The sequence below is a fragment of the Micromonospora sp. WMMD882 genome, from assembly GCF_027497255.1.
Classification (GTDB): domain Bacteria; phylum Actinomycetota; class Actinomycetes; order Mycobacteriales; family Micromonosporaceae; genus Micromonospora.
On the sequence record NZ_CP114903.1, the window covers coordinates 2,129,982 to 2,187,652 of the forward strand.

At 73.3% G+C, this 57,671-nt stretch carries 51 protein-coding genes (2 of these 51 cut by a window edge); 13 read left to right on the plus strand and 38 right to left on the minus strand.

Going from position 1 to position 57,671, the window contains the following annotated elements; all coding sequences use genetic code 11:
- Positions 1-203 carry the end of a transcriptional regulator gene (locus O7606_RS08400; protein WP_281598490.1) on the plus strand. The gene continues 286 nt to the left of window position 1, outside the view, so only the last 203 of its 489 coding nucleotides appear in the window; its start codon lies off the left edge, out of view; its stop codon occupies positions 201-203.
- 97 nt (positions 204-300) lie between these two features.
- Here O7606_RS08400 and nusB read toward each other — a convergent pair whose 3' ends face one another.
- The 6 genes from nusB to aroC form a co-directional block, all read right to left on the minus strand.
- Positions 301-711 (minus strand): transcription antitermination factor NusB, encoded by a 411-nt coding sequence (gene nusB, locus O7606_RS08405; RefSeq protein WP_281598491.1) that lies wholly within the window; start codon positions 709-711, stop codon positions 301-303.
- A gap of 23 nt (positions 712-734) precedes the next feature.
- Positions 735-1,292, minus strand: coding sequence for an elongation factor P (gene efp, locus O7606_RS08410; protein ID WP_281598492.1), 558 nt, complete (start codon positions 1,290-1,292; stop codon positions 735-737).
- 66 nt (positions 1,293-1,358) lie between these two features.
- The gene (aroQ, locus tag O7606_RS08415) at positions 1,359-1,790 is read right to left on the minus strand and encodes a type II 3-dehydroquinate dehydratase (RefSeq protein WP_281598493.1); all 432 of its coding nucleotides are present in this window, start codon (positions 1,788-1,790) and stop codon (positions 1,359-1,361) included.
- A 13-nt stretch (positions 1,791-1,803) separates the two neighbouring features.
- Positions 1,804-2,880, minus strand: a complete 1,077-nt coding sequence (gene aroB / locus O7606_RS08420) for a 3-dehydroquinate synthase (protein ID WP_281598494.1) — start codon at positions 2,878-2,880, stop codon at positions 1,804-1,806.
- A gap of 7 nt (positions 2,881-2,887) precedes the next feature.
- On the minus strand, positions 2,888-3,400 hold the full coding sequence (locus O7606_RS08425) for a shikimate kinase (RefSeq protein WP_281598495.1): 513 nt from the start codon (positions 3,398-3,400) through the stop codon (positions 2,888-2,890).
- A 49-nt stretch (positions 3,401-3,449) separates the two neighbouring features.
- Positions 3,450-4,628 carry a chorismate synthase gene (aroC, locus tag O7606_RS08430; RefSeq protein ID WP_281598496.1) on the minus strand — a complete coding sequence of 393 codons (1,179 nt, stop codon included), beginning with the start codon at positions 4,626-4,628 and terminating at the stop codon, positions 3,450-3,452.
- 254 nt (positions 4,629-4,882) lie between these two features.
- On the opposite strand from aroC, the gene O7606_RS08435 reads away from it, so the two are divergent.
- Both O7606_RS08435 and metK read left to right on the plus strand, forming a co-directional pair.
- The gene (locus O7606_RS08435) at positions 4,883-6,070 is read left to right on the plus strand and encodes an FAD-dependent monooxygenase (protein ID WP_281598497.1); all 1,188 of its coding nucleotides are present in this window, start codon (positions 4,883-4,885) and stop codon (positions 6,068-6,070) included.
- Between the two features lie 75 nt (positions 6,071-6,145).
- Positions 6,146-7,339, plus strand: coding sequence for a methionine adenosyltransferase (gene metK, locus O7606_RS08440; protein WP_281598480.1), 1,194 nt, complete (start codon positions 6,146-6,148; stop codon positions 7,337-7,339).
- A 221-nt stretch (positions 7,340-7,560) separates the two neighbouring features.
- On the opposite strand, the gene O7606_RS08445 is transcribed toward metK, so the two are convergent.
- The 9 genes from O7606_RS08445 to O7606_RS08485 form a co-directional block, all read right to left on the minus strand.
- Positions 7,561-8,376 (minus strand): shikimate dehydrogenase, encoded by an 816-nt coding sequence (locus tag O7606_RS08445; protein WP_281598498.1) that lies wholly within the window; start codon positions 8,374-8,376, stop codon positions 7,561-7,563.
- Positions 8,376-9,575, minus strand: a complete 1,200-nt coding sequence (mltG, locus tag O7606_RS08450) for an endolytic transglycosylase MltG (protein WP_281598499.1) — start codon at positions 9,573-9,575, stop codon at positions 8,376-8,378. Before mltG ends, O7606_RS08445 begins: the two co-directional genes overlap by 1 nt.
- Entirely contained in the window at positions 9,575-10,033 is a 459-nt protein-coding gene (gene ruvX, locus O7606_RS08455; protein ID WP_281598500.1) for a Holliday junction resolvase RuvX, read from the minus strand. The genes mltG and ruvX overlap by 1 nt, the downstream gene beginning before the upstream one ends.
- Before the next feature lie 72 nt (positions 10,034-10,105).
- Positions 10,106-12,784: an alanine--tRNA ligase gene (gene alaS / locus O7606_RS08460; protein WP_281598501.1), complete on the minus strand. Its 2,679-nt coding sequence runs from the start codon at positions 12,782-12,784 to the stop codon at positions 10,106-10,108.
- Positions 12,781-13,086, minus strand: a complete 306-nt coding sequence (locus O7606_RS08465; protein ID WP_281598502.1) for a hypothetical protein — start codon at positions 13,084-13,086, stop codon at positions 12,781-12,783. Before O7606_RS08465 ends, alaS begins: the two co-directional genes overlap by 4 nt.
- A gap of 23 nt (positions 13,087-13,109) precedes the next feature.
- Complete coding sequence (locus O7606_RS08470) at positions 13,110-13,571, minus strand: DUF948 domain-containing protein (RefSeq protein WP_281598503.1); 462 nt, start codon at positions 13,569-13,571, stop codon at positions 13,110-13,112.
- Between the two features lie 147 nt (positions 13,572-13,718).
- Positions 13,719-14,348, minus strand: coding sequence for a hypothetical protein (locus O7606_RS08475; protein ID WP_281599562.1), 630 nt, complete (start codon positions 14,346-14,348; stop codon positions 13,719-13,721).
- Between the two features lie 2,717 nt (positions 14,349-17,065).
- Positions 17,066-18,616, minus strand: a complete 1,551-nt coding sequence (locus tag O7606_RS08480; RefSeq protein ID WP_281598504.1) for a replication-associated recombination protein A — start codon at positions 18,614-18,616, stop codon at positions 17,066-17,068.
- A 75-nt stretch (positions 18,617-18,691) separates the two neighbouring features.
- On the minus strand, positions 18,692-18,904 hold the full coding sequence (locus O7606_RS08485) for a hypothetical protein (RefSeq protein WP_281598505.1): 213 nt from the start codon (positions 18,902-18,904) through the stop codon (positions 18,692-18,694).
- 109 nt (positions 18,905-19,013) lie between these two features.
- Here O7606_RS08485 and O7606_RS08490 point away from each other — a divergent pair, with 109 nt between their 5' ends.
- A complete protein-coding gene (locus tag O7606_RS08490; RefSeq protein WP_281598506.1) occupies positions 19,014-19,778 on the plus strand; it encodes a GNAT family N-acetyltransferase in 765 nt (254 codons plus the stop codon).
- Here O7606_RS08490 and O7606_RS08495 read toward each other — a convergent pair.
- The 6 genes from O7606_RS08495 to O7606_RS08520 form a co-directional block, all read right to left on the minus strand.
- On the minus strand, positions 19,712-21,070 hold the full coding sequence (locus tag O7606_RS08495) for an MFS transporter (protein ID WP_281598507.1): 1,359 nt from the start codon (positions 21,068-21,070) through the stop codon (positions 19,712-19,714). The two genes, O7606_RS08490 and O7606_RS08495, sit on opposite strands and share 67 nt — an antisense overlap.
- Positions 21,067-21,657 carry a winged helix-turn-helix domain-containing protein gene (locus O7606_RS08500; protein ID WP_281598508.1) on the minus strand — a complete coding sequence of 197 codons (591 nt, stop codon included), beginning with the start codon at positions 21,655-21,657 and terminating at the stop codon, positions 21,067-21,069. Before O7606_RS08500 ends, O7606_RS08495 begins: the two co-directional genes overlap by 4 nt.
- 71 nt (positions 21,658-21,728) lie before the next feature.
- Positions 21,729-22,373, minus strand: a complete 645-nt coding sequence (locus O7606_RS08505; protein ID WP_281598509.1) for a hypothetical protein — start codon at positions 22,371-22,373, stop codon at positions 21,729-21,731.
- A gap of 59 nt (positions 22,374-22,432) precedes the next feature.
- Positions 22,433-24,277, minus strand: coding sequence for an acyl-CoA dehydrogenase (locus O7606_RS08510; protein ID WP_281598510.1), 1,845 nt, complete (start codon positions 24,275-24,277; stop codon positions 22,433-22,435).
- Positions 24,278-24,334: 57 nt separating this feature from the next.
- Positions 24,335-25,804 (minus strand): DHA2 family efflux MFS transporter permease subunit, encoded by a 1,470-nt coding sequence (locus tag O7606_RS08515; protein ID WP_281598511.1) that lies wholly within the window; start codon positions 25,802-25,804, stop codon positions 24,335-24,337.
- 110 nt (positions 25,805-25,914) lie between these two features.
- Positions 25,915-26,556 (minus strand): hemerythrin domain-containing protein, encoded by a 642-nt coding sequence (locus O7606_RS08520; protein WP_281598512.1) that lies wholly within the window; start codon positions 26,554-26,556, stop codon positions 25,915-25,917.
- 530 nt (positions 26,557-27,086) lie between these two features.
- Here O7606_RS08520 and O7606_RS08525 point away from each other — a divergent pair.
- Together O7606_RS08525 and O7606_RS08530 are read left to right on the plus strand one after the other, a co-directional pair.
- Positions 27,087-28,112 (plus strand): acyl-CoA desaturase, encoded by a 1,026-nt coding sequence (locus O7606_RS08525; protein ID WP_281598513.1) that lies wholly within the window; start codon positions 27,087-27,089, stop codon positions 28,110-28,112.
- Positions 28,113-28,149: 37 nt separating this feature from the next.
- Positions 28,150-29,778 carry an AMP-binding protein gene (locus tag O7606_RS08530; RefSeq protein WP_281598514.1) on the plus strand — a complete coding sequence of 543 codons (1,629 nt, stop codon included), beginning with the start codon at positions 28,150-28,152 and terminating at the stop codon, positions 29,776-29,778.
- A 127-nt stretch (positions 29,779-29,905) separates the two neighbouring features.
- On the opposite strand, the gene O7606_RS08535 is transcribed toward O7606_RS08530, so the two are convergent.
- From O7606_RS08535 to O7606_RS08545, 3 genes are read right to left on the minus strand one after another with little or no spacing between them, the layout of a single operon-like run.
- Entirely contained in the window at positions 29,906-30,919 is a 1,014-nt protein-coding gene (locus O7606_RS08535; RefSeq protein ID WP_281598515.1) for a 3-oxoacyl-[acyl-carrier-protein] synthase III C-terminal domain-containing protein, read from the minus strand.
- Entirely contained in the window at positions 30,916-31,569 is a 654-nt protein-coding gene (locus tag O7606_RS08540) for an SRPBCC family protein (RefSeq protein ID WP_281598516.1), read from the minus strand. Before O7606_RS08540 ends, O7606_RS08535 begins: the two co-directional genes overlap by 4 nt.
- Positions 31,544-33,424, minus strand: coding sequence for a thiamine pyrophosphate-binding protein (locus O7606_RS08545; protein WP_348651140.1), 1,881 nt, complete (start codon positions 33,422-33,424; stop codon positions 31,544-31,546). Before O7606_RS08545 ends, O7606_RS08540 begins: the two co-directional genes overlap by 26 nt.
- A gap of 74 nt (positions 33,425-33,498) precedes the next feature.
- Between O7606_RS08545 and O7606_RS08550 the strand changes: the two genes are divergently transcribed.
- The 5 genes from O7606_RS08550 to O7606_RS08570 are packed head-to-tail and all read left to right on the plus strand — an operon-like array spanning position 33,499 to position 37,978.
- Positions 33,499-33,747: an acyl carrier protein gene (locus tag O7606_RS08550; RefSeq protein ID WP_281598518.1), complete on the plus strand. Its 249-nt coding sequence runs from the start codon at positions 33,499-33,501 to the stop codon at positions 33,745-33,747.
- Between the two features lie 4 nt (positions 33,748-33,751).
- Entirely contained in the window at positions 33,752-34,672 is a 921-nt protein-coding gene (locus O7606_RS08555) for a cyclopropane-fatty-acyl-phospholipid synthase family protein (protein WP_281598519.1), read from the plus strand.
- A gap of 36 nt (positions 34,673-34,708) precedes the next feature.
- On the plus strand, positions 34,709-36,031 hold the full coding sequence (locus O7606_RS08560) for an FAD-dependent oxidoreductase (RefSeq protein WP_281598520.1): 1,323 nt from the start codon (positions 34,709-34,711) through the stop codon (positions 36,029-36,031).
- On the plus strand, positions 36,028-37,032 hold the full coding sequence (locus O7606_RS08565; RefSeq protein WP_281598521.1) for an SDR family oxidoreductase: 1,005 nt from the start codon (positions 36,028-36,030) through the stop codon (positions 37,030-37,032). The genes O7606_RS08560 and O7606_RS08565 overlap by 4 nt, the downstream gene beginning before the upstream one ends.
- A complete protein-coding gene (locus O7606_RS08570) occupies positions 37,025-37,978 on the plus strand; it encodes an SDR family NAD(P)-dependent oxidoreductase (RefSeq protein ID WP_281598522.1) in 954 nt (317 codons plus the stop codon). Before O7606_RS08565 ends, O7606_RS08570 begins: the two co-directional genes overlap by 8 nt.
- A 78-nt stretch (positions 37,979-38,056) precedes the next feature.
- Here O7606_RS08570 and aspS read toward each other — a convergent pair whose 3' ends face one another.
- The 6 genes from aspS to O7606_RS08600 form a co-directional block, all read right to left on the minus strand.
- Positions 38,057-39,862 (minus strand): aspartate--tRNA ligase, encoded by a 1,806-nt coding sequence (gene aspS / locus O7606_RS08575; RefSeq protein ID WP_281598523.1) that lies wholly within the window; start codon positions 39,860-39,862, stop codon positions 38,057-38,059.
- A 123-nt stretch (positions 39,863-39,985) separates the two neighbouring features.
- Complete coding sequence (locus O7606_RS08580; RefSeq protein WP_281598524.1) at positions 39,986-41,596, minus strand: MFS transporter; 1,611 nt, start codon at positions 41,594-41,596, stop codon at positions 39,986-39,988.
- 115 nt (positions 41,597-41,711) lie between these two features.
- Positions 41,712-42,764 (minus strand): S1 family peptidase, encoded by a 1,053-nt coding sequence (locus tag O7606_RS08585; protein ID WP_281598525.1) that lies wholly within the window; start codon positions 42,762-42,764, stop codon positions 41,712-41,714.
- Between the two features lie 235 nt (positions 42,765-42,999).
- Positions 43,000-43,956 (minus strand): acyl-ACP desaturase, encoded by a 957-nt coding sequence (locus tag O7606_RS08590; protein WP_281598526.1) that lies wholly within the window; start codon positions 43,954-43,956, stop codon positions 43,000-43,002.
- Positions 43,957-44,028: 72 nt separating this feature from the next.
- Positions 44,029-45,360: a histidine--tRNA ligase gene (hisS, locus tag O7606_RS08595; RefSeq protein WP_281598527.1), complete on the minus strand. Its 1,332-nt coding sequence runs from the start codon at positions 45,358-45,360 to the stop codon at positions 44,029-44,031.
- 77 nt (positions 45,361-45,437) lie between these two features.
- Positions 45,438-46,157: an MBL fold metallo-hydrolase gene (locus O7606_RS08600; protein WP_281598528.1), complete on the minus strand. Its 720-nt coding sequence runs from the start codon at positions 46,155-46,157 to the stop codon at positions 45,438-45,440.
- A gap of 336 nt (positions 46,158-46,493) precedes the next feature.
- On the opposite strand from O7606_RS08600, the gene O7606_RS08605 reads away from it, so the two are divergent.
- A complete protein-coding gene (locus tag O7606_RS08605) occupies positions 46,494-47,384 on the plus strand; it encodes a peptidylprolyl isomerase (RefSeq protein ID WP_281598529.1) in 891 nt (296 codons plus the stop codon).
- 58 nt (positions 47,385-47,442) lie between these two features.
- On the plus strand, positions 47,443-48,282 hold the full coding sequence (locus O7606_RS08610) for a peptidylprolyl isomerase (RefSeq protein ID WP_281598530.1): 840 nt from the start codon (positions 47,443-47,445) through the stop codon (positions 48,280-48,282).
- 70 nt (positions 48,283-48,352) lie between these two features.
- On the opposite strand, the gene O7606_RS08615 is transcribed toward O7606_RS08610, so the two are convergent.
- From O7606_RS08615 to ruvA, 8 genes are all read right to left on the minus strand, one after another.
- Entirely contained in the window at positions 48,353-50,830 is a 2,478-nt protein-coding gene (locus tag O7606_RS08615; RefSeq protein ID WP_281599563.1) for a RelA/SpoT family protein, read from the minus strand.
- A 195-nt stretch (positions 50,831-51,025) separates the two neighbouring features.
- Positions 51,026-51,589: an adenine phosphoribosyltransferase gene (locus O7606_RS08620; protein ID WP_281598531.1), complete on the minus strand. Its 564-nt coding sequence runs from the start codon at positions 51,587-51,589 to the stop codon at positions 51,026-51,028.
- A gap of 76 nt (positions 51,590-51,665) precedes the next feature.
- On the minus strand, positions 51,666-52,433 hold the full coding sequence (locus O7606_RS08625) for a class I SAM-dependent methyltransferase (protein WP_281598532.1): 768 nt from the start codon (positions 52,431-52,433) through the stop codon (positions 51,666-51,668).
- Positions 52,434-52,574: 141 nt separating this feature from the next.
- Entirely contained in the window at positions 52,575-53,765 is a 1,191-nt protein-coding gene (gene secF / locus O7606_RS08630; RefSeq protein WP_281598533.1) for a protein translocase subunit SecF, read from the minus strand.
- Position 53,766: 1 nt separating this feature from the next.
- Positions 53,767-55,674, minus strand: coding sequence for a protein translocase subunit SecD (gene secD, locus O7606_RS08635; protein WP_281598534.1), 1,908 nt, complete (start codon positions 55,672-55,674; stop codon positions 53,767-53,769).
- A gap of 219 nt (positions 55,675-55,893) precedes the next feature.
- A complete protein-coding gene (gene yajC, locus O7606_RS08640) occupies positions 55,894-56,238 on the minus strand; it encodes a preprotein translocase subunit YajC (protein ID WP_281598535.1) in 345 nt (114 codons plus the stop codon).
- Between the two features lie 135 nt (positions 56,239-56,373).
- The gene (gene ruvB, locus O7606_RS08645; RefSeq protein ID WP_281598536.1) at positions 56,374-57,438 is read right to left on the minus strand and encodes a Holliday junction branch migration DNA helicase RuvB; all 1,065 of its coding nucleotides are present in this window, start codon (positions 57,436-57,438) and stop codon (positions 56,374-56,376) included.
- Between the two features lie 43 nt (positions 57,439-57,481).
- Positions 57,482-57,671, minus strand: partial view of a Holliday junction branch migration protein RuvA gene (gene ruvA / locus O7606_RS08650; protein ID WP_281598537.1) — the 3' portion only. The gene runs 413 nt beyond the window's last position; 190 of the gene's 603 nt are visible here — the last part of the coding sequence; its start codon lies beyond the right edge, outside the window; its stop codon occupies positions 57,482-57,484.

Consider the following 57,671-nt stretch of genomic DNA (forward strand, 5'->3'; position numbering starts at 1 on the left):
CGGAGGATCTCGCGTACGTCGCCCGGTACGCGCGCGCCATCCAGCAGCAGCGCGGCGACTACAACGGTCGGGTCCTGTCCATCCGCGCCGACGACCTGCGGGCGCTGGCCATCGTCTACGACTCGTCGCCGTCCGGGCTGATCGAGCGGCTCACCGAGCACGGCGTGCTGGTCGCCGACCCGCGGGCGTTCTTCGCGTCCTGAGCGCCGCTGTCGCACCCGAGGGGCCCGTGCCGGACGGCACGGGCCCCTCGGGTGTCCGCCTCGACGCCGCCGGACCCGCCGACGGGTCGGCCGGCGCTCAGCGGGTCGCGTACTCGGCGATCCGGGCGAGCACGCCGTTGAGGAACCGCGGCGAGTCGTCGGTCGACATCTGCCGGGCCAGCTCGACCGCCTCGGTGATGGCCACCGCGTCGTCGATGTCGTCGCGGTAGATCAGCTCGTAGACGGCGATCCGGGCGAGGTTACGGTCGACGGCCGGCATCCGCTCCAGCGTCCACCCCTCGGCGTAGCTGGCGATCAGCTCGTCGATCCGGTCGAGGTGGGCGGCGGCCCCCTCGACCAGGGCGACGGTGTAGTCGAGGTGCTCCGGCCGGGGCCGCTCGATGCGTTCGACGTACCCGGCGAGCACCTCGACCGGCGGCCGGTCCCGCAGGTCGGCCTCGTAGAGCACGTCCAGCGCCCGCTTGCGCGCCTTTCGGCGCGCGGGCATCTGCTGCTTCGGGGCCTCGGCCATCAGGCGCGGCCGAGGTAACGGCCGTCGCGGGTGTCGACCTTGATCTTCTCGCCGGTGGTGATGAACAGCGGCACCGGCACGGTCGCGCCGGTCTCGACGGTGGCCGGCTTGTTGCCGCCGGTGGACCGGTCGCCCTGCAACCCGGGCTCGGTGTACGTGACCTCCAGCACCACGCTGGTCGGCAGCTCGATGTAGAGCGGCACCCCCTCGTGGGTGGCGACCGTCGCCTCGGCCTCGGGGAGGAGGTAGTTCGCCGCCTCGCCGACGGTGCCGCCGGGCACGGTGATCTGGTCGAACGTCTCCAGATCCATGAAGACGTAGTCCTCGCCGTCGGCGTAGAGGTACTGCATGGTGCGCTTGTCGACGGTCGCGGTCTCGACCTTGGTGCCCGCGTTGAAGGTCTTGTCGACGACCTTGCCGGAGAGCACGTTCTTCAGGGTGGTGCGGACGAAGGCGCCGCCCTTGCCGGGCTTGACGTGCTGGAACTCCACGACGGCCCAGAGCTCCCCGTCGAGGTTGAGTACCAGGCCGTTCTTGAGGTCGTTGGTGGTGGCCATTTCCTGCCTTGATCATCAATTGGCGGAGGGACCTGGCAAGTCTACTAGCTGCCGGGTGGCCGGCGGTCAGCCGGCGCGGGCCGCCAGGTGGCGCAAAGCCAGCCGGTAGCCGTCGACACCCAGCCCGCAGATCACCCCGGTGGCCACCGCGGAGACCACCGAGTGACGCCGGAACTCCTCCCGGGCGTGGATGTTGGAGATGTGCACCTCGACCAGCGGGCCACGCAGCATCGCGCAGGCGTCCCGGACGGCGATCGAGTAGTGCGACCAGGCCGCCGGGTTCAGCACCACGGCCGCGCCCTCGTCGGCGGCGTCGTGCAGCCAGCCGAGCAGCTCGTGCTCGGCGTCGGTCTGCCGCACCGTCACGTCCAGGCCGAGCTCCCGGCCGGCGCGCTCGCACAACTCCACCAGGTCGGCGTAGCTGGTCACGCCGTAGACGTCGACCTGTCGGGTGCCCAGCCGGCCCAGGTTCGGCCCGTTCAGCACGTACACCCTCATCCGGCGACCCCGCTCACCGCGACACCTCCCGGTAGGCGGCGTGCAGCAGGTCGTCGTCCGGGCCGTCCAGGATCGCCGGCCGGGCGAGACCGTCGAGCACCACGAAGCGCAGCGTGGCGCCCCGGGCCTTCTTGTCCACCCGCATCGTGGCGAGCAGGTCCGGCCAGGCCTCGGCGCGGTAGCTGGTGGGCAGCCCGAGGGCCGACACCACCGCCCGGTGCCGGTCGGCGGTCGCCGCGTCCAGGCGGCCGGCCAGCCGGGCCAGCGCGCCCGCGTACACCAGCCCCACCGCGACCGCGTGCCCGTGCCGCCAGCGGTACCCCTCGACCCGCTCGATCGCGTGGGCCAGGGTGTGGCCGTAGTTCAGCACCTCCCGTACCCCGGACTCGCGCAGGTCCCCGGAGACCACGTCGGCCTTCACCCGGACCGCCCGCTCGATCAGCTCTCGGGTCACCGCGCCGGCCGGGTCGGTGACCGCCGTCGGGTCACGCTCGACCAGCTCCAGGATCACCGGGTCCGCGATGAACCCGCACTTGACCACCTCGGCGAGGCCTGCGGCCAGATCCGTGCCGGGCAGCGTGTCCAGGGTCGCGAGGTCACACAGGACACCCGCCGGCGGATGGAACGCGCCGACGAGGTTCTTGCCGGCGGCGGTGTTCACGCCGGTCTTGCCGCCCACCGCCGCGTCAACCATGCCCAGCAGCGAGGTCGCCACCGGCACCCAACGCACCCCGCGCAGCCAGCAGGCGGCCACGAATCCGGCCAGGTCGGTCACCGCTCCCCCGCCCACCCCGACCACCGCGTCGGTCCGGGTGAACCGGGCCGTGCCGAGCTGGTCCCAGCAGCGCGCGGCCACGTCGATCTGCTTGCCCGCCTCGGCGTCCGGCACCTCGATCGGGAGTGGTTCCACCCCCGCCGACCGCAGCCGGTCGGCGAGCGCGTCGGCCAGCCCGCGCAGCGGCGGGGCGTGCAGCACCGCCACCCGGGCCGCGCCGGGCAGCAGGTCGGGCAGGTCGTCGGTCAGGCCACGGCCCACGAGCACGTCGTACGGCCGCTCGCCACCGACCGGGATCCGGGTCGTCTCGTCCATCGCCGGGTCAGCCTAGTCCACCGAGCAGCGGCAGGATCTCGGCGACGATCTCCTCCGGGGCGCGTCCGTCGGTGACCACGGTGGCCGTGGCCACCTCCGCGTAGAGCGGCCGACGCTGGTCCAGCAGATACTTCAACGTGGCCCGCGGGTTGACCGCCAACAGCGGACGGCCGACGCCCAGATCCACCCGCCGGATCGCGTCGGTCAGCTCGACGGAGAGATGCAGCACGGTGTGCCCGGCCAGCGCGGCGCGGGTCTCCTCGGCGAGGACCGCGCCGCCGCCCAGGGCGAGCACCCCGGAACACGACGCCAGCGCCGTCGCCACCGCCGCCCGTTCCAGGGTACGGAAACGCTCCTCGCCCTCGTCCACGAAGATCTCCGGGATCGGCTTGCCGGCCGTCCGCTCGACGTCCTCGTCGGTGTCGCGGAACTCCACGCCCAACGCGGCGGCCAGCGCCGTGCCGACGGTGGTCTTGCCCGCCCCCGGCGCGCCGACCAGCACACAGACCGGCCGGGTCACCGGGCCGCCCCGCCGCCGACGGGACCCGCTCCGGCCGGCGTGCCCGCCGTCACCTGATCACCAGGGCGTCGAGATAGCCGGCCAGGTTGCGCCGGATCTCGGTCACCGAGTCGCCGCCGAACTTCTCGGTGGCCGCCTCGGCGAGCACCAGGGCGACCATCGCCTCGGCGACCACCGCCGCCGCCGGCACCGCGCAGACGTCCGACCGTTGGTTGATCGCGGTGGCCGGCTCGCCGGTGGTGACGTCCACCGTGGCCAACGCCCGGTTCAGTGACGAGATCGGCTTCATCGCGGCCTTCACCCGCAGCGGCTCACCCGTGGTGATGCCACCCTCCAGGCCACCGGCCCGGTCGGTGACCCGCCGCACGCCGGTCGCGGTCGGGATGATCTCGTCGTGCGCCTCGGAGCCCCGGGACCGCGCCTGCTGCCAGCCGTCACCGATCTCCACGCCCTTGATCGCCTGGATCGACATCAGCGCGGTGGCGAGCCGGGCGTCGAGCTTCCGGTCCCACTGGACGTGACTGCCCAGGCCCGGCGGCACCCCGTAGGCGAGCACCTCGACCACGCCGCCGAGGGTGTCGGCGGCCTTCTTCGCGGCGTCGACCTCGGCGACCATCCGGGCGCTGGCCTCCGCGTCGAGGCAGCGCAACGGGTCCGCGTCGATCCGGTCGGCGTCGGCCGGCGTGGGCCGCAGCCCCGGCTTCGCCGCGACCGCGCCCAGCTCCACCACGTGCGAGACGATCTCGACGCCGAGAGCCTGCCGCAGCAGGGCCTTCGCGACCGTGCCGACGGCCACCCGGGCAGCCGTCTCCCGGGCGCTGGCCCGCTCCAGGATCGGCCGGGCGTCGGTGTGGCCGTACTTCTGCATGCCGGCCAGGTCGGCGTGCCCGGGGCGGGGCCGGGTCAGCGGCGCGTTGCGCGCCTGGCTGGCCAGCTCGTCCGGGTCCACCGGGTCGGCGGCCATGACGGTGCGCCACTTCGGCCACTCGGAATTGCCCACCCGGAGGGCCACCGGGCTGCCGACGGTCAACCCGTGCCGGAGCCCACCGATGACCTCGATCTCGTCCTGCTCGAAGGACATCCGCGCCCCCCGGCCGTAACCGAGGCGGCGTCGGGCCAGCTCAGCGGCGATCTCCCCGCTGGTCACGGCCACTCCGGCGGGAACCCCCTCCAGCAGCGCGACCAGGGCGGGACCATGTGATTCACCTGCGGTAAGCCAACGCAACACGGCACCAGTCTGGCATGCCCCGGCGCGCCCGCACCGGCCCGGCCACGGCGTCCCGCCCTGCGGACTGCGCACCCATGAAGAGCCGATGTCGGGAAGCATGACCCTCGGACGCGTCACCCGGCTGAGCGCGGCGGGCGGGCGTCCGCTTCGAGTCAGCCTGGAGGCGCGCTCGGCCCCGCTCCCCTACCGTCCTGCCACGGGCGTCGGGGAGCCGGGCGCGGCGGGCAGGGCGGTCGTGGGGGAACGGACGGGACATGGCGAGCAGCGGACGACACCGGACGGACGTGCTGGTGGTCGGGGACGGGCCGGTCGGGCTGGCGCTCGTGGCCGAGTTGAGGCGGCACGGCGTGGCCGTGGTCCGCGCCACGCTCGACCGGGAGCCGGTCGACCCGGCCACCCTCCCGGCGACGCGCCCGGCCACGTCGACGCCCCCGGTCGCCCCGGTCACGCCCCCGACGACCCGCTCCGCCGCCCCGGTCCGCCCACCGGGCCGGCTCGACGCGATCGCCGCGTACGACGACGGGGTGCTGGCCCGGGTCACCGACCCGGGTACGTCGACGGCGCTCGTGCTGACCGCCGGCTACCTGGTGGCCTGTGACGGGGCGTCCCTGCCGACCGGCGGCGGCGATCCGGTCGGCTCGCACCCTGCGCGTGACCTGCTACCGGGCGTCGGCGCGGCGATCCTCCGACGGCACGGTCGGCTGTTCCGGTGTGGAGTGGTCCCGCCCGCCGGGTCCGCTGCGGAGCAGCAGGGGGTCGGCGTCGACGACGCGGTCAACCTGGCCTGGAAGCTCGCCGCCACGCTGCGGGGCTGGGCGGGTGACGGGCTGCTGGACAGCTTCGCCGACGAACGACGCCCCCGGCCCGGCGACGGACCGTCCACTCCGTACGCCCGGCAGCGCTACCGGTCGGCCATCGTCGCCGCCGACGAGCCGGACCCGGCGACCGACCCGACCGGCGTCGCGTCGGACCCGGCGACCGACCCGACCGACGCGCCGGACGCGGGAGTCGACCCGACCGACGAGGCCCGGCCGGGCATGCCGGCGCCGCCCGTCCCGTCCGCCGCGACGCCGGTCGGCCCCGACCTCCCCGGCCCGGGCTTCACCCTGGTGTGCCTGACGGGCCGCTGGTCGCCGCGCGTCGACGTGCCGTACCCGCCGGGCGTGCCCGCGCTGCGGGCCGCGTTCGCCGCCGCGGGCGTGCCGCTCACCGTCCGGGAATGTTCCGACGCGGCGTCGTCCCGACGGTTCCGGCGGCCGTTCGCGCTGCTCCGGCCGGACGGGTACGTGGCCTGGCGGGGCTGGCGACCGCCGGCCGATCCGGCCGCCCTGGTCGACCTGGTCCGCGGGGCGACGCCCCGGCCCGACCCCACGACGCCCCGGCCGGTTCCCGCAGCGTCCCGACCCGACCCCGCCCCGTCACCCGCTCCGGTCGCCGTCTGACCCGCCACCGGAGCGCTCGTGACCCCGACGACCGTCCACCTGGGGCGGACGTCGCCACCTTCCGAGAGGAGCACTGTGACTCGCCGTCTGTTCACGTCCGAATCGGTCACCGAAGGCCATCCGGACAAGATCGCCGACCAGATCAGCGATGGAATCCTCGACGCCCTGCTCGACCAGGACCCCCACTCACGCGTCGCGGTCGAAACCCTCATCACCACCGGACAGGTCCACGTCGCCGGAGAAGTCACCACCAACGCCTACGCCGACATCCCCACCATCGTCCGCGACACCATCCTCCGCATCGGCTACGACTCCTCCAAAAAAGGCTTCGACGGCGCCTCCTGCGGCGTCAGCGTCTCCATCGGCGCCCAATCCCCCGACATCGCCCAAGGCGTCGACAACGCCATCGAACTACGCACCGAAGGCAGCGAATCCGCCCTCGACGCCCAAGGCGCCGGCGACCAAGGCATGATGTTCGGCTTCGCCTGCTCCGAAACCCCCGAACTCATGCCCCTACCCATCGCCCTCGCCCACCGCCTCGCCCACCGCCTCGCCACCGTCCGCAAAAACGGCACCATCCCCTACCTCCGCCCCGACGGCAAAACCCAGGTCACCATCGAATACGACGGCCTACGCCCCATCCGCCTCGACACCGTCGTCCTGTCCACCCAACACGCCGCCGACATCAGCCTCGACACCCTCCTCACCCCCGACATCCGCGACCACGTCATCACCCCCGAACTCGACAACCTCGACCTCGACACCACCGGCTACCGCCTCCTGGTCAACCCCACCGGCCGCTTCGAAATCGGCGGACCCATGGGCGACGCCGGCCTCACCGGCCGCAAAATCATCGTCGACACCTACGGCGGCTACGCCCGCCACGGAGGCGGCGCCTTCTCCGGCAAAGACCCCTCCAAAGTCGACCGCTCCGCCGCCTACGCCATGCGCTGGGTCGCCAAGAACATCGTCGCCGCCGGACTCGCCGAACGCTGCGAAGCCCAAATCGCCTACGCCATCGGCAAAGCCCACCCCGTCAGCCTCCACATCGAAACCTTCCACACCGAAACCATCCCCCTCGACCGCATCCACAAAGCCGTCACCGAAGTCTTCGACCTCCGCCCCGCCGCCATCATCCGCGACCTCAACCTCAAACGCCCCATCTACCAACAAACCGCCGCCTACGGCCACTTCGGCCGCAACCTCACCGACCTCACCTGGGAACACACCAACCGCGCCACCGACCTCAAAGCCGCCGCAGGAGCCTGACCACCCCAGGACGCCAGGTGATCGACTCCGGCTCTTGGAGACGGGGGTGTCCGTTCGAGCCGACGCCGCCAGATCAGCGAAACCGGAGTCGATCAACCCGACCGGACGCGCCGACCCACTCTGACGTGATCGACTCCGCTTCCCGGAAAGGGGGGTGTCCGGTCAGGCCGACACCGCCACATCGGCGATGCGGAGTGGATCACGGCAGACGGCGTCGGCGGTCAGCGGAACCGCAGCGCGGCGCGCATCGCCTCGACCGGGGCGGGCGCCCCGGTGAACTGCTCGAACTGACCGACCGCCTGGGCGAGCAGCAGGTCCAGCCCCGAGACCACCCGGCAGCCGGCCGCCTGCGCGGAGGCGGCCAACGGGGTCGGCCACGGGTCGTAGATCGCGTCGAAGCAGACCGTGCCGGGCCGCCAGGCGGCCAGCTCGGCGAACGGGTCGGCGGCGCCCTTCGGCAGCGTGGAGACCAGCACGTCGACGTCGAGGTGGGCGGGGGCGTCGCCGAGCGGGGCGACGGCCAGCGGCAACCCGAGCGCCCCGGCGACCGGCCGCAACTCCTCGGCCGCCGCCGGCCGACGGGCCAGCACGGTCACCGCCGTCGCGGCCAGCCGGGCCGCCGCGGCCAGCGCCGCCCGGGCCGTCCCGCCGGCGCCGAGCACGGTGAGCGTCGCGCCGGAGGAGACGCCGGCCGCGGTCAGCACGTCGACCATGCCGGTGACGTCGGTGTTGTCGGCGTACCAGGCGCCGTCGGGTCGGCGTACCAGCGTGTTGGCCGCGCCGACGGCGGCGGCGACCGGGGAGGCCTCGGCGGCCACGGCGAGCGCCGCCTCCTTGCCGGGCATGGTCACCGACAGCCCGGCCCACTCCGGGCCCAGGCTGGCGACCAGGGCGGGCAGCCCCGCCGCGTCACACTCGAACCGGGTGTACGACCACCCGGTCAGCCCGGCCGCCGCGTACCCGGCGGTGTGGATCGCCGGGGAGAGGGAGTGCGCGATGGGCGTGCCGACCACCGCCGCCCGACGTTGCGGCGTCATCAGATGATGCCGGCCTCGCGGGCCTTCGCCTCGTTCTTCTGGTGTTGCTCGTACGTCTCGGCGAACTCGGAGTTGCCCTCCTTGTCGACCGCGACGAAGAACAGCCACTTCCCCTCCGGCGGGTCCATCGCGCCCTCCAGCGCGTCCTTGCCCGGGTTGTTGATCGGGGTGGGGATCATGCCGCGCAGCTTGCGGTTGTACGGGTTCCTCGGGTTGTCCAGGTCGGCGGCGGTCATCTGCTTGGAGGACTTGGTCCGCTGCCCGGTCGCCTCCAGGTAGTAGTTGACCGTGACGTCCATCTCCAGACAGCTACACGGGAAGGTGCCGCTGTAGGCGCGGTTGTAGGCGACCCGGGCGACCTTGCCGAGGTCGGCCTTGGTGCCGGCCTCGGCCTGGGCGAGGGAGGCGACGATCAGGGCCTCGTACGGGCTGATCCCGCCGCGTTCCTTCTCCACCCGCTCGGCGAACTCCATGCCCCCGGTGACGGTGAGGAAGTGCGCCACCATCTCCTTGAGGATGACCTCGGCGGTGGCCTTCGGCGGCATCTCGTAGGTGTCCGGGAAGAGGAAGCCCTCGATCGACTTCTTGACCGGCTTGCCGTCGGTGCGGTTGAACCACCAGTCCGGCACGCCGAGCGCCTCCGGATCCTTCGCCGCCGCCTCGAAGTCCTCCACCGGGATCTTGGTCTCCTTGGCGAGCAGCTCGTACGTCTGCTTGGCGGTGCGGCCCTCGGGGATGGTGATCCCGTTGACGATCTTGTTCTTCAGGTCGAGCAGCATGGTGAGCGCGCTCTCGCCGCTCATCTCCTTGCGGACCTTGTAGGTGCCGGGCTGGATGTTCTTGCTGCGGGAGTTCTCCTCGGCCGCGTCGATGAACGCCTGCGCGCTCTTGACCACCCCGGCGGCGTACAGCGTGTTGGCCACGTCGGCGATCAGCGCGCCCTGCTTGATCTCGATGGTCACCTCGCCGCCGCCGCTGCCGTCGAAGTCGGGCGTGACGAAGTAGCTCTGCACCCGGTCGAAGCCGTAGAAGGCGCCACCGCCGATCGCGCCGAGCAGGACCAGGGCCAGCATCAGGGCGAGGACGGTCTTGCCGGCGCCACCGCCCTTGCCGTCGCGCTTGCGCATGGCGCTGCGCCGGTGCCGGCCCTTCTCGCCCCGGTCCCGTTCGTCGAAACCGAGATCCAGATCGTCGATCATTACGTCCGCCTCCGCTGTGCGTCTAGCCAGCTCTGCAGAATCTCCACCGCGGCGGCCTGGTCCACCACCGCGCGTTGCCGTTTCCCCCGGACGCCCCGCTCGGCCAGCCTACGAGAAGCCACCACGGTCGACATCCTCTCGTCGGTCAGCGTCACCGGAACAGGCGCTATTACACCAGCCAGAAGCTTCGCGTACGAGGTCGCGTGAACCGCGGCCGGCCCGTGCCGGCCGGCCAGATTCACCGGCAGACCCACCACCACCCCGACCGCCTCGTGCTCGTCCACCAGCCGGGCCAGCTCGGCGATGTCGCCCGGCACACGGTCGTCCGCGCTGGTCAGGTCGCGGGCGAGGGTGACCAGCGGGGTGGCCAGGATGCCACCAGGATCACAGATCGACACCCCGACCCGGACCTGCCCGACGTCCACGCCGAGCCGGACACCTCGGGAGAATTCATTCACTCCGGCTCACTCCCCGGTATAACGCGCCAGGGCGGACCGTACGGCCCGCCCTGGTGCGCGTCGACTGGTCGGTCACGCGTCGCTGATCGCCTTCTCCACCGTGAGCAGCAGGTTCGCCGCCTCGGCAGCAGGCAGGCCGCCGCCCTGGGCCAGGTCGGGGCTGCCCCCGCCCCGGCCGGAGAAGGCCGCCTTGACCAGGTCGTTCGCGGCCAGACCCCGGCTGCGGGCCGCGCCGTTCACCGCGACCACCAGGGACGCCTTGCCGTTCGCCCGGGCCGCCACCGCGACCACCGCCGGCCGCGCCGGATCGATCCGGCCCCGGATCTCCTGGGCCAGGGTCCGCACGTCGTTGCCGGCCGCGCCCTCCGGCGCCTCGGTGCCCACGAACGCGACCCCGCGCACGTCCCTCGCCTGCGCGGCGAGGGCCGCCGCCCCGCCCAGCACCAACTGGGCGCGGAGCTTCTCCAGCTCCTTCTCGGCGTCGCGGAGCTGGGTGACGGTCTGCTCGACCCGGTCGGCGACCTGGTCGCTGGGCACCCGGTACAGCTCGGCGAGCCGGGCCACCAGCAGGTGCTCCTTGGCCAGGAAGCGGAACGCGTCCATGCCGACCAGCGCCTCGACCCGGCGTACCCCGGAACCGATCGACGACTCGGAGAGGATCTTGACCAGGCCGAGCTGGCCGGAGCGGTCCACGTGGGTGCCGCCGCACAGCTCCCGGGCGTAGTCACCGACCTCGACGACCCGCACCTCGTCGCCGTACTTCTCGCCGAACAGCGCCATCGCGCCGATCCGGCGGGCCTCCTCCAGCGAGGTGACGAAGGCGTGCACCTCCAGGTCGGCCAGCAGCACCTCGTTGACCTGCTGCTCCACGTCGTGCAGGACGCTCGGGGCCACCCCGGTCGGGGTGTTGAAGTCGAACCGCAGCCGACCCGGAGCGTTCAGCGAACCGGCCTGGGTCGCCGACTCGCCGAGGAAGTTACGCATGGTCTGGTGCACCAGGTGGGTGGCCGTGTGCGAACGCGAGATGGCCCGCCGCCGGGTGATGTCGATCTCGGCGAAGCCGGTCTCCCCGGCGCGCACCTCGCCCCGGCGCACCCGGGCCCGGTGCACCACCAGGCCGGGCACCGGCTGCTGCACGTCGAAGATCTCGACCTCGCCGCCGCCGACGGTGATCAGGCCCTGGTCGGGTTGCTGGCCACCACCCTCGGCGTAGAACGGGGTCGCGTCGAGCACCAGCTCGACGGTGTCGCCCTCGACCGCCGCCGCGACCGACGTGCCGCCGGAGAGCAGCGCCCGCACCCGCGACTCCCGGGACGTCTCGCTGTAGCCGGTGAAGACGACCGGGCCACCGGTGTCCAGCACCGACCGGTACGCGGTCAGGTCGGTGTGCCCGGTCTTGCGGGCCCGCGCGTCGGCCTTGGCCCGGGACCGCTGGTCGGCCATCAGCCGGCGGAAGCCCTCCGCGTCGACGGTCAACCCCTGCTCGGCGGCGATCTCCAGGGTCAGGTCGATCGGGAAGCCGTACGTGTCGTGCAGTTGGAACGCCTTGTCCCCCGACAGCGCCGCCCGACCCGCCTGCCTGCTCTCGGCGATCGCGGTGTCCAGGATCGTCGTGCCGGCCCGCAACGTCGCCAGGAACGCGTCCTCCTCGGCGTACGCGTACTGCGAGATCCGGTCGAACTCACCCGCCAGCTCCGGGTACGACGGGGACATGCAGTCCCGGGCCACCGGCAGCAGCTCGGGCAACGCCCGGTCCTGGTAACCGAGCAGCCGCATCGCCCGGATCGCCCGCCGCATGATCCGGCGCAGCACGTAGCCACGCCCCTCGTTGCCCGGGGTGACCCCGTCACCGATCAGCATCAACGCCGTCCGCACGTGGTCGGCGACCACCCGCAGCCGCACGTCGTCCGGGTGGGACTCGGCGGCCACGTGGCCGGAACGCGCCCCGTACCGCTTCCCGGTCAGCTCGGAGGCGCGGGACAGGATCGGCCGGACCTCGTCGATCTCGTAGAGGTTGTCGACACCCTGGAGCAGGGACGCCATCCGCTCCAGCCCCATCCCGGTGTCGATGTTCCTGCGGGGCAGGTCACCGACGATCCGGAAGTGCTCCTTGCTGGTCACGTCCGCGATCTCGTACTGCATGAAGACGAGGTTCCAGAACTCCAGGTAACGGTCCTCGTCGACCTCCGGGCCACCGGAACGCCCGTACTCCGGGCCCCGGTCGTAGTACAGCTCCGAGCAGGGGCCGGCCGGGCCGGGAATGCCCATCGACCAGAAGTTGTCCTTCTTGCCCCGCCGGACGATCCGCTCGGCCGGCAGACCGACCTCACGCCAGATACCGAACGCCTCGTCGTCGTCGAGGTAGACCGTCGCCCACACCCGCTCCGGGTCCAGGCCGAACCCACCCTGCCCGACCGGCCTGGTGGACAGCTCCCACGCCAGCGGAATCGCCCCGGCCTTGAAGTAGTCACCGAAGGAGAAGTTGCCGTTCATCTGGAAGAACGTGCCATGCCGACTGGTCTTGCCGACCTCGTCGATGTCCGGGGTACGGATGCACTTCTGCACGCTGGTCGCCCGCGCGTACGGCGGAGTCTGCTGACCCAGGAAGTACGGGACGAACTGCACCATGCCGGCGTTGACGAACAGCAGGTTCGGGTCACTGATGGCGGGCAGCGGAGCGGACGGCACCACGGCATGGCCGTTCGCCTCGAAGTGGGCTAGGAACCGCCGCTTGATCTCCGCCGTCTTCATCGCTGGGGTTCCTCCGGAAAGATCTCTCGGTCACCGATGCGCGGGTCCTCCCGCAACTCGGCGAACTGGTCCTCGTACGCCTCGCCCCGGGCGAACGCCTCGTGAATCTCCTGCTCGCGTTCGGCCATCCCGATCCGGACGTCCTCCACGAAGCTACGCAGCGACTCCATCAGCCCGCCAGCCGATTCCGTGAGCGAGCTGGCCAGACCCTGCGGGGTGTACGCGTGCGCGGTGCGGGTGGCCTTGCGGACCACCACCACCCCGACAGCCAGCCCGATGCCGAGCCAGAACAGACGCCTCATGCCCTCATCCTCCCGCTACCGGCTCAGCGGTTGCCGCGCTTGGCGGCCCGACGCTGCTGCTTGATCGTGTCGCGTACCTCGCGCTCGGTCTCGGCGTGCCGGCGGGTGGCGGCGGCCTTGCGCACGCCGTACCCGAAAGCGGCGACCTTGACCAGCGGGTTGGCGGCGGCGGCGGAGACCACGGTCGCCAGGTTCGCCACGTTCGCGGTGACGTTCTGCGCGTGACTGGTCATCGTGTCGACCTTGGCGAGCTGGAGGTTCACCCCGTCGAGCGAGGTCTGCACCTGGGTCAGGGCGGTGTTGACGTTCTCCACCGTGGCGTTGACGTTGCCCAGCAACGGCGCGGTCCGGTCGTTGAGGTCGTTGATCATCCGGGTAGTGGCGTCGACGGTGTGCCGCAACCGCAGGATCGGCAACGTCAGGATCAGCACCAGCATCGCGAACGCAATGGCCGCCACCAGTGCCGCGACCTCTCCAAGCTCCACGCGTGTCCTCCTCAAAGTCGTCGTGGACCCGTCGTCCACCCCAGCCACGCGACGTCGTCACGGCCTGCCGGGCCGACGCCGGACCTGGTCGGACGTCGACGTCGGGCCCGCCAGCCCCAGACCCTACCGTCAGTGATGGACGGCGGCTCAGGACGGTGACGGTGTCAGCTCCAGCAGCGGGTCGTCGGTGAAGGTCGGGAAGGGATCCTCGCCGGTGAGCGAGGGATCCGTGCTGGGCTGCGGCCGGGTCCGGTCGTCGTCGATCGCGTTGCGGACCTTGATCGACACGGACGATCCCGTGCAGTCGCCGGTCGGCTCGGCCGGGGTCGGCTGCGGCGAGGGCGGGATGGCCGGCTCACCGTCGACCGGCGGCGGCACGCAGGTCGGTGGCCGGACCCAGAGGTCGAGGGTCAGCTCGTCCCGCCGCCAGCACGTGTACCGGCCGGGCGCCGGCTGCTCCGGGCAGCGTTCCACCGACCAGGGTTCCCAGCCGGTGGCGGTGAGCGCCCGCTCGTACTCCGCCGCGGTCTCCTCGGCGGGACGCTCGGACTCGGCGGTGCGTTCCCGCAGCCGGCAGTCCTGCAGGCACCAGCGGCTGCCACTGACGTTGTCGACGGTCGTCTGCTCGGCCCAGACCGGCACCTCGAGCGCGTCCAGCGCGTCGAAGACCGGATCCCGGCTGAGAGCGCCCACGGCGAAGAACGCCGGCACCGCGCCGAGCAGAAGCAGGCTGACCAGGACGAGCACGCCGAGGCGGAGCCGACGCCGTTCCCGGATCTGCCGGCGTAACTGGGAGCGGGCGGCGCGGAGCGGACCACCGGCGGACGAACCGTCGTCACCCGCTCGGCTGCTGCCGGCCAGGTGACCGTCGTCCCCTGCGTCGGGCCCGCCGTCGTGCCCCGCGGCGGGACGTAGCGCCGGCGGACCGGCCGGGCCGCCGGGCGCCACGACGGCGGCACGGGCGACCGGCGGCGGTCCCGACGGTCGGTCGGTCGGCAGGCCGGGACGGTCTCCCGGCACCGTCCCGGAGCCACCGGGACGCTCAGGGCCACCGGGCCGGTCGGGGAGGCCAGCTCGGTCAGGGCCACCGGGACGCCCAGAGTCAGCGGAGCGCTCGGAGCCGCCCGGTCGCTCGGGGCCACCGGGACGTTCCGGGCCACCCGGCCGGTCGCGGCCGATGTCCGCCGGGGGGCGGTCGGGCACGGCGCGACCCACCGCCGCCGCGCCCCGGGCGGGACCCGGCGGACCGGACGCCGTCGCCCTGGTCGACGCCGACGGACCCGACGCCGGCCCGTGGGCCGGGGCCGGTGGGCCGGACACCGGACCGGGGCCCGGTGTCGCCGACGCGGCCGGCGGACGGGCCCGGCCGACCGACTCGGCACCCGGACGCTGGGCAGGCGGCGTGCCCGGCCCATGCTGGCCAGCCTGCTCGACCGACGGTCTCGGCGCGGACGGCGGCGCGGGCCGGGCTGCGCCACGGGCCGGTGGGCCGGCAGGCGACTCCCCCGGCGCGTCCCGGGACGGTGGACGCGGCCCGTCGGGCGGGAGGCCCGGAGGAGTCGAGGCCGGCAGCGGTGGAGCGGACGTCGGCCGGCCGACGGGGACAGAACCGGACGGCGCCCGGCCCACAGGCGCCGGGGAATGCGCCGGACCCGCCACGCCGGGTGACCCGGGCGGGGCCGGCGACGACCCAGCCGGACCGGAGCCAGCCGGACCGGTGGTCCCGGCCGGGCCGAAGGGTCCGGCCGGACCTGGGCGGGCCACGCCGGGCGGAACCGCGGGGGACGGTCCGGACCGGGGGGGCCGGACTCCGTCCGGCGCGGTCCGGGACGAGCCGTCGGACGGGTCGGGCCGGGACCCACCACCGGCCACGGCGGGGCGTGGCCCTCCGGGCGGAGTCTGCCGGGGGGCCGGGGGCCGGGACGGTCCGCCGGGCACGGCCGGCGGTGGGCCGGGGGGTGGCCCGACCGGTTCGACGCCTGGCCGCGCCGTGCCGCGGGCCGGCCCGACCGGTTCGACGCCTGGCCGCGCCGTGCCGCGGGCCGGCCCTGCCGTACGCGGCACGGGCGGCGCGGCGTCACGCGGACCAGCGACGTCACGCGGCCCGGCCGTGACACGTGGACCGGCGGTGGCACGCGGGTCAGGGACCCCGGGCGGGCCAGCGGCGTCACGCGGCCCGGAGACGCCGGACGGGCCAGCGGCAGCACGCCGACCGACGGTGGCACGTCCACCGGCCGGGGCGGATGAGGAGTCAGGGACGGCACGGGGGTCGACCGGCGGCCCGTCGGGACCGGGCGCCGGCGCAGCGCCGACCGGCGGCGCGGGCGGGCGGGCCGGACCGCTCGCCGGCCGCTGCGCGGCGGCGGGCGGCGCGCCCCAGCCGGCCGGGCGGTCCGCGGGCCCGGCGGGGAGATCGCCGTGGGCCGACCGGGGACCGGTCGTGCCGGCGGGGTGCCGGGGCCATTCTCCGGAGCGGCTGCCGGGTTCGTCGGAGGGTTCGGCGGCACGTCGCCGACCGACGGACCACTCACCCGTGGACGAGGGCGATCTGCCGGGCCCGGTGGCACGGGATCGACCGGCGGGGTCGTCCGCCGGCTCGACGGCAGCCCGACGCCGACCCACCGGCGCGTCCCTCGGCTCGCCGGGCCAGGGTCGCTCACCCTGCTCGCCGACACGTCGCCGGCCGGTCGGACGCTCGTCGCCGGCCTCGACGGCGCGGCGGCGACCACCGTCGCCCGCCGGCCCGGCGGCGCGAGCCGGCGGCACCGGGCCGGTCCCGACGCCCGGGGCCGCCGGGCCCGACGGGGCGCCACCCGACGCCGGAACGGCAGGAGCGTTACCCGACGCCGGAACGGCAGGAGCGTTACCCGACGCCGGGACCACCGGGGCGTTCTGCTCCGGGGGCCGAGGGCGTCCCGCCGGGTGGCCGGTCGGCGGGTGGTGTTCCGCCCCGTCGGGAACGGGACGGACTCCGGCAGCCGCGCTCTCGACGGGCGTCCGGCCGGCTGGCCGGCCCGGCGGGGTCCGCTCGACGCCGGGGCGGACGGCCGGACCGGGAGAACCGGGCCAGGGCCCGTCCGGACGGACGGCGCCCCGCCGCCCCGGAGCAGCGCCAGCCGCCCCGGGCGCACCGGGCCCAGCGGGAACGTCAGGCGGACCGAAGGCGCCGGGTGGCGGCTGCGGGGGTCGCGCGGCCGGCCCCGGCCGGGTCGGCGGAACGGCCACGCCGGTCACCCGACCAGGCTCCGGCAGCGGAGGGGGCGGGTCGGCGTCGATCGACGGCCCGTCGGACGTCGGCGGGCCGCCCGCCTCCGGGCCCAGCTCGGAGCGCTGACGCTTGGCGGTGCGCAGGTCGTCGATCCAGCCGAGTTCCTCGCTGCCTACCGACTCCTCCGGCTCCGCGTCCGCCCGGCCCCGTCCCCAGCGGCGTCCCTTGACCCGGGGCTCCCGCCGATCGTCCGGGCCGTCCTCCGGCCGTTCCGCACCACGAGGTCTCACTGGTGGCCCTTCCTGGCGGCTCCGTCGCCGCCCTCGTCCGCCCTGGCGGCTCCGTCGCCGCCCGCAAGCGCCGGACCGTCCTGCGCGCCCCGTCCGGGGTCGGCAGGCCCCGGGTCGGCCGGCTTCGGGTCGGCCGGGGTCGGTCCGCCCCGGACGATGCGGCGCAGCAGGGGCAGCCGGGCCGCCACCGCGCGTTCGGCGCCGTGACCGGATGGACGGTAGTAGTCCGCACCGACAAGATCGTCCGGGGCGTACTGCTGGGTGACCACGCCCCGGTGGTCGTCGTGGGGGTAGCGGTAGCCGGCGCCGTGGCCCAGCCCACGGGCGCCGGAGTAGTGGGCGTCGCGCAGCACCCGCGGCACCGATCCGCCCCGACCGGCCCGGACGTCGGCGATCGCGGCCCCGATCGCGGTGGTCGCCGAGTTGGACTTCGGGGCGGTCGCCAGGTGGATCACCGCCTGGGCCAGGTTGAGCTGGGCCTCCGGCAGACCGACGTACTCCACGGCGTGCGCCGCGGCGGTGGCCACGCCCAGCGCGGTGGGGTCGGCCATCCCGACGTCCTCGCTGGCGAAGATCACCAGTCGGCGCGCGACGAACCTGGCGTCCTCGCCGGCGACCAGCATCCGGGCCAGCCAGTGCAGCGCCGCGTCCACGTCGGAGCCGCGCATGCTCTTGATGAACGCGCTGGTCACGTCGTAGTGGGCGTCCCCGTCCCGGTCGTAGCGGACGGCCGCCACGTCCACCGCCTGCTCGGCGGTGGGCAGGTCGATCCGGGCGGCGCCCAGCGCGGCGGCGGAGGCCGCAGCGGCTTCGAGAGCGGTCAACGCCTTACGGACGTCGCCCCCGGCGAGCCGGACCAGGTGCTCCTCGGCCTCAGGGTCGAGCGTGAACGCGCCGCCCAGACCGCGTTCGTCGGAGACCGCGCGGCGCAGCAGGCCGCGCACCGCGTCCTCGGTGAGCGGCTGGAGGGTGAGCAGCACGCACCGGGACAGCAGCGGCGAGATGACCGAGAAGTACGGGTTCTCGGTGGTCGCCGCGAGCAGGGTCACCGTGCGGTCCTCGACCGCGGCGAGCAGGGAGTCCTGCTGGGTCTTGCTGAACCGGTGCACCTCGTCGATGAAGAGCACGGTGGGCGACCCGCCGGCCCGGCGTTGCCGGCGGGCGGCGTCGATCACGGCGCGGACGTCCTTCACCCCGGCGGTGAGCGCCGACATGGCGACGAAACGACGGTCGGTGGCCCGGGCCACCAGATGGGCGATGGTGGTCTTGCCGCAACCCGGCGGACCCCACAGGATCACCGACATCGGCGTCGCGCCGCCGACCAGTTGCCGCAGCGGCGCGCCGGGCGCGAGCAGATGCTCCTGCCCGACCAACTCGTCGAGGACGGCCGGACGCAGCCGTACCGGCAGTGGCGCGTCGGCCGGGACCGCGCTGAACGCGTCGGCGGCGCCGGAGCCTGCGGCGAAGCCGTTCACGCCACCGGACCCGGCGGGCGCGGGTGGCGCAGCCGCAGGGTCACCGAGAGTGAAGAGGGCGTCGGACTCCATCACGAAGACAGTACCGGCCCGGTCCCACGCCGACGGCAGCGCGGCGCGGGACGGGCCGGTGATGATCCGTAGCGGTCAGCCACGCCCGGGGCGACGGCCCCGGTACCAGCGGCCGCCGCCACCACCGCGCGGACCGCTGCCGACGCCGGCCAGGTAGAGCGAGAGCAGCAGCAGGCCGAGCAGGATGAGGGTGTTCCAGTTGAACAGGTCGGGAGCGCCGAAGTCGGTGTTGAGCAGGTCGATGAGCAGGGCAAACCCGAAAACGATGGCCGCGGCGATGGCGAGCATGTCGGTCCTCCGGTAGACGTACGGGGTGGGCTGGCCGTCGTGTACCCAATCGGTCCGATCGTCAATCTCCAACCTGGACGGGCTCCGACCCGTGACTAGGCTGGTCGACATGATCGACACAGCGCGGGCGGTACGGGGACGGGCGCCCCTCCTGGCGGCCACCGGTCACCACCCGTACGTCCGGCACGTCCTCGGCCGCCACGACGACGCGGCGGGCTGGCTGATGCCCGACGCCGTCGCGTGGCTGCTCCCCGACGGACCGGGACCGGCCGGCGGGGCTTTCGGCGCGGCCGGGCCGGCGCTCGACCTGTTCGCGGCGCTCGTCGCCGACGGGACGGTCCGGGCCGGGGAGCGGCTGCACCTGCCCCGGGTATCGCCGGACGAGCTGGCCGCCCGGCTCCCGGTGGCCCGGCACAGCGACTGGGACTTCCTCTGGACCACCGCTGCGCCCGCGTCCCGCCCCGGGGCGGAGCGGGTGGTCCGGCTCACCGGGGCCGACCTGCCGGAGCTGACCGCGCTGGTGGCCGCCGCCTATCCGGAGTCCACCACCCACCCCGGCGACGAGCAGGTGATCGACTGGTACGGCATCCGGGACGGTGACCGGCTGGTGGCCTGTGGCGCGGACCGTAGCCGGGGCGATGTCGGCTTCCTCGCCGGCCTGGCGGTGACGCCGACGCAGCGGGGTCGGGGGCTGGGCGCGGCGCTCACCGTCGGCATGACCCGCGCCCTGTTCGACAGGTACGACCGGGTGGGGCTCGGCGTCTACACCGACAACGTCGGCGCGTTGCGGCTCTACCGGGGGCTCGGCTACACCCATTCCGCCCCGCGATCCACCGTCCGCCTGGTGGGATCTTCTGCCGGCTGCGCCTCCTGACCGGTGGCGGGGGTCTCGGCCGCCGGGGCGGTGGCAGGCGCGACCGGGGCCGACGGGGCGCGGCGGGCGGCGCGCCAGGCGGGCAGGTAGAGCGGCGCGGCGACGGCCAGCACCCCCGCGCCGACCAGCATGGCGGTGCTGACGCTGGTGGCGTCGGCCAGCGCGGTGAGGGCGATGCCGCCGAGCGCTCCGGCCGGCATGGCCACCATCGAGTTCAGTGAGATGACGCTGGTGCGGTACGGGCCGTCGACCTGGCGGTGCAGCAGACCCATGTGCAGCGGGTTGGACGCGCCGTGCACGCCGTAGCAGGCCAGGTAGGCGACCAGCACCCCGAGCGGGCCGGCGAACAGGCCCATGCCGAGCACGGCCAGTCCCTGCAGGATCCGCAGCAGCGCGGCGCTCGGCGCGGCCCCCCACCAGCGCAGCAGCAGCGGGGTGAGGGCGGCGCCCGCCGCCGAGGCGAGCCAGGCCACCGAGCCGGCCGGGCCGAGCAGGGCCGCCGCCCGGTCGGGATCGCCCACCACCTCGGCGAGCCGGACCGGCAGCAGCGACTCGAAGGTGACCATGCCGAAGCCCCAGAAGACCTCCACCGCGACCAGCGCGAGCAGCACCCGGGAGCGGCGGAGCAGGCCCACCGCCTGCCCGATCATCCGGGGCGTCTCGGCGATGGAGGCGCGCAGCGCCCGCGCCCCGGCGGCGGGGCGGGGCTCGACCAGGAGCGCCCAGATCGCCACCAGGGCGACCAGTTGCAGGGTGAGGGCGACCAGCACCGGCAGGGTCAGCGCGCTGACCGGCCCGACCGGGCCGAGCGTGACCAGGCCGCCGCCGAGCAGCGCCCCGGCGCCGATCGCCACGCCGCCGACCGTGCCGCTGTGGCCCAGACCCCGCTCGTAGGTGGCCTCCGGGTCGGCGGCGAGGGTCGAGTCCACGTACCAGGACTCCAGCGGCCCGCTCTCCAGCGCCCGGTAGACGCCCTGGAGCAGCCAGACCACGACCAGCAGGGCGAACGAGTCGGCCACCACGAGCAGCGCCCCCGAGGCGAGGTTGACCGTGCTGGCGACGAGCAGCAGCCGGCGGCGGCCGACGGCGTCGGCGAGACCACCGGTGGGCAGCTCCAGGGCCAGCACGACCAGCCCCTGGACGGCGGTCACCAGACCGATCTGGGCCAGGGTGAGACCGCGTTCCCGCATCAGCAGGATCATCACCGGCACCAGCAGGCCGACCGGCAGCCAGCGGAGGCCGTGCAGGACCAGGAACCGGTTCCGGACCTGACGTACGGTGAGCGCGCTCACCGGTCCGGCTCCGTCCTCGGGAAGGCGGCGTGGAAGAGGTGGACCGGCCGGGCGTCGGGCTCGTCGGCGGGCGACTCCTGCTGGTAGCGCTGGACGACCTGCCAGATCTCCTGCTCGAGGGCCTGCAACCGGTCGGGGCCGATGACCAGCAGGGCGTCGCCCATGCCGGCGGCGTCCCGCCACCGCGCCGACCAGGTCTGCCGCGCGGTGTGCCACCGGTCGGCGTGCTCGGTCAGGAAGCGGAGCTGGTGGGACTGGATCCACTCGACGGCGGCCCGGGCGTCCGGGTCGTCGTCGTAGTCGGACGGCTCGAAGTTGCTGCTGTCGTGCGCGGCGCGCCACCAGCGCTGCCGGCCGACACCCCGGTCGGGGTCCTCGGTCACCAGGCCGACCTCGGCGAGCTGCCGCAGGTGGTAGCTGGTCGCGCCGGTGTTGGTGTCAAGCTTGTCCGCGAGCGTGGTGGCGGTCGCCGGGCCGTCGACGCGCAGCGCGCCCAGTAGCCGCAGCCGCAGCGGGTGGGCGAGCACCCGGACCTGCCGATGGTCCAGCCGGACGGACCGGGACGGGCGGTCGTGGTTCTCTGGCATCCGTCCACGATAACTGTGCACACAAGTTGTGCACAATACTTGTGCGTGACCGGGAGCGGTGGTGGCGGGAATCAGCGGGGCGCCCGCCGGCGGGTCCGTCGCGCCGGCACGCCGGCCGGGCCCGCCGGCGTCCCGCCCCGGAGCAGGGCGGCGGCGGGCCGCTCGACGATGCGGGCCCCGGTCGGCAGGGGGGTGGCCGCGACCAGGGCCGCCGCGGCCCGGTAGCCGGGGCCGGGGCGCAGGTCCCACAGGCGGCCGCGCAGGTCGGGCCGGCCCGGGTAGGCGAGCAGCCGGGACCGGCTGACCCGCACGTCGCGGATCCGGACCCGCAGGCCGTCCCCGGTCGCCTTGACCACCGCCTCCCGCCGGCACCAGCGGGCCAGCTCGGCGGGGGGACGGTCCGGGTCGAGGCGTTCCACGTCCACGCCGATGGCGGCCCGGTGGCTGACCGCCACCGCCACCCGCCGCCCGGAATGCGACACGGAGACGGTGAGCGGGTGGTCGGGCAGCTCGGGACGACCGTGCGGCGCCGGGCAGCTCGGGCAGGCCCGGCGTACCCGCAGCCGGTCGGGCGGCGTCCCGGTGTGGTGGGCCACGGCGAGCCGGAGCAGCACCGCGCCCAGGGTGGACTGCCGCCGGCGCCGGGGGTGGGCGACGGCGGCGAGCCGCCGGCGCTCGGCGTCGTCGAGCAGCCGGAGCTGCCAGCGGCGCAGCATGCCCAGGTCGGCCCACCAGACGACGCCGACCAGCGCCGCCCGGTGGGTCCGACGGTGGATCAGAACGCCTCCTCCGGCACGTCCATCAGGTCGGGCCGGGCCGACTGGACGATCTTGCGGTCGGCGGTGAGCCGGGGCAGCACCTCGCGGGCGAAGAACCGGGCCACCGCCACCTTGCCGGTGTAGAAGGCCCGGTCGCCGTCGGTCAGGTCGGCCCGGTCGAGCGCGCGCGCCGCGACCTCGGCCTGGGTGAGCAGCAGCCACCCGACGAACAGGTCGCCGAGGGCCAGCAGCAGCCGCCGGCTGTGCAGCCCGATCAGGTAGAGCTGCCGCGGCTCGCCGCCCTGGGCGGCGGTCAGCCACTCCAGCATCGTGCCGAGCACGCCCTGCACGTCGGTCACCGCCCGCCCCAGGGCGACCCGTTCGGCGGCGAACGCGTCGTCGTCGCCCTCGGCCCCGACGAACTCGCCGATCTCGGCGGCCACCGTCATCAACGCCACGCCCTGGTCCTTGGCGATCTTGCGGAAGACCAGGTCAAGGCTCTGGATCGCGGTCGTCCCCTCGTACAGGGTGTCGATCTTGGCGTCCCGGACGTACTGCTCCAACGGGTAGTCGGCCAGGTAGCCGGAGCCGCCGAAGGTCTGCAACGACTCGTGCCCGAGCAGCTCGTACGCCCGCTCCGAGCCGACCCCCTTGACCAGCGGCAGGAGCAGGTCATTGACCCGGGCGGCGAGCTCACGGTCAGGACCGAGCGCCATCCGGTCCTGCCAGCGTCCGGTGTAGACGAGCAGGGCGCGCAGCCCCTCCGCGTACGCCTTCTGCAGCATCAACGACCGGCGGACGTCGGGATGAGCGACGATCCGCACCCGGGGCGCGGTCTTGTCGGCCATCCGGGTCAGGTCGGCGCCCTGCACCCGCTCCCGGGCGTACGCCAGGGCGTTCAGGTAGCCGGTGGACAGGGTGGCGATGGCCTTCGTGCCGACCATCATCCGGGCGTACTCGATGATCCGGAACATCTGCCGGATGCCGTCGTGCCGCTCCCCCACCAGCCAGCCGACCGCCGGCACACCGTGCTGGCCGAAGGTCAGCTCACAGGTGTTGGAGACCTTCAGCCCCATCTTCTGCTCGACGTTCGTCGCGTACACGCCGTTGCGCGCGCCCAGCTCGCCGGTGGCCGGATCGAAGTGGAACTTGGGCACCACGAACAGGGACAGCCCCTTGGTGCCCGGCCCGCCCGCGCCCGCGACCCCCACCGGCCGGGCCAGCACGTAGTGGACGATGTTCTCGGTGAGGTCGTGCTCGCCGGAGGTGATGAAGCGCTTCACGCCCTCGACGTGCCACGAGCCGTCCGGCTGCGGCGTCGCCACGGCCCGGCCCGCGCCGACGTCGGAGCCGGCGTCGGCCTCGGTCAGCGCCATGGTCGAGCCCCACTCGCGGTCGACGAAGATCCGGGCCCACGCCTTCTGTTCCGCCGTGCCCTCGTGCCACAGCACGTTGGCCAGCGGCGGCCCGGAGGCGTAGATCCACACCGCCGGGTTGGCCCCCATCACCAGCTCACCGATGGCCCGCCAGAGCATCCGGGGCGCGGGCGTGCCGCCGAGCTCCGGGGCCAGGTCGCCGAGCCGCCAGAACCCGGCGTCCAGGAACGCCCGGTACGCCTTGACGAACGCCGGCGGCAGCGGGGCGCTGTGCGACGCCGGGTCGAACACCGGGGGCTGCCGGTCGCCCTCGGTGAACGCGTCCGCCAGCTCCTCGCGGGCCGAACGGTCCACCTCGGCGAGGATCTGCCGGACGGTGTCGGCGTCCAGGTCCGGGTAGCCGTCGCCGCCGAGGAGCTCCTCGACGCCGAAGACCTCGAAGAGGTTGAACTCCAGATCCCGCAGGTTGCTGCGGTAGTGGCCCATCTACGCGTTCTCCTGTCTTGGCCGGTGGGGCGGCCGGGCCGCCGGGGTGCGGGGCGGTCAGCCGCCGTGGATCGCCGCCATGTCGACCTTGGCACGGTTGTTGGGGAGCAGGAACGTCACCACCACCGCGAAGGCGGTGAGGACCGCGGCGACCAGGAAGGCGGCGTGCAGGCCGTCCAGCAGCGCGGACCCCTGCGCCACGCCCTCGCTGATCTTCCCGGAGAGCGCCTCGTTGGCCACGGTGACCAGCACCGCCAGGCCGACCGCGCCACCGACCTGCTGCGAGGTGTTCATCAGGCCGGAGGCGATGCCGCTCTCCTCCCGGGCGACGCCGCTGACCGCGGCCACCACCAGTGGCACCAGCGCCAGACCGAAGCCCGCGCCGGACAGCAGCAGGGTGGGCAGCAGCTCGCTGACGTACGAGCCACCGACGGTGCTGCGCAGCAGCAGCACCTGACCGAGCCCGACCAGCGCCAGGCCCACCATGATCAGGTTGCGGGTGCCCAGCTTCGGGGTCAACTGCATGGCCGCCCCGGCGAACACCGCCATGGTCAGGCCGAGCGGCGCCCAGGACAGGCCGGCCCGGATCGGCGACCAACCGTTGATCACCTGCATGTAGAGGCTGAGGAAGAAGAAGGTGCCGTAGAGCGCGGAGGCGGCCAGCACGGTGAGGACGTTGGCGACGGCGATCTGCCGGTTGGCCAGGATGCCCAGCCGCAGCAGCGGCTCCGGCGCGCGCCCCTCCCACCAGACGAAGAGGGCGATCAGGACGGCCGCGCCGACCAGACCGCCGACGGTGAGCGGGTCGCTCCAGTCGCGGTGCGAGGTGTTGAGCATGGTGTAGACCAGCAGCAGGAGACCACCGGTGATGGTGGCCGCGCCGAAGCCGTCCAGCCGGCGCGGCCCGGCCGCCGACTCGATGGCGACGCCGTTGCCCCGCAGCCCGGCCAGGGTGAGGGCGAGCAGGATCGCGCCGACCGGGACGTTGATGAAGAACACCCAGCGCCAGCCGATCGTGTCGGTGATCAGGCCGCCCAGCAGCACGCCGGTGGTGCCCGCGATGCCGGAGAGGCCACCCCACACGCCGAGCGCCTTGCCCCGCTGGTCGGCGTTGCTGAACGCGCTGACCAGGATGCTGAGCGCGGCCGGGCTGAGCAGCGCGGCCCCGAAACCCTGCACGCCCCGGGCGATGATCAGGGCGTCGTCGGACTGGGCCAGCCCGCCGGCCAGCGACGCGCCCACGAAGACGGTCAGGCCGATCAGGAACATCCGCTGCCGGCCGAAGAGGTCCGCGCCCCGGCCGCCGAGGAGCAGGAAGCCACCGAAGAGCAGCATGTACGCGTCGACCACCCAGGCCAACGAGGAGGTGCTGAACTCCAGGTCCGTCCGGATCGACGGCAGAGCCAGGTTGACCACCGTCTCGTCGAAGATGACGAGCAGTTGGGCGCCGCAGGTGATGGCGAGCAACAGGGCGGCCCGACCCCGGCTCAGCATCTGATCCCCTTCGGGCACGGCGGCTTGCACCATCACGACTCCTCAGCACTGCTCAGTGGTTGCGGGGGGGGAACCGCCCGGCCCACCGGGCGGACGGGAGGGGCCGGCCACCGGGGACGCCGGTGGCCGGATCGGGGGTGGGGTCAGCCGCCGAAGGCGCGCTGCTGACGGCGGCGCAGCGAGCCGGCCATCAGCCAGGCGACCGGTTTGGCCGGCACGCCGGCCCGTTCCTGGGGCTCGGCGACCGAGTCCAGCCAGGGTGGCATGAAGCCGAGCGTCCACTTGGGCGCCGTCCTGAGCATGTTGCGCTCGAAGCGGCTCCACGTCGCGGCGTCCAGCGCCGGGGCGAGTCGTTCGGTCAGCTCGCGCTCCTCGTCGGCGCAGTGGTGGGCCAGCGAGTCACGCAACCGCTGTGTCGCCGTGGCGAGCTCGGCCCACCCGGTGGACGGGCCGCCGGCAAGGGCGGCGAGCCGGGCGCGGACGTCCTTGAGGTGGCCGAGGAGCTCGTGGTGCTCCTCGGTCATCAGGGTCAGCACGTCCTCGCCCGCGCCGCGCTCGCGCAGCATGGGCCAGAAGAACTCGTCCTCACCCTCGTGGTGGTGCTCGATGATCTGCAGGATCCGGTCGGTGTAGTCGGTCAGGGCCGCTGCCCGCGCCGGGTCCGGCGTGCTGGACAGCGCCGCGGCGGTGGCCGCGATGCGACCCAGGTCCCGCAGCATCGCCCGGTGCGCGAGCCGCATCGTGAGGTGACCGGAGGGAAGACCGACGGCGGGTTGACTCGACATGCTCGTCTCCTTGCTGCGACCAGCGCTGAACGCACGCCGACCGTATCAGCTATCGACCGGGACCGGCGTTCCTGTCCCCAATGGCCGGACCACAGGGTCGCTTGTGGTTTCCCGGTCGGGTCCGACCGTCGTCACACCTCACTCGAGGATCGCTCGAGCCCCGCTCGAGGATCGCTGGAGCGGCCCGGAAATGGTCGGCATTCCGACACCTGGACGACGGCCGGGTTTCCGAATGGTTACCGGAGCCGGTCTTTCTGACAGCGCACATTCAAACGGACGGATCAGGCCCACATTCACCGTTCCAGAGTGGATCGCGCCCACTCGGCCCATGGTCATCGGGATCCAGCTTGGATAAAGTGCGTTACCTGTTTGCTGCGCGATCCGTGAACAGGGGGCCGTCGGATGACAGCGCGTGCACCGCGTCGTCACGGAAACGTATTCCCGACGCCCAGGGTCGACGACCCGTCCCGCGGTTCCGGCGGACGCGCCGCGATCACACCGATCACCCACACAGCTCAAGAGGTAGGTACATGGACGGCAGAGAGCACCGCTGGTTCATCCTGACCGCGTCCGTGGCGCCGCTGATCGGCGTCTTCGTGGCGATGGCCCTGCTGTGGAACAGGCTGTTCCACTGGTCCGACCTGGTGGCTCTGGTGGTGATGTACACCATCTGCGCCTTCGGCATCTCGACCGGCTACCACCGGCTGCTGACCCACCGCTCGTTCCGCACCGCCCGGCCGATCTACCTGGCCCTGGCCACGGCCGGGGCGATGGCCGGGCAGGGTCCGCCGATCATCTGGGCGGCGCACCACCGCCGGCACCACCGGGTCGCCGACCGCGAGGGCGACCCGCACAGCCCGCACCTGGGCTTCGAGCCCGGGTTCAAGGGCATCCTGCGCGGGCTGTGGCACGCCCACCTGGGCTGGCTGTTCGACGTCGACCTGAAGTCCGAGCCGATGCGCTACTGCCCGGACCTGGTCCGCGACCGGGCGCTGCGCTGGATCAGCGAGAAGTTCGTGCTGGTCGTGCTGGCCGGCATCGTGCTGCCCGGCCTGATCGGGCTGGCCCTGACCGGCACCCTCACCGGCGCGCTGACCGGCGCGCTGTGGGGCGGCTTCGTGCGGCTTTTCCTGGTCAACCACATGACGTACGCGGTGAACTCGGTCGGGCACTACTTCGGCCGACGCCGCTTCGGCACGCTGGACCACTCCCGCAACGTGGCCTGGCTGGCCATCCCCTCGTTCGGCGAGGCCTGGCACAACAACCACCACGCGTTCCCCCGCTCCGCCCGGCACGGGATGAAGTGGTGGGAGGTGGACATCAGCGCCATCTTCATCTGGTCCCTGGAGAAGGTCGGTCTGGCCAGCCACGTGATCCGGATCGACCCGGAGAAGCTGGCCCTGCGCGAGGGCGGCGTGAGCCTGGTCGGCAACGTCAGGCCGGCCGACCGTACCCCGGCCGCCAGCGCCGAGGAGCTGCTCACCGCGCCGGCGGCCCCGCCGCTGTCGGAGCGGCGACCCGCGTCCGAGCTGGTCTCGGTCACCGACGTCGAGTGAGCACACCGGCCGGCATCCGCCGGCGGAGGGGGACGCCATGCTGCTGTGGGACAACCTGACCGGGGCCGGCGCGCGCGGGCGGCTGCACGCCTGGGCCGGCAACCGGTTCACCGAGACGCCCTGGTCGGAGGTGGTGGCCGACGGCCGGGCCGCGGCGGCCGCCCTGCGGCGTGCCGGGGTGCGTCCCGGCCGGCAGGTCGCCGCCGTCCTGGACAACTCCCCCGAGGCGGTCCGCGGGCTGCTGGGGGTCTGGCTGGCCGGCGGGGCGGTGGCCTCGCTGCCGGTGCCCACCCGGGGGATGGACCGGCTGGAGTACGCGCGGCACCTGGAGACGCTGGTCGGCAGCCTCGACGCGCCGGTGCTGCTGGCCGACGAGAAGCTGACCCCGCTGCTGCCGGAGTCGGTGTCGGCCCGGCTGACCGTCCGCTCCTGGCAGTCGCTGGTCGGCGGGTCCGGTCGGATCGACGAGACCCCGCCGGGGCTCGACGAGCTGGCCTTCGTCCAGTACTCCTCGGGCAGCACCAGCGTGCCGAAGGGTTGCGCGCTCACCACCCGGGCCATCGGCCGGCAACTGGAGATGATCCTGGCGATGGCCGGCGGCGTGCCGGGCCGGGAGACGGTCGCCTCCTGGCTGCCGCTCTCCCACGACATGGGCATGTTCGGGTGTCTGCTCTACGCCTGGGCGCACGACTTCGGGCTGGTGCTGTCCACCCCGGAGCGGTTCATGATGTCGCCGCGCACCTGGTTCCGGGACATGGCCGAGTACGGCGCGACCATGACCGCCGGCACCAGCACCGCGCTGCACCTGGCCGCCCGGGGGCAGGGCAGCGGCGCCCTCGCCGCCCCGCTCAGGCTGCGGGTCTGCGTGGTCGGCGCGGAGCGGGTGGAGTGGGAGGCGCTGCGCCGCACGGTGGCCGCGTTCGGCCCGCACGGGCTGCGCGAGGAGGCGCTGATGCCGGCGTACGGGCTGGCGGAGGCGACCCTGGCGGTGACCGCCTGCCCGCACGACGAGGCGCCCCGTTTCCTCGACGTGGACGGCAACCGGCTGGCCGACGGCGAGGTGACGCCGTGCGCCCCCGACGACCCGGCGGCGACCCGGGTGGTCTCCACCGGCCGGCCCTGCGCGGGCGTGTCGGTGGACGTGGCCGAGCCGGGCCGGCTGTCCGAGATCCGGATCGCCTCGCCCAGCCTGGCCAGCGGGTACTTCGCCGACCCGGAGCGCACCGCGGCCCGGTTCGTCGACGGCCGGCTGCGCACCGGTGACCTGGGCTTCCGGCACGACGGCGAGCTGTACGTGGTGGGCCGCTCGGACGACCTGCTCCAGGTCGGCGGGCGCAACGTCTACGCCCGGGAGATCGAGAGCACCATCGACGGGCTGGACGCGGTCCGCAAGGGCTGCGCGGTGATCGTCGACGTGGCCGGGGGCGGGCGCGGCGAGCTGGTGCTGCTGGTGGAGCTGAAGGGTCGCGCCGCCGACTACCAGGCGTTCGCCGACGAGGCGGCGGCGATCGCGATGACCAAGGCCGGGGTGCCGCTGACCGAGTGCGTCTTCCTGGCGAAGGGCACCCTGCCGAAGACCCCGAGCGGCAAGATCCAGCGGTTCCGGTGCCGGGCGCTGCTGGCGTCCGACGCGCTGCGTCCGCTGGCCCGGGTCAACGTGGGCTGACGGCACGGGCGGGGTCGGCGGCACGCCGGCCCCGCCCACGCGGGTCGGCGCGGCAGGGGCGGCCCGTCGCCACGACGGAGCCGGGGTGGGGAACGGTCCCCACCCCGGCTCCGTCGTTTCCGGTCGGCTACGCCGCGCCGGCCTGCCAGCGGACGGCCGCCGCGCCGGCCATGTCGCCGGCGTGCGCGAAGCCGGCGAGGACCAGCAGATCCCCCGGGCTGACCCTGCCGTCGGCGAGCGCCTGGTGCAGGGTGACCGGCACCGCCGCGCCGAACAGGTTGCCGTAGTCCTCGAAGGTGTCCAGGTGCCGCTCCGGCTTGAGCTGGAGCGCCTCCCGCCAGTTGCGCAGGAACATCCGGTTGGGCTGGTTGGTGACCAGCACGTCGATGTCCGGGGTGCGGACGCCGAGCCGGTCACACAGCGCGGTGACCACCTCGGGGACGAGTTGGTTGCCCCGACCGATGATCTTGGCGACCTTGGAGTCGGTGAAGCTGACGTCCATCTCGCTCAGCCCCGGCTGCCAGTACTTGCGGTTGTCGTCGAAGGCCAGCCCGACGTCGGTGGCGTACTCGACGTACTGGCGGACCTCCACGTCGAGGATCGGCGAGGAGTCGCCGACGCGCAGGTAGCCGACCCCGCAGCCGTCGCCCGGCACCGGCGCGTGCGACTTGGCGCGGATGGTCGGCTGGGTGAAGACCTGGCCCGCGCTGTTCTGCACGTTGCACAGCAGCGCGGTGCGGGCCCCGCCGGACTGCATGATCTGCTTGGCGATCTTGAGCATGTAGACGAACGACACGCAGCCGCCGTTGTGCACGTCGAGCACCCACTCCGGGCGCACCCCGAGCCGGTGGGCGACCTCCGCGCCGGCCCCGGTGAACGGCAGGTCCGGCAGGAGGACGTTGGTGAGGAGCAGGTCCACCGGCTCGTCCCCGCGCTCCCTGGCCCGCTCCAGCACCGGCCGGGCCGCCCGGACGATCAGGTCGGCGGCGGTCTCGTCCGGCCCGATGTGCCGGCGGTACTTCGGCGACTTGAACATCACGCTGTCGTCGAGCGCGGCGTCGGCGCCCCGGTAGAAATCGGTGGGCACCTGCCGCTCGGGCAGGGCGCTGCCCAGGTCGACCAGGCTGACCGGGGTGGTCACGCCGACACCCCTTCGCGGACCACGTGCCCGGTCACCGGGATGCCCCGGCGGTGCCGGTACTCCAGGATGGCCTTGAGGTTGTCCAGCTCGGCCCGGTGGCCGGCGTAGAACAGCGGCCACATGTCGCCCACCCAGACCCGGTCCGGGTCGGCCACCAGGTGCTTGTTCGGGTTGTCGTCGTAGTACGGGTGCCGGCAGTTGGTCCAGACCAGCACCGTGCCCGGCTTCTTCAGGACCAGCTCGGCGGGGATGATCCGGTTGAGGTAGATCATCCACAGCTCGTCGCCCTGGTCCCAGGCGCAGTGGTAGTCGACGGTCAGCGCCTCCCGGTTGGCGACCACCTTCGCGTAGATGCGGGTGTCGTCGGCCAGGGTGTCCCAGCCGAGGTGCAGGCCGGAGTCGTCGACCGGCTCGAAGTGCCGGGTGCTGTACGTCCACTCGTCGAGGTTGCGCAGGTCGGCGAGGTAGTCGAAGACGTCCTCCGGCGGGCAGTCGATGTAGTCCTGCACGGTGCAGAACTGCCCGTACACCGCGTCGTGGGGGTAGACCGCGTGGGTCATCTCCGCGGCCTTGGCCAGCGCCGCCTCCCGCGGGGTGGTCTCACAACGCAGCAGGTTCGGGATGTCAGCCAACGGCGACGACGGGCTCATGGGGTGCTCCTTGGGGACTCACGGTCTGGTCGAGATGGTTGAGGAAGGGTACGAACGGTGGGATCTCCCGCGGGCTGACGTCGATGCAGACCACGGCCGGCGAGCGGGTCGCCACCTGATCGGTCAGCGCCTGCCGGAGCTCGTCCGGCGTGCGGGCGTGGGTGACCGGCAGGCCCGGGAACATGCCCCGGATCCCGGCGGCCAGGTCGGTGGGGCGGAACTCGTTGAACGTGTACGCGTCCTCGTAGTAGAGCTGCTCCCGGGTGACGCACATGCCGTGCGCGTTGTTGTTGACCACCACGAAGGTCACCGGCAGGTCGTGCTCGACGGCGGTGTGGATCTCCATGCCGTGCATCAGGAAACCGCCGTCGCCGATCACCACGAAGCTGCGCCGCCCGGTGCCGAACGCCGCGCCGATGCCCGCGCCGAGGCTGTGCCCCATGCCGCCCATGCCCAGCGCGACGATGAACCGACCGTCCCGCGGGGTGGCCAGGTAGTGGATGACGCTCGCCGCGGAGTTGCCGGCGTCGGCGACCACCGTCGCGCCGTCCGGGACGGCGGCGTCGATCGCGTCGACCGCCTCGCGCAGCCGGAGCACGCCCTCGCCCTCGAACGGCGGGACGGACAGGAACCGCAGGTCGGGCCGGGTCGGCGCGGGCGGGGTCGGCCGGTGGGCGCGCAGCCGGTCGACCGCTGCCCGCAGCTCGGCGCGCAGGTCGCCGTCGACGTGCAGGGCGTGCGCGGCGTAGGCCGGCTCGGCCCCGAAGCAGATCAGCTCGGTACCGGTCAGCAGGGCGTCCAGGCCGCCCCGGGCCATCACCGGCAGCCGGGTGCCGACCAGCACGCAGAGCCGGGCGCCGCGCAGCGCGTCGGTGACGCTCGGGTGACCGATCACGCCGGCGACGCCCACGAACCGGGGGTCGTCGTTGGGGTAGACGTCCTTGCCGTCGGGCACCACGGCCACCCGGGCGTCCAGCGCGGCGGCGAACTCGGCCAGCTCCGCGCGGGCGCCCCGACGGGCCACCTCGTCCCCGGCGATGACCAGCACCGACTCGCCGACCAGCTCGGCCAGCCGGTCGCCGGCCCGGTCGCGGGCCGCCGCGGCGGTGACGGAAATCCGACGCTCGGCCAGCAGCTCGTCGATGGGCGGCAGGCCCTCGACGACGGCCTGCTGCACGTCCTTCGGCAGCAGCAGCACCGCCGGGCCGCCGGGCAGCGCCCGGGTGGCGGTGAGCGCGTCGGCGAGCGCCGCGGCGATGTCCGCCGGGTCGTCGATCCGCCGGCAGTACCGGCTGATCGAGGAGAACAGCCGGTACGCGTCGAAGGAGCCGGCCAGACCGCTGGTGTCCTGGAACGCGCCCTGCCCCTCCAGCGGGCGGGGCGGCTGCCCGACGATGGCCAGCAGCGGCACCCGGGAGGCGTACGCCTCGGCGACCCCGGGCACCAGGTTCATCGCGCCCCCGCCCGAGGTGGACACGGCCACGGCGAGCCGGCCGGTGGCCCGGGCGTACCCGTCGGCCATGGCGGCGGCGGAGAACTCGTGCTTGGCCACCACGGCCGTGACCTGCTCACCGCAATGGTGCACGGCGTCGTACAGGTCCTCAATGTTGGCGCCGCCCACGCCGAATATGTGTCGCACGCCGACCTGGTGCAACGATGTGATCAGATAATCGACTAACCGGCCCGGTCTGTCCATTATGGATGGCCCCCGCCGTCCCTCGATGCTGATGTGAGCCCAGGGGTGCCCATCATGCCGGGTGGAACCGTGAGACACAAGGTCGAATTGGAGGCTCGCCCCACCCCTCTCCACTGTGGCATGATCCTGCAGACTGTCCCGCGGGCGGTCGATACGCATTCTCGTCAGTGGCGGCAAGTGAAACCTCTCGCTACCGAAAGAATAATCACCCCACGTGCCGGAGGAGCTACCCAGTGATTACCGTCGAACAGGTCTGTGAAATGGTGCAGAAGAAACTGCGCGGAAAGAACGCCGAGGAGATCACCCTGGGCGAACAGACCGCCTTCGATGAGTTGGGGCTGTCCAGCCTCCAGGTCGCCGACATCGTCTACGGCATCGAGGACCAGCTCGGCATCGAGTTCGACCCCTCCCGGGCGGCCGACGTCAAGACCATCGGCGACCTGGTGGAGCTGGCCAACACCACGGCCCAGGTCCAGGCATAGGGCCGTGTCCGTCCACGCGCCGGCGGCCACCGCCCCGTCGACGGCCGACGCCGACCCCGGCGTCGGCCGTTACGACGGGGCGTCGATGGATGCCATCCAGCAGCACTACGACCTCTCCAACGACTTCTACGCCCTCTGGCTCGGCGGCTCCATGGCCTACAGCTGCGCGCTGTGGGACGGGCCGGACGACGACCTCGACTCGGCGCAGATCCGAAAGTTCGACTACCTCATCGAGGGCGCCCGGGCCACCGGCGCGCGGCGGGTGCTCGACGTGGGCTGCGGCTGGGGCGGCCTGATGGAACGCCTGGTGGACACGCACCGGGTGGGCCACGTCGTCGGGCTGACCCTGAGCGACTCGCAGGCCGACTGGGTACGCCGGCACGGCTCGGACGCGGTCGAGGCGCACGTGCAGAACTGGCTCGACCACACCCCGGCCGAGCCGTACGACGCGATCATCTCGATCGGCGCGTTCGAGCACTTCGCCCGGGACGGGCTGACCCGCCCGGCCCGCGTCGCCGCGTACCGGGAGTTCTTCGCCCGGGCCCGGGGCTGGCTGCCGGCCGGCGCCCGGATCGCCATCCAGACCAACGTCAAGGGCAACAACGTCCGGATGGACCGGCAGACCGTCCGTGACCTGCTCTTCATCATGGAACGGGTGTTCACCGAGTCGGAGATCCCCGACCTGGCCGAGGTGATCCAGGGCAGCGAGCGGCTCTTCGACGTGGTGTCGGTCCGCAACGACCCGGAGCACTACGCGCGCACCTGCGCCGAGTGGCTGGCCGGCCTGCGGCGGCACCGCGAGCGGGCCCTGGCGCTGGTGGGCGAGGAGCAGGTCGCCGACTACGAGCGGTACCTGTCGGCCACCGTCGGGCACTTCGAGCGGCGGCACCTCGGCCTGGCCCGCCTGGTCTTCGAGGCCGTCTGACCCCCACCGACACGACACCGTCAGCGAAGGAGTGTTGTGCCGAACTACCGACACGAGGTCTACTGGCAGACCACCGAGGCCGCCGAGCCGCAGGACGCGCTGACCGGTGACGTCGACTGCGACGTCGCCGTCGTCGGCGCCGGGTTCACCGGCATGTGGACGGCGTACGGCTTGAAGAAGGCCCGGCCGGACCTCGACATCCACCTGCTCGACGCGGGCCTCGCCGGGGGCGCCGCCTCGGGCACCGCCGACGGTTTCGTCACCCCCACCCTCGGCAAGGACCTGGACCAGCTCATCCGGGTGTACGGCGAGCCGGCCGCGGCGAAGGCCTCGGCGATCGTCGGCCGGTCCATCCTGGAGATCGGCCGGTTCTGCCGCCGGGAGAAGGTCGACGCCGAGTACGAGGCGAACGACTACCTGATGGTGGCCCGCAACGACGGGCAGCTCGCCCGGCTGGAGCACGACCGCAGGCTGGCTCTCCGACTGGGCAGCGACACCAAGATCATGGACGCCGACGAGGCCCGCGCCTACGTCGACTCCCCCGAGATCCAGGGGGCGGTCCGGGTGGGCGGCGCGCTGGTCAACCCGTTCAAGCTGGCCCGTGGCCTGGTCCGGACGTTGCGCGGGATGGGCGTGACCATCCACGAGCGCAGCCCGGCGTCCCGGGTCGACCCGGCCGGTCCGGGCGGCGGGCCGCACACGGTGGTCACCGCCGCCGGCCGGGTCCGCGCCCCGCAGGTGGTCCTGGCCACCAGCGCGTCCCAGTACACGTTCCCGGAGTTCCGGCGCACCGTGCTGCCGATGTGGAGCTACGCGCTGATCAGCGAGCCGCTCACCGAGGAGCAGCTCGGCCGGGTGCGCTGGCCCGGCCGGGAGGGCATCGTCGAGGCGAAGACCTTCCTGCACTGTGGCCGGTTCACCGCCGACAACCGGCTGATGTGGGCCGGCGGGCGGGCGTACTACTACCCGCGCAGCCCGTTCGACCAGGGGCACCACGACAACGCCGCGATCTACCGGGAGCTGACCGCGTCGTTCGGCGAGTTCTTCCCGGCCTGGCGGGACGACGTACGGTTCGAGTTCGCCTACGGCGGGGTCATCGACATCACCCGGGACATGATGCCGCACTTCGGCACGCTGCGCCCCGGCCTGCACTACGGGTACGGCTACTGCGGCAACGGCATCGCCGCCACCCACACCGGCGGGCGGATCCTGCGGGACCTGGTCCTCGGCGAGTCCACCGACTACTCGACGCTGGCCCTGGTCGACGCGAAGCGTCCGGCCTTCCCGCCGGAGCCGATCAGCTTCGCCGGCTTCCAGGTGCTGTCCCGGGTGTACGAGTGGAAGGACAAGCGGCCGTGAGCCCGTCGAAGGTCACCGTCCTCACCGGGGCGTCCGGGGTGGTCGGCCAGTCGATCATCCGTGAGCTGGGCGGGCGGCCGGTCGTCGCGCTCGTCAACTCGGGCAGCGTCACCGGGCCCGGGGTGGAGATGCTGCGCTGCGACCTGTCCCGGCCGCGGCTCGGCCTCGACGACGACGCCTACCGGGACCTGGTCGCCCGGACCGGCGCGGTCATCCACTCCGGCGGGCTGACCGACTGGGGTCAGTCCCCGGAGCGCTACCAGCGGACCAACGTCGACGGTACCCGGGAGGTGATCGAGCTGGCCCGCCGGGCCGACGCGGCGATCTACCACCAGAGCACGTCGTTCGTGCACGCGCTCGCCGACGACGCCCCGCTGCCGCTGAGACCGACCAACGTGGTCAGCGCGTACGTGCGCTCCAAGCTGGCCGCCGAGGAGCTGCTCCGCGCCTCCGGCGTACCGTACGTGATCTTCCGGCCGACGAACCTGATCGGCGACGCGGCGACCGGGGTGACCTCGCGCGGGCAGATCGTGCAGCTCATGTCGGACTGGATCTGCCGGGGCCGGGCGAAGCTCTTCCCCGCGCACCCGGGCAACCTGGTGGACATCGTCCCGCAGGACACCCTCTCCCAGGCCACCATCGCGGCGATGGACGCCGGCGACAGCGGCCGGGAGTACTGGGTCACCTACGGCAAGGAGGCGATGACCGTCGACGACGCGCTGGACGTCTGCGTCGAGCACGCCCGGCGGCGCGGCAGGGAGATCACCCGCCCCCGGGTGATCCACCCGGACGAGCTGACCGAGGCGGAGCTGGCCGCTCTGGCCCCGATGTCCCGCCGGTACGTGGAGGTCCTCGCCGACGTCAGCGAGGTGACCGCGTGCTCCGGCGGAGCCCTCCCCTCCTCCCTCGAGGAGCTGCGCAGCCGGTACGGCCTGCCGCACGTCTCCGACCGGGACGCCTACCGACGAAGCCTCGAATACTGGAGCGAGCACGGTGCCTGAGACAGCAGACCACGACACCGCCGACGACCGCTGGCAGGCGCCGGCCCTGGCCGGCCGGGTCGCGCTGGTCACCGGGGGCAGCCGGGGCGTCGGGCGGGGCATCGCCCTGGCCCTCGGCGACGCCGGGGCCACCGTCTACGTGACCGGCCGCAGCACCCGGGGCGAGGGCAGCACCGAGGGGCTGCCCGGCACCGTCGACGACACCGCCGACGAGGTGACCAAGCGCGGCGGGCAGGGCGTCGCGGTGCGCTGCGACCACCACGACGACACGCAGGTCGCCGCGCTTTTCGCGCGGATCGCGCAGGAGCAGGGCGGCCGGCTGGACCTGCTGGTCAACAACGCCTGGAGCGGGTACGAACGCTCCGACGAGGCCCGCTTCGACGCCCCGTTCTGGCAGCAGCCGATGTGGCGGTACGACGCGTACGCCGCCTCGGTGCGGGCCCAGTTCACCGCCAGCCGGCACGCCGCCGAGCTGATGCTGCCCCGGGACGCCGGACTGATCGTCACGATCTCCTACACCGACGGGGACACCTACCTCGGGCAGGCCGCGTACGACATGTTCAAGGCCGCCTCCGACCGGCTCAGCCGGGCGATGGCCGGCGACCTGCGCCGTACGCGGATCACCTCGGTCGGCCTGCACCCCGGGTTCGTCCGCACCGAGCGGGTCGAGGCGGCCTGGTCGGCGCTGGGCAGCGGCCCGGCGGCGGTGGTCCACTCGGCCGAGTACGTCGGCCGGGCCATCGCCCACCTGCTCGCCGACCCGACCGTGCGGGAGTCCTCCGGTCAGGTCCTGGCCTGCGGCGACCTCGCCGAGCGGTACGGCTTCTCCGACGTCGACGGACGTCGCCCGCCGGCGTTCAGGCTGGAGGGCATGATGAGCCTGGCCACCCGGATGGAACGCCTGAACAAGGTCATCGCCGCGCAGAAACGCGCCGCCGAGGGCTGACGCGCGGGCAGACGGAAGAGCCGGGGAGGACGCTGTCCTCCCCGGCTCCCGTCGTCCGCAGGACCGGACGGAGTGGGATCAGGTGGGGTCGGCCACCGGGACGGCCGGGCCGGCGGTGCCGGGCTGCGCGGCGGCCGGCGCCTTCGGCTTGGCGTCGATGCCCGCCTCGGCCCGCTGCTGCCCGGTGATCGGGGTCGGCGCGCCGGTCAGCGGGTCGAACCCGCCCCGGGTCTTCGGGAACGCGATCACCTCACGGATCGAGTCCGCCCCGGCCAGCAGCATGCACACCCGGTCCCAGCCGAACGCGATGCCGCCGTGCGGCGGCGGCCCGAACTTGAACGCCTCCAGCAGGAAGCCGAACTTGTCCTGCGCCTCCTCCGGCGTGATGCCGAGCAGGTCGAACACCCGACGCTGCACGTCGCCACGGTGGATACGGATCGAGCCGCCGCCGATCTCGTTGCCGTTGCAGACGATGTCGTACGCGTAGGCCAACGCCCGGTCGGGGGCCTCCTCGAACCGGTCCACCCACTCGGCGTTCGGCGAGGTGAACGGGTGGTGCACGGCCGTCCAGCCGCCGTCGTCCGTGCGCTCGAACATCGGCGCGTCGACCACCCAGCAGAACGCCCAGGCGCTCTCGTCGACCAGGCCGGCCCGCCGGGCGATCTCCACCCGGGCCGCGCCGAGCAGCTCCTGCGCCTCACGGACGTTCGGGCTGGCCGCGAAGAAGACCGCGTCGCCCGGCTTCGCGCCGACCGCGTCGGCCAGCCCGGCCAGGTGCTCGGCGGAGAGGTTCTTCGCCACCGGGCCGCGCGCCTCGCCGCTCTCGGCGTCGAGCACCACGTACGCCAGGCCCTTCGCGCCCCGCGCCTTCGCCCAGTCCTGCCAGCCGTCCAGCTCCTTGCGACTCTGCGCGGCCCCGCCCGGCATGACCACCGCGCCGACGTACCCACCGGCGTCGATCGCGCCGGCGAACACCCGGAACGCGGTGCCGCGCAGGTAGTCGGTGAGCTCGGTCAGCTCGACCCCGTAGCGCAGGTCGGGCTTGTCGGAGCCGTACCGGGCCATCGCGTCGTGCCAGGTGATCCGCGGGATCGGCCGGGAGATCCCGTGGCCGGCGAGGTCCCGCCACAGCTCCGCGACGATCGCCTCGCCGAGGTCGATCACGTCGTCCTCGGTGACGAAGGACATCTCGATGTCGAGCTGGGTGAACTCCGGCTGCCGGTCGGCGCGGAAGTCCTCGTCCCGGTAGCAGCGGGCGATCTGGTAGTACCGCTCCATGCCGCCGACCATCAGCAACTGCTTGAACAACTGCGGGGACTGCGGCAGCGCGTACCAGCTACCCGGCTGGAGCCGGACCGGGACGAGGAAGTCCCGCGCGCCCTCCGGGGTGGACCGGGTCAGCGTCGGGGTCTCGATCTCCAGGAAGTCCCGCTCGTGCAGCACCTTGCGGGCGAGCTGGTTGGCCCGGGAGCGCAGCCGCATGGCCCGCGCCGGGCCGCCGCGCCGCAGGTCCAGGTAGCGGTAGCGGAGCCGGACGTCGTCACCGGCCTCGACCTGGTCGTCCACCGGCAGCGGCAGCGGGGCCGCCTCGGAGAGCACCGTCAGGGCGCTCGCCGTCACCTCGATCTCACCGGTGGGCAGCTCCGGGTTCTCGTTGCCCTCGGGCCGGCGGGTCACCTCACCGGTGACCGCCACACAGAACTCGTTGCGCAGCGCGTGCGCGTCCTCCTCCCGGAAGACCACCTGCACCACGCCGGAGCCGTCGCGCAGGTCGACGAAGATGACCCCGCCGTGGTCACGCCGGCGGGCCACCCACCCGGCGAGCGTCACCGTGGTGCCGGCGTCCGTGGCCCGCAGGCTGCCGGCGTCATGGGTACGGATCACGACTTGCGTCTCCTCGTCTACGAACGGTCTGCCCCCCGCATTCTGTCAGCCCCGCCCCGCCCCGCCCGCACCCCGCCCCTCCCGGCGTCCCGACGCGCCCCGGCGGACCGGCACGGGCCCTCCTCACCCCCTGTCGGGATCGGCGGGGAGGAGGTGGGTGACCTCGGGCTCGCCCGCCAGGAGAGCCCGGGCGCGCTCCTCGGCCGCCTGGTCCGCCCCGGTCATCCGCCCGCCGTGCTGACGCAGGTGCTCCTCCCAGGACGGCACCTGGTAGACCTCCACGAAACCGTGTTCCCGCTCCCCGGCCCGGAACAGGCCCCACCGCATCGCCCCGGTACGCCGCCGTGAGCGCCCCACCGCCCGCATCGCCTCGACGAACTCCGCCTGCCGCTCGGGCGGCACCGTGTAGGCCACGGTGACCAGCACCGGCCCGGTGCGCGGGTGCGCGGGCAGGGTCAGGTGCGGCTCCGGCCAGTAGCTGGCCGGGTCCCGGTTGACGTCCCGGGTGTCGCGCAGCGGCCAGGCCAGCACGCTGACCGCGCACCCCGCCATCACCACCCCGGCCACGGCCAGCGCGACGACCAGACCGGCCAACTCGCCCAGCGCGCCCCAGGCGAGGGCGCCGAGCGCCTGCCCGCCGGCGAACACCATCTGGTAGACCGACAGGCCGCGGGCCCGGACCCAGCCGGGCAGGAAGAGCTGCATGGCGGCGTTGACGCTGGAGAGGACGGTCATCCAGGCCAGCCCGGCGGGCAGCAGCGCCACGGTGACCGCCACCGGCTGCGGCACCCAGGCCAGCACCAGCAGGGCGCCGGCGAAGACCAGCCCGGCCAGCAGCAGCAACTGGTTGCTGGACAACGCCAGACGCAGCCGGGGCAGCACCAGCGCGCCGGCGACCGCGCCGAGACCGAGGGCGGCCAGCAGCACGCCGTACCCGCTGGAGCCCATCGCCAGCCGCCGGCTGGCGACCAGCGGCAGCAGCGCCCACAACGCGCTGCCCGGCACCACGAACAGGGCGGCGCGCAGCAGGATCCGGCGGACCACCGGGGAGTGCCGCACGTACCGGCCACCGGCGCGCAGCGCCGCGGTGAACCGTTCCGGCATCGGGCCGCCCTCGGGGCGGTCCGGCCGCCAGCGCAGCAGGGCCACCGCGAAGACCGCGAAGGAGAACGCGTTGACGCCGAAGACCACGGCCACGCCGGCCTGCGCGACCAGCACCCCGGCCACCGCCGGGCCGACCGACCGGGCCAGGTTGACGCTTATCGAGCCGAGCGCGGACGCGGAGACGATCTGCTCCCGGGGCACCAGCTCCGGGATGACCGCCTGCCAGGCCGGCAGGGTGAGCGCCTGCCCGACCCCGATGGCGAAGGTGAGGGTGAGCAGCAGCGCCGGCGGCATCCGACCGACGGCGGTCAGCACGGTCAGCAGGAGGCCCACCGCGGCGAGGAAGACCTGCACGGCGATCAGCAGCCGACGCCTGTCGAAGGTGTCGGCCAACGCCCCGGCGGGCAGGGCGAGCAGCAGCACCGGGAGCATGCCGGCGGTCTGCACCAGAGCCACCAGGGTCGCCGCGCCGGGCTGGTCGACCAGGAGCCACTGGGCGCCCACGGTCTGCATCCAGGTGCCGACGTTGCTGGCCAGCACGGCCAGCCAGAGACCGCGGAACGCGGTCAGCCGCAGCGGGGCCCAGGCCGATGCGCTCGGTGCGGGGACGTGTGGTGCGGGGACGCTCACCGGGCGGACGGTACCCCGGGCCCGGGCGGGCAACCCCTCGTCGCGCGCGGAAGCGGGCCGCCGGGTGTCCGACGGCCCGCTCCGGGGTCGATCTACCGGATGATCCCGGTACGGATCAGAAGACGCTGACCCCGTAGACGCTCAGCGCCTCGGTGACCGGCTGGAAGTAGGTGGTGCCACCGGTGCGGCAGTTGCCGCTGCCGCCGGAGGTCAGGCCCAGCGCGGTGCCGCCGCTGAACAGCGAGCCGCCGCTGTCGCCCGGCTCGGCGCAGATGTTGGTACGGATCAGGCCGCTGACCCGGCCCTCGGCGTAGTTGACCGTGGCGTTGAGGGCGGACACCGAGCCGCTACGCAGACCGGTGGTGCTGCCGGAGCGCTGCGCCGACTGGCCGACGGTCGCGTTGGCGGCGCCGGTGATGTCCCGGGTGGTGCCGTTGTACAGCGACACGTTGCCGGCGGCGTTTGCCGAGTTGTTGTGCCGGACGATGCCGTAGTCGTTGCCGGGGAAGCTGGTGCCGGCGCGGGAGCCCAGCAGGCTGGTCTGGGCGGAGTTGCTGTACCAGCTCGACGAGATGTTGGTGCAGTGCCCGGCGGTCAGGAAGTAGTAGGTGCTGCCGCTGCGGACGTTGAAGCCCAGCGAGCAGCGGCCGCCGCCACCGGCGTAGATGGCCTGGCCGCCCGAGATCCGGGTGCTCAGCACGCCGGCCTCGGTCTCGATCCGGACCGTGCCGCCGAGCTTGGCGGTGACGGCCTTGACCTTCTCCAGCTTGGCGCCGGTGACGGTGCTGTCGACGGAGACCACGACCTGGTTGGTCACCGGGTCGCTCCACCAGGCGGTGCCCGGGACCCACACGGAGCGGTCCAGCTCGGTGGTGGCCCGCCGCAGCTCGGCGGCCCCCCGCTTGACGATCTTCGGAGTCGCGCCGGCGGCGGTGACCTGACGCGCGGCGGCGGCGTCGGTGACGGTCACGACCATCTTGCCGGTGGCGTCGGCGTAGACGCCGGCGGAGCGGTCACCGAGCCGTTCGGCCAGGCTGGCGGCGGCGTCGGCGGAGGCCGCGGCCGCGGGGGCGGCCTGGGCCGGCGCGCCGAGCAGCGTACCGGCGACCAGGGTTCCGGCGAAGGCGACGGTGGCGGCGCGGCGGAGAGTGGACCTCGTGGGTCGCATGTACATCCTCCAAAGAGGGGTGGGGGCACACCGTTCGGCAGTGCCCGGGACCACCCGACCGGCCTGGGGGAGCCGATCAGGTGAGCAGAAGTATTCACATATTTAAGTTCATCTGCAAGACCCTCTTTGCCCAGCTAGCCCGCAAGAATCCGGTAACCCGCCAGCAACACCACCGCCCCCGATGATCGTCTATATTCCCCCACCCGCCCGCCCCCGGCCCCGCCGGAATGCCGATCTAGGTCGACGCGCCGGAGGTGGGGGTGAGGCGGGCGGCGCGGGCGGCGCGCTTCTCCTCGAACCGGGACGCCTGCTGCTCCAGGGTGTCGAGGTGGGCGGCGATCTGGTCCCGGGCGGTCTCCCCGTCGGCGTCCAGGCCGGAGACGTTGAAGACGTCCCACTGGCGCAGCACCGGGGCGACCACGTCGTCACGGTGCTGGCGCAGGTCGTAGATGCCGGCCAACGCGATCGCCACCGACTTGCGGGCGAAACCCTCGATGCCCACCCCCGGCATCGAGAAGTCGCCCAGCACGTCGGCCACCGCGCGCATCGCCTGACTGGGGGCCACCTCGAAGGCCGCGGCGAGCAGGTTGCGGTAGAACACCATGTGCAGGTTCTCGTCGGCGGCCACCCGGGCCAGCAGGGCCTCGCAGTTCGGGTCACCGGTCACCCGGCCGGTGTTGCGGTGCGAGATCCGGGTGGCCAACTCCTGGAACGACACGTACGCCAGCGAGTGCAGGACGTCGTCGTCGTGCGCGTTGGTGTAGCCGGCCGTCATGTGCACCATGCGGGCCCGCTCCAGAGCCACCGGATCGACCGCCCGGGTCACCGTCAGGTAGTCGCGGATGGCGGTGCCGTGCCGCCCCTCCTCGGCCGTCCACCGACCCACCCAGTGCCCCCAGGCCCCGTCCGGCCCGAACAACGTGGCGATCTGGTGGTGGTACGAGGGGAGGTTGTCCTCGGTGAGGAGGTTGACGATCAGCGCCGTCCGGGCCACCTCGGGGATGGTCGAGTCGGTCGGCGACCACGCCTCGCCGCCCAGCGGCCCGTCGAAGGTGCGCCCCTCGCTCCACGGCACGTACTCGTGCGGGAACCATTCCTTCGCCACGCTCAGGTGCCGGTTCAGGTTCTTCTCGACGACGGGTTCGAGTTCGATGAGCAGGGCGGTCTGGCTGAGCCTGGCGCTGGTCGTCACGAGTTCGTTCTCCCTACGGTGGCGTAACTTACGCCACCGTAGGGACTTTAACCCGTACGCGCGAGTAACGAGTCAACTGACCAGCGGCGCGAGGTCCGCCCGGGGTGGGCCCCACTCCCCCGCGTCCGCCGTGACCTGTTCACCCGAGCGGATGTCCTTCACCTCGTCGGGCGCGCCGTCGACCCCGGGGAACCAGACGTACGGGATGCCGCGCCGCTCGGCGTACCGGATCTGCTTGCCGAACTTGGCGGCGGTCGGCGACACCTCGCACGGGATCCCCCGGCCCCGCAGCGCCTGGGCGATCCGGTCGGTCTCCGCGCGCCGCTCCTCGGCCGGCACCGCCACCAGCACACACGTCGGCACGCTGCGCGACACGGTCAGCCGGTCCGCGCCGAAGAGCAGGCCCAGCAGCCGGCTCACCCCGATCGAGATGCCCACCCCGGGGAACCGGCTCGCGCCGGCGCTGGCCAGGTTGTCGTACCGGCCGCCCGAGCAGATCGAGCCGAACCGCTCGAAGCCCTGCAACTGGGTCTCGTAGACCGTGCCGGTGTAGTAGTCGAGGCCCCGGGCGATGCGCAGGTCGGCAACGCAGAGCCCCGGGCTGTGCGCCGCCGCGGTCTCCACCACCCGGGTCAGCTCCTCGATGCCGGTGTCCAGCAGCGGGTGCGACACCCCGAGGGAGCGCACCTCGGCGGCGAAGGACGCGTCCGGGGCGGAGATCTGCGCCAGCGCCAGACACGCCTTCGCCTGCGACTCGCTCGCCCCGGCCGTCGCGCCGAGCAGCTCGACGACCCGGTCCGGGCCGATCTTGTCGAGCTTGTCGACGGCGCGCAGCGCGGCCTCCGGGTCGGTCAGCCCGACACCCAGGTAGAAGCCCTCGCAGACCTTGCGGTTGTTCACCTGGATCCGCACCGGCGGGATCGGCAGGCCACGCAACGCGTCCCCGATCACCAGCGGCATCTCCGCCTCGTGGTGCGCGGCGAGCGTGTCCCGGTCGACGATGTCGATGTCGGCCTGGAGGAACTCCCGGTACCGGCCCTCCTGCGGGCGCTCGCCCCGCCACACCTTCTGGATCTGGTACCTGCGGAACGGGAACTGCAACTTCCCCGCGTTCTCCAGGACGTACCGGGCGAACGGCACGGTCAGGTCGAAGTGCAGGCCGAGGGCGTCGTCGGCGGCGGGGGCGGCGCCGTCCTCCTCGTGCAGCCGGCGGATCACGTAGACCTCCTTGGAGGTCTCCCCCTTGCGCAGGAGCTGGTCCAGCGGCTCCACCGCGCGGGTCTCCAGCGGCGCGAAACCGTACAGCTCGAAGGTGCCGCGGAGCCGGTCCAGGACGTACTGCTCGATCATGCGTTGCGACGGCGTCCACTCCGGGAAGCCGGAGATGGGCGTGGGCTTGCTCATCGGTGCTCCTTGAACTCCCGCGCCGGCACGGCGCGGGGTGACGGCGCGACACCCCGCGCGCCGCGGGGTGCGCGCTCCTACCAGCCTCGGTCGGGGGTGGCCGGGCGCGCGCCGCCGGGACCGGCGGCCTGGATGAGGTACGGGTTGGTCGCGCGCTCCCGGCCGATCGTGGTCGCGGGCCCGTGGCCGGGCAGCACGACGGTGTCGTCGGCCAGCGGGAGGATCTTCTCCCGGAGGCTGGTCACCATCGTCGGCATGCTGCCGCCCGGCAGGTCGGTGCGGCCGATCGAGCCGGCGAAGAGCACGTCCCCGGAGAGACAGACCTGGTCGGCCTCCCAGGACGAGCCGGCGCCGGGCAACCGGAACAGCACCGACCCGCCGGTATGGCCCGGCGCGTGGTCGACCGTGATCTCCAGCCCGGCCAGGCTGAGGGTGGCCCCGTCGGTCAGCTCGGCGACGTCCTCCGGCTCGGTGTACGGCAGGCGACCGCCGAAGAGCTGGGTGAGGTCCATGGAGAGCGCCTTGGCCGGGTCGGCCAGCAGCTCCCGGTCGTCGGGGTGGACGTACGCCGTGATGCCCCGCGCCCCGCAGACCGGGGCGACCGAGAAGGTGTGGTCGAGGTGGCCGTGGGTGAGCAGCACGGCGGCCGGATGCAGACGGTGCTCGGCGAGCAGGTCGTCGAGTCGGTCGACCACCCCGATGCCCGGGTCGACCACGACGCACTGCTCCCCCGGCGCGGTGGCGACCACGTAACAGTTGGTGCCGAAGGCGTCCGCGGGAAAGCCGGCCACGAACAACGTCCGCTCCCCTCACTCGGTGTCGTACCCTCCGCAGCCTATCCGGGCGGGGCGGCACGACGGGCACACCCACCCCGGGTGGGCACGACGACGCGGTCGGTGAGCGAGGGCGACAGAACCCTTGACCGACCTGGTACCCCACATTCCCAGCCGCTACCCGTACACTCTGGCGGGCGTGTGGCGTGGCGCACGTGCGCGCCCCGGACACGAGGCACGGGCGTGCGCCCCGGGATCGTACCGGGACCGGGCGCGCCGCGACCGGAAGCGGGGCGCGCGTCGGGACGCTACCGGCGTCTCGTCCGCCGCGACGACCAGGGTAGAGGAAGGGGAGCGCGGGTGGCCTCCAGCAGGGACCGGCAGCGCAGGCTGGCACGGGAGAAGCTCGACCGGCAGATGGCCCGTCGGGCGGCCCGGGCGAAGCGCCGCCGGCAGATCCAGGCGGCGGTGGGCGCCGCGGTGGTGCTCGTCCTGATCGTGGTCGGCTCCGTGTGGGCCCTGGGCGGCTTCGACCGCGACCCCGCGGAGAACCAGGCCGCGCCGGACGTCTGCGCCTGGACCCCGCAGAACGCCGACGGCAACCCCAACCTGAAGGACGTCGGCACCCCGGCGACCAAGGACCTGCCCACCTCCGGCACCCGGCCGATGACCGTCACCACCAACCAGGGCGGTCCGGTCACCGTCGAGCTGGACCTCGCCGCCGCGCCGTGCGCCGCCGCGAGCATCGGGCACCTGGCCAGCCGGTCGTTCTACGACAACACCACCTGCCACGAGATCACCGCCGAGGGCGCGCTGCGGTGCGGCGACCCCAGCGGCACCGGCCTCGGCGGGCCCACCTACTCGTTCGTCAACGAGAGCGTCCCCACCGCCCCGTCGCCCAGCCCGGCGGCCGGGCAGCCGCCCGCGTACCCGAAGGGCACGGTGGCGATGATCGCCAACCCGCCCGGCGCGAACGGCAGCCAGTTCCTGATCTTCTTCAAGGATTTCAGCCCGGCCGAGCCGGCGTACCCGGTCATCGGGAAGGTCACCGGCGGCCTCGACGTGGTGGAGAAGGTCGGCGCCCTGGAAACCGTGGACAATGGTTCCGGGGAGAAGGTCAAGCCGAAGACCGACGTGGTGATCCAGAGCCTCACCGTCGGCGAGCCGGCCACCACGCCGGAGGCCACGCCGGCCCCCGCCCCGACCAGCCCGGCCGCCGGCACGCCGGCGGCCAGCCCGAACGCCGGCTGACCGGAGCATCCACCCGAAACCCGCGGCGGTGACCGCCGAGACACGACGAGGAGTGACCGTGACGTCCACGAAAGAGCGGCAGCGCGCGGCGGCGCGGGCCCGACTCGAACGGGAGATGGCCGAGCGGGCCGCCAAGGCCCGTAAGCGTCGTCAGACGCAGGCGATCATCGGGGCCGGCGCGGCCCTGCTACTCGTCGTCGCCGGCACGGTGTGGCTCGTCGCCAGCCTCGGCGACGACGACACCGACGCCACCAACACCGCCGCCGCCGGCACCTCCCTCTGCGTCTGGAACGAGGCGCCGGCGGAGCAGCGGACGCCGCAGACCAAGGACGTCGGGCTGCCCGGCACGCAGCAGCCGAACAAGGGCACCCAGATCATGACGATCGACACCAACCTGGGACCGATCACCGCCAAGCTCGACCTCGCCAAGGTGCCCTGCACGGCGGCCAGCTTCACCCACCTGGCCAGCAAGAACTTCTTCGACAACACCAAGTGCCACCGGCTGGTGACCGAGGGGCTGAAGGTGCTCCAGTGCGGTGACCCGAGCGCCACCGGCAAGGGCTACCGGGAGACCGACGGCACCGGCGGCCCGCACTACCGGTTCGCCGAGGAGAACCTGCCCACCGACGAGCGCCCGCCGTACCCGGAGGGCGTCATCGCGATGGCCAAGTCCAGCGAGCCGGGCAGCACGGGCAGCCAGTTCTTCATCGTGTACGGCGACTCGCAGCTCGACCCGAGCTACACCGTCCTCGGCACGATCACCGAGGGCATGGACATCGTCAAGAAGGTCGGCGCGGCCGGGCACGACAACGCGTTCGGCGAGAGCGCCGGGGGCGGTCACCCGAAGCTGGAGACCGTCATCAAGAAGCTCAGCATGAGCGAGATCCAGGGCGGCTGACCGCGCTGGACGAAGGGGCCCGCCGGCACAGCCGGCGGGCCCCTTCGCGCGTTTTCCGTGCCGGGCCGGGTCAGGCGGTGGAGGTGACCCGGTAGGCGTCGAAGACGCCGTCGACCTTGCGGACCGCGGCCAGCAGGTGACCGAGGTGCTTCGGATCGGCCATCTCGAAGCTGAACCGGCTCACCGCGACCCGGTCCCGGGTGGTGGTGACCGTCGCGGAGAGGATGTTCACCCGTTCCTCGGAGAGCACCCGGGTCACGTCGGCGAGGAGCTTGTGCCGGTCCAGCGCCTCGACCTGGATCGCCACCAGGAACGTCGAGGCGGAGGTGAGCTTCCAGCTCACCTCGACCACCCGTTCGCTCTGGGCCCGGAGGTCCTCGGCGTTGGCGCAGTCGTCCTGGTGCACGCTCACCCCGCCGGAACGGGTCACGAAACCGAACACGGTGTCCGGTGGCACCGGCGTGCAGCAGCGGGCCAGCTTGATCCAGACGTCGCTGACCCCCCGGACCACCACGCCCGGGTCGTGGCTGGCGGCCCGGCCCCGGGGCGGACGGGTGGCCACGGCGGTCTCGGCGATGTCCTCGACCGCGCCCTCCTCGCCGCCGTACGTGGCCATCAGCTTCTGCACCACGGACTGCGCGGAGACCTGGCTGTCCCCGACGGCGGCGTAGAGCGAGGCGACGTCGGCGAGGTGCAGGTCCCGGGCGATGGTCATCAACGCGTCCGAGGTGAGCATCCGCTGCAACGGCATGCCCTGCTTGCGCATCGCCTTGACGATCGAGTCCTTGCCGGCCTCGATCGCCTCCTCGCGCCGCTCCTTGTTGAAGTACTGGCGGATCTTCGTCCGGGCCCGGGGGCTCTTGACGAAGCCCAACCAGTCCTGCGTGGGGCCGGCGTTCTCGGACTTCGAGGTGAAGATCTCGATCACGTCGCCGTTGGACAGCGTCGACTCCAACGGCACCAGCTTGCCGTTGACGCGCGCCCCGATGCACTTGTGCCCGACCTCGGTGTGCACCGCGTACGCGAAGTCCACCGGCGTCGACCCGGTCGGCAGCGGGATGACGTCGCCCTTCGGGGTGAAGACGTACACCTCCTGGCTGGACAGGTCGAAGCGCAGCGCGTCGAGGAACTCGCTCGGGTCGGCGGCCTCCCGCTGCCAGTCCAGGAGCTGCCGCAGCCAGGTCATCTCGTCGATGTGCGCCGGCGGGCCGACGATCTGGGTGCCCTTCTGCTCCTTGTACTTCCAGTGCGCGGCGATGCCGAACTCGGCGGTGCGGTGCATCGCGTACGTGCGGATCTGCATCTCCACCGGCTTGCCGGTGGGCCCGATGACCGTCGTGTGCAACGACTGGTACATGTTGAACTTGGGCATCGCGATGTAGTCCTTGAACCGGCCCGGCACCGGCTGCCAGTTCGCGTGGATCACGCCCAGCGCGGCGTAGCAGTCCCGTACCGTGTCGACCAGGATCCGCACCCCGACCAGGTCGTAGATGTCGTTGAAGTCGCGGCCCCGCACGATCATCTTCTGGTAGATCGAGTAGAGGTGCTTCGGCCGACCGGTGGTCTCCGCCTTGATCTTGGCGGCCTTCAGGTCGGTCTGCACCTTCTGGGTCACCTGGCGCAGCAACGCCTCGCGCTGCGGCTGGTGCTCCCCGATCAGCCGTTGGATCTCCTCGTACCGCTTCGGGAACAGCGTCCCGAAGGCGAGGTCCTCCAGCTCCCACTTGATGGTGTTCATACCGAGCCGGTGGGCCAGCGGAGCGAGGATCTCCAGGGTCTCCTTGGCCTTCTGCTCCCGTTTCGGCGCGGGCAGGAAGGACAGGGTCCGCATGTTGTGCAGCCGGTCGGCGAGCTTGATGACCAGCACCCGCGGGTCCTTCGCCATCGCGACGACCATCTTGCGGATGGTCTCGGCCTTGGCCGCGTCGCCCAGCTTGACCTTGTCGAGCTTGGTGACCCCGTCGACCAGGAGCGCGACCTCGCCGCCGAAGTCGACCTTCATCTGGTCGAGGGTGTACTCGGTGTCCTCGATCGTGTCGTGCAGCAGCGCCGCCACCAGGGTGGTGGTGTCCATGCCCAGGTTGGCCAGGATGGTGGCCACCGCGAGCGGATGGGTGATGTAGGGGTCGCCGGACTTGCGGTACTGCCCGGAGTGCCAGCGGGCGGCCATGTCGAAGGCGCGCTGGAGCAGCCGGGCGTCGGCCTTGGGGTGGTTCTCCCGGTGGGTGGAGATCAGCGGCTCCAGCACCTCGCTGACCTGCGAGGTCTGCCAGGGCGCGTTGAACCGGGCCAGCCGGGCCCGGACCCGCCGCCCGGTGGGCGCGTGCGCCAGGGCGAACCCGCCTCCCGGGGCGCCGTCGGGCTCGTCGGCCGCGACCTGCTCCGCCCGTGGGGTCAGCTCGGCGCCGGACGTCACCACCGCACCGGACGCCGCCGACGGGCCGGACGCCGCCGGGCCGGACGTCACCGCCGCGCCGGCGGCCCCGAGACCGGACCGGTCGGTCGTCGAGCTGTCCGCGTCACCTGTGGGATGCACCGCGCCCTCCACCAGAGGAACGACATCGTGAGACACCGGCTTCCTCCACCGTTCGCCGGAATTGAGCCGACCGTGGCCGGTGGGCCGGTGTCGCGCTCGTGCCGGCCGGACGGACCGCCCGGTCGGCAAGGGGCAATGCTACCCGTCGGGCCGGGGCCGTGCCGCTCCGCCGGACGGCCGGCCCGGATCGACGCGGACGGCGACGGATCAAACGGTCAGCAGGGCATGGACCGGGCGGGGCGCCAGCCGCTGACGGCCACCGAGGAACGCCAACTCCAGCAGGACGGTGAGCCCGGCCACCGTCCCGCCGGCCCGTTCCACCAGGTCGAGGGTCGCCTCGGCGGTCCCCCCGGTGGCCAGGACGTCGTCGACCACCAGCACCCGGTGGCCGGCGGTGAACGCGTCCCGGTGCACCTCCAGCGCCGCCTCGCCGTACTCCAGGGCGTAGGCGGCGCGGTGGGTGGCCCGGGGCAGCTTCCCGGCCTTGCGCACCGGCACCACCCCGACCCCGGTCGCGTACGCGACGGCGGCCGCCACCACGAACCCGCGCGCCTCGATGCCGGCCACCACGTCGAAGCTCTCCCGACCGTGGTACGCCACGATGCCGTCGACCACCTCGCGGAAGACCGGACCGTCGGCGAAGAGCGGCATCAGGTCCTTGAAGACGATGCCCGGCTTCGGGAAGTCCGGCACGTCGAGCAGCCGGCCGGCCACCAGCCCGGCGACGGCCGGGCCGCTGTCTCCGCGTACCCCGTGGTGGGTCTCCGTCACGATTGTCCCCTTCAACGACCCGGCGTCTGCCCGGACAGCATGAACGACGCGGCGCGGGTGGACGACGGCGGGTGGCTCAGGTCGGGCGGGACGCCAGGGGTCGACGGGCCGACGGCAGGACGACGCCGGAGGCGCCGGCGGGAGCAGGCGCGGTGAACGCGGCGAACAGGTGCAGCCGCAGGAAGGGCGCCAGGAACTCCACCGTCCGGGCCGCCGCCCAGGACCGGGCCGCCAGGGGACGGGCCAGCGGCGGCGCCAGGGACGTCCGCCTGACCAGCAGGGGCCGCAGGGTCGGGTGGAGACGTCGGACCTCCCGTAGCGGCACCCCGCGGACCTCCCGGTTGACCGGATTGTCCACCGCCATGTCGTACCAGATCAGCAGGCCGCCGGGCCGGAGCACCCGCTGCATCTCCGCGGCGGCGAGGGCCCGGTCACCGGGATCCGTCATGCTCGACATCGCGAGGAACTGGTAGACGACGTCGAACGACGCGTCCGGCCAGGGCAGCCGGTCTCCGTCGGAGACCCGCAGATCGACGCCGGGAAAGGACCGCCGGCCCGACTCGACGGCGGACGCCCGGACGTCGATGCCGTGGAGCCCGTCCGGCAGCGCTCCCCAGGCGAGCCAACGGCCGAACCACCGCGCGTCGCCACAGCCGACGTCCAGCACCCGCAGGCGGTCGAGCCGCGCCACCAGACCCGCCCGGACCAGCGAGCGGATCACCAGGCGCTCGACGTCGTGCGTCCGCTGGAGGTGGGAGGGCTCGGCCGGGTGGTAGCGAGGATCGGCGTCGTACCCACGGTCGCGGTAGACGGTGGCCATCCGGGCTGCCTGCTCCGGCCGCATGGCATCCTCCCCACCCGACGCCGCGCTCTGTGCTCTGCCCAGCCCAACGAGCGGGCGGCCGGGACGACACCGGCGTCCGTCACGCCAGGCGAAGTGGCGTGACGGACGCCGGAGGATCCGGTCGCCCGGGTGGGCGTCAGGTCAGCGGCGTTTGCCGCCGGGACGGTTGCCGCCGCCGCCGGCCGGACGGCCGCCACGGGCCCCGCCGGACCTCTTGCCGGTCGGTCGGGCACCCACCTTGGGGGCCGCGCCCGCCAGCGCCGCGTCCGCCACCTCGACCGGCTCGTCGCCGTCCGGGGCGGCGGCCCGGGGCGTGCCCCTGGGCGTGACCTCGCCCCGGGCGATCGCGCCCCGACGGGCCACGATCCGCTTGTTGTGCGCCTGGATCCGGGGCTCCTGGTTCTTCAGCAGCACCAGCAGCGGGGTGGCCAGGGTGATCGAGGTCAGGAAGGCCACCGCCATACCGACGAAGAGCACCAGGCCGAGGTCCTTCAGGGTGCCCGCGCCGAGCAGGCCGGCGCCGATGAACAGCAGGCCGCCGACCGGCAGCAACGCGACCACCGAGGTGTTCAGCGACCGCATCAGGCTCTGGTTGACGGCCAGGTTCGCCGCCTCGCCGTACGTCTGGTTGTTGTTGGCGGTGATGCCCCGGGTGTTCTCCTGGACCTTGTCGAAGACCACCACGACGTCGTACAGGGCGAAACCGAGGATGGTGAGGAAGCCGATCACCGTCGACGGGGTCACCTCGAAGCCGACCGCGGAGTAGATGCCGGCGGTGAGGACCAGGTTGAGGAAGAGCGAGCCGACCGCCGCGACGGCCATCCGCCACTCGAAGCGCAGGATCAGGTAGACCGTCACCAGCGCCACGAAGATCACCAGGCCGAGCAGGGCCCGGGAGGTGACCTGGTTGCCCCACGCCTCGCTGACCCGGTTGGCGCTGATCTGGTTGGCGTCCAGGCCGAACTCCCCGGCCAGGGCGGCGGTGACCGCCTCGGCCTGCGGGGCGTCCAGCGCCGAGGTGCGCATCTCGTAGAAGTCGCCGCTGGGGCCGCCGACCTCCTGCGCGGTCACCAGCTCGGCGCCGCCGCCCTCGTCGGCCAGCACCCCCTCCAGCGTCGACTCGGCCTGCTCCAGGGTGCCGACGCTGGCCGGCACCTGGAAGGAGTTGCCGCCGCTGAACTCGATGCCCAGGCTGAACCCGCGCAGGCCGAAGCTGAGGATCGCCAGCAGGATCAGCACGCCCGCGACGGAGAACCAGACCTTGCGCCGGCCGACGATGTCGAGACCGGCCTCGCCCCGGTAGAGCCGGGTGGCCAGACCACTCTTGGCCATCTCAGGCCTCCTTGACGCGCGGGTTGCGGGTGGACGGCTGCTCGGCGCCCCTGGCCGGGAGGACCCGGCCGAGGCCGCTGACCCGTGGGGACAGGAACGCCCGGGTCCGGGCGAACATCGTCATGATCGGGTGCCGGAAGAGGAACACCACCACCAGGTCGAGCACGGTGGCCAGGCCCAGCGCGAAGGCGAAGCCCTTCACCGCGCCGACCGAGACGATGTAGAGCACCACGGCCGACAGGATGGTGATGGCGTTCGCCGAGATGATCGTCCGACGGGCCCGTACCCAGGCGCGCGGCACCGCGCTGCGGGGGCTGCGCCCCTCCCGGATCTCGTCCTTGAGCCGCTCGAAGTAGATGACGAACGAGTCCGCCGCCACGCCGAGTGAGACGATCATGCCGGCGATGCCGGCGAGAGTCAGCGTGAAGCCGATCTGCCGGCCGAGGAAGACCAGCGCGCCGAAGACCAGCAGCGCCGACAGCACCAGGCTCAGGAAGATGACCGAGCCGAGCAGCCGGTAGTAGAAGAACGCGTACACGATGACCAGCAGCATGCCGATGCCGGCGGCGAGCAGACCGGCGCGCAGGTGGCTGTCGCCCAGCGTGGCGGAGACGTTCTGCTGCTCCTGCGGCTCGAAGGTCACCGGCAGCGCGCCGTAGCGGAGCTGGCTGGACAGGTCGCTGGCGGTCTTGTTGTTGAAGCTGCCGGTGATCTGCGAGTCACCGGTGAGCACGCCCTGGATCTCCGGCGAGGAGATCACGTTGTTGTCGAGGACGACCGCCACCCGGCACTTGCCGTCCTGGCCGAGCGCGGAGGCGTCGCAGGCCTGGCCCTCGTTGTTGAACGCCTCGCGGGTCAACGCGGTCCACTTCGACTGGCCGGAGCCGGTGAAGTTGAGGCTGACCACCCACTGGCCGGTCTGGTCCAGGGCCGGATCGGCGTCCTCGACGTCGGTGCCGAGCACCTTGGCCACGTCGAGCAGGTACTTCGCGCCCGTCTCGCAGGCGACCACCTGCTGCTTCTCGTCGTTGATCGAGCCGGCAGGCCGGCTGTCGAGCTGCTCGCAGGTGATCGTCGGGACGTTGAACTGCACCGTCGCCGGCAGCACCGCGACCTCACGCGGGGTGAGCGTGCCGAACGGCTTGAGCCGCTCGGCCAGGCTCGGGTCGGCGCTGAGGTCGGCCGGGGCCTGGAGACCGTTGGCGGCCTGCCAGGCGGCGGCGCCGACCTTCTGCTCGACGGCCTTGCGCTGCTCCTCGATGCCCTGCGGCACCGGCTCGGCGCTGGCGCTCGGGGCCGGGGAGGCGCCGGCCGACGCGCTCGGCGCGGGGGTGGCGCTGGGAGCCGGCGCGCCGCCGCCCTGGCCGCCGGCGTCCGGCGAGGCGGTGGCCTGCGCGGAGGCGGCGGGCGACGCGGCCGGGCTGCCGGCGGGGGCGGGACTGCCGGACGCGGCCGGGCTGCCGGACGGGGCGGGACTGGCCGACGGCGGGGTGGCCGACACGCCGCTGCCGTCGGCGACCTTGAGCACCTTGCGGAACCGCAGCTCGGCGGCGCTGCCGACCTCGCTCAGGTCGCGGTTCTCGCCGGGCAGCGAGATGACGATGTTCCGGTTGCCCTCGGTGACCACCTCGGCCTCGGCGACCCCGAGCCCGTTGACCCGGTTCTCGATGATCTGCCGGGCCTCTTCGAGGTTCTCCGCGGTCGGCGGGCGACCGTCGACGGTGTTGGTCGCCTCGAGCGTGAGCCGGGTGCCGCCGACCAGGTCCAGGCCGAGCTTGGGCTCTAGCCGGTCCTTCCAGCCGCCGCTGGCCCCGCCCGCGAAGAACACCAAAAGATAGAGGACGACGAAGATGACGCCGAGCACGGCGAGTTGCCGTCCCGGTCGCATCTGTCCCTGAGGTGGTGCCACGGCTGTCCTGTCTCCCTGTGCGGTCGCGCCGCTGGTGGTAGGCGGCGGGTGGCGGGCCGGCCGACCCGGCCACGCGTGTTGACGGGTCACCGCCGGAGCCGACCCGGGCGCAGCCGCGACGGCGGACACCGCCGGCGGACTCCGCCCGGGTCGACTCCGAGCGTCGACCTACTATCCACTTGTTTCAATCCACGCGCAGCCCCCTCGGGCCCGCGCGGGTCACTCCTTGACGACGTCCCCGGCGGTCGGGTCGGTCGACTCGGTCCGGTCGACCTGGGTGACCACCCGGGCGATGGCCGGGCGCGCGTACCTGGTCCGGACGCCGGGGGCGACCTCCAGGTGGACGGTGTCGTCGTCGACGTCGGTGACCGTGCCGTACAGCCCGCCGATGGTGACGACCTCGTCCCCCGGGGCGAGCGAGGACTGCATCGCCTGGGCTTCCTTACGGCGCTTCTGCTGGGGACGGATCATCATGAAGTACATGACGCCGAAGAGCAGAGCGATCATGAGGATCGGCGTCAGACCGCCGGCTCCCCCACCGCCTTCTGGTGCTGCGTAAAGCACGGTAAAGACCTTCCCATTGGCCTCCGGGTCGGCGGGGGCGCCGGAGCGGAGGCGTGTTCTCACGTCCTGTGCAGACCGCGGCGAGTCTAATCGCTGCGCCTGGGAACGCCGAACGCCGGACGGATCACGTTCACATCACGGCTGATCAGGCTCGATGGCGAAGAGACCGGGCACGGAAGGAGCACCGCCACCAAATGTACCATTCGGGGGCGTTCGCCCCAGATGATGCCAGGCGGCTTCGGTGGCCACCCGCCCCCTCGGCGTCCGGGCGAGCAGCCCGGCCCGCACCAGGAACGGCTCGCAGACCTCCTCCACCGTGTCCGGCTGCTCGCCGACCGCCACGGCCAGGGTCGAGAGCCCGACCGGCCCGCCCCGGAACGAGTCGACCAGGGCGGTCAGCACCGCCCGGTCCAGCCGGTCCAGGCCGAGCGCGTCCACGTCGTACACGGTCAGGGCGGCGCGGGCCGTCTCGACGGTGACCACGCCGTCGGCCCGGACCTCGGCGTAGTCGCGGACCCGGCGCAGCAGCCGGTTGGCGATCCGGGGCGTGCCCCGCGACCGGCCGGAGATCTCGACGGCCCCCTCGTCGGTGATCGGCACCCCGAGGATCCGCGCCGACCGGCGCAACAGCGCCTCCAGCTCGACCGGGGAGTAGAAGTCCAGGTGCGCGACGAAGCCGAACCGGTCCCGCATCGGGCCGGTCAGCAGGCCGGACCGGGTGGTCGCGCCGACCAGGGTGAACGGCTCCACGTCGAGCGGGATGGCGGTGGCCCCCGGCCCCTTGCCGACCACCACGTCGACCCGGAAGTCCTCCATCGCGCTGTAGAGCAGCTCCTCCGCCGGACGGGCGATCCGGTGAATCTCGTCGATGAACAGCACGTCGCCCTCGGCGAGGCTGGTCAGGATGGCCGCCAGATCGCCGGAGCGCTCGATGGCCGGGCCGCTGGTCACCCGGATGCCGGAGCCCAGCTCGGCGGCGACGATGTTGGCCAGGCTGGTCTTGCCCAGCCCGGGCGGCCCGGACAGCAGGATGTGGTCCGGCGGGGAGCCCCGCCGCATCGCCCCCTGCAACAGCAGGTCCAGCTGGTCACGGACCCGGTCCTGGGCGATGAACTCGGCCAGCCGCTTCGGCCGGACGCTGACCTCCAGGTCCCGCTCCGCGTCCTGCGCGTAGGCCGAGACCAGGCCGTCGCCGGTCACGCCGGCCCCACCCCGGCGTCGGACGGCCCGCGCCGCGCGCGGCTCACCGCGTCCGCCCGAGCAGTCGGATGGCCTGCTTGAGCAGCACCGGCACCGGCGGGGTCGGCCCGTCGACCGTCTCCGCCACCGCGGCCACCGCCTGGTCGGCCTGGCCGGCCGTCCAGCCCAGCCCGACCAGCGCCTGACGCACCTGCTCCGGCCACGCCCCGCCGGTCACCCCGGCCGCGCCGTCC

Bases quoted from the DNA above. Each gene is read 5' to 3' on its own strand.
- O7606_RS08465 (WP_281598502.1), bottom strand. From the start codon at position 13,086: ATGAGGCGTCTGTTCTGGCTCGGCATCGGGCTGGCTGTCGGGGTGGTG.
- O7606_RS08500 (WP_281598508.1), bottom strand. From the start codon at position 21,657: ATGCCAGAGAACCACGACCGCCCGTCCCGGTCCGTCCGGCTGGACCAT.
- O7606_RS08480 (WP_281598504.1), bottom strand. From the start codon at position 18,616: ATGGAGTCCGACGCCCTCTTCACTCTCGGTGACCCTGCGGCTGCGCCA.
- O7606_RS08530 (WP_281598514.1), top strand. From the start codon at position 28,150: ATGCTGCTGTGGGACAACCTGACCGGGGCCGGCGCGCGCGGGCGGCTG.
- O7606_RS08445 (WP_281598498.1), bottom strand. From the start codon at position 8,376: ATGACGCCGCAACGTCGGGCGGCGGTGGTCGGCACGCCCATCGCGCAC.
- O7606_RS08485 (WP_281598505.1), bottom strand. From the start codon at position 18,904: ATGCTCGCCATCGCCGCGGCCATCGTTTTCGGGTTTGCCCTGCTCATC.
- O7606_RS08525 (WP_281598513.1), top strand. From the start codon at position 27,087: ATGGACGGCAGAGAGCACCGCTGGTTCATCCTGACCGCGTCCGTGGCG.
- O7606_RS08540 (WP_281598516.1), bottom strand. From the start codon at position 31,569: ATGAGCCCGTCGTCGCCGTTGGCTGACATCCCGAACCTGCTGCGTTGT.
- O7606_RS08585 (WP_281598525.1), bottom strand. From the start codon at position 42,764: ATGCGACCCACGAGGTCCACTCTCCGCCGCGCCGCCACCGTCGCCTTC.
- O7606_RS08435 (WP_281598497.1), top strand. From the start codon at position 4,883: ATGGCGAGCAGCGGACGACACCGGACGGACGTGCTGGTGGTCGGGGAC.
- mltG (WP_281598499.1), bottom strand. From the start codon at position 9,575: ATGATCGACGATCTGGATCTCGGTTTCGACGAACGGGACCGGGGCGAG.
- secF (WP_281598533.1), bottom strand. From the start codon at position 53,765: ATGGCCAAGAGTGGTCTGGCCACCCGGCTCTACCGGGGCGAGGCCGGT.
- alaS (WP_281598501.1), bottom strand. From the start codon at position 12,784: ATGAAGACGGCGGAGATCAAGCGGCGGTTCCTAGCCCACTTCGAGGCG.
- O7606_RS08490 (WP_281598506.1), top strand. From the start codon at position 19,014: ATGATCGACACAGCGCGGGCGGTACGGGGACGGGCGCCCCTCCTGGCG.
- efp (WP_281598492.1), bottom strand. From the start codon at position 1,292: ATGGCCACCACCAACGACCTCAAGAACGGCCTGGTACTCAACCTCGAC.
- O7606_RS08545 (WP_348651140.1), bottom strand. From the start codon at position 33,424: ATGCGTATCGACCGCCCGCGGGACAGTCTGCAGGATCATGCCACAGTG.
- O7606_RS08520 (WP_281598512.1), bottom strand. From the start codon at position 26,556: ATGTCGAGTCAACCCGCCGTCGGTCTTCCCTCCGGTCACCTCACGATG.
- O7606_RS08625 (WP_281598532.1), bottom strand. From the start codon at position 52,433: ATGCGGCCGGAGCAGGCAGCCCGGATGGCCACCGTCTACCGCGACCGT.
- O7606_RS08510 (WP_281598510.1), bottom strand. From the start codon at position 24,277: ATGGGCCACTACCGCAGCAACCTGCGGGATCTGGAGTTCAACCTCTTC.
- aroB (WP_281598494.1), bottom strand. From the start codon at position 2,880: ATGGACGAGACGACCCGGATCCCGGTCGGTGGCGAGCGGCCGTACGAC.
- O7606_RS08505 (WP_281598509.1), bottom strand. From the start codon at position 22,373: ATGCTGCGCCGCTGGCAGCTCCGGCTGCTCGACGACGCCGAGCGCCGG.
- nusB (WP_281598491.1), bottom strand. From the start codon at position 711: ATGCCCGCGCGCCGAAAGGCGCGCAAGCGGGCGCTGGACGTGCTCTAC.
- aroQ (WP_281598493.1), bottom strand. From the start codon at position 1,790: ATGAGGGTGTACGTGCTGAACGGGCCGAACCTGGGCCGGCTGGGCACC.
- O7606_RS08515 (WP_281598511.1), bottom strand. From the start codon at position 25,804: ATGGTGCAAGCCGCCGTGCCCGAAGGGGATCAGATGCTGAGCCGGGGT.
- hisS (WP_281598527.1), bottom strand. From the start codon at position 45,360: ATGAGCAAGCCCACGCCCATCTCCGGCTTCCCGGAGTGGACGCCGTCG.